Annotated in this window: 52 protein-coding genes and 4 tRNA genes (1 of these 56 running past the window's edge); 29 read left to right on the top strand and 27 right to left on the bottom strand. The window is 70.5% G+C overall.

Features of this window, described 5'->3' with window-relative positions; translation table 11 throughout:
- Together ABZU32_RS24560 and ABZU32_RS24555 are read left to right on the top strand one after the other, a co-directional pair.
- Window positions 1–1,156, top strand: the 3' end of a protein-coding gene (locus tag ABZU32_RS24560) for a 2Fe-2S iron-sulfur cluster-binding protein (RefSeq protein ID WP_354925403.1). 1,760 nt of this gene lie to the left of the window's left edge; the window shows 1,156 of its 2,916 coding nt (coding positions 1,761–2,916); its start codon lies off the left edge, out of view; its stop codon occupies window positions 1,154–1,156.
- Window positions 1,149–1,652, top strand: a complete 504-nt coding sequence (locus tag ABZU32_RS24555) for a sarcosine oxidase subunit gamma family protein (RefSeq protein WP_354925507.1) — start codon at window positions 1,149–1,151, stop codon at window positions 1,650–1,652. Before ABZU32_RS24560 ends, ABZU32_RS24555 begins: the two co-directional genes overlap by 8 nt.
- Before the next feature lie 130 nt (window positions 1,653–1,782).
- Here ABZU32_RS24555 and ABZU32_RS24550 read toward each other — a convergent pair whose 3' ends face one another.
- Window positions 1,783–2,412, bottom strand: a complete 630-nt coding sequence (locus tag ABZU32_RS24550) for a hypothetical protein (RefSeq protein ID WP_354925400.1) — start codon at window positions 2,410–2,412, stop codon at window positions 1,783–1,785.
- 179 nt (window positions 2,413–2,591) lie between these two features.
- Here ABZU32_RS24550 and ABZU32_RS24545 point away from each other — a divergent pair, with 179 nt between their 5' ends.
- Window positions 2,592–2,834 (top strand): hypothetical protein, encoded by a 243-nt coding sequence (locus tag ABZU32_RS24545; RefSeq protein WP_354925397.1) that lies wholly within the window; start codon window positions 2,592–2,594, stop codon window positions 2,832–2,834.
- A gap of 217 nt (window positions 2,835–3,051) precedes the next feature.
- Here ABZU32_RS24545 and ABZU32_RS24540 read toward each other — a convergent pair whose 3' ends face one another.
- The 4 genes from ABZU32_RS24540 to ABZU32_RS24525 all read right to left on the bottom strand — a co-directional run bounded on the left by ABZU32_RS24540 (window position 3,052) and on the right by ABZU32_RS24525 (window position 9,849).
- Window positions 3,052–3,918, bottom strand: a complete 867-nt coding sequence (locus ABZU32_RS24540; RefSeq protein WP_354925394.1) for an inositol monophosphatase family protein — start codon at window positions 3,916–3,918, stop codon at window positions 3,052–3,054.
- A 107-nt stretch (window positions 3,919–4,025) separates the two neighbouring features.
- Entirely contained in the window at window positions 4,026–6,035 is a 2,010-nt protein-coding gene (locus ABZU32_RS24535) for an ABC transporter ATP-binding protein (protein WP_354925391.1), read from the bottom strand.
- Window positions 6,032–7,771, bottom strand: a complete 1,740-nt coding sequence (locus ABZU32_RS24530; RefSeq protein WP_354925388.1) for an ABC transporter ATP-binding protein — start codon at window positions 7,769–7,771, stop codon at window positions 6,032–6,034. The genes ABZU32_RS24535 and ABZU32_RS24530 overlap by 4 nt, the downstream gene beginning before the upstream one ends.
- Window positions 7,768–9,849, bottom strand: a complete 2,082-nt coding sequence (locus tag ABZU32_RS24525; protein WP_354925504.1) for a translation factor GTPase family protein — start codon at window positions 9,847–9,849, stop codon at window positions 7,768–7,770. The genes ABZU32_RS24530 and ABZU32_RS24525 overlap by 4 nt, the downstream gene beginning before the upstream one ends.
- A 295-nt stretch (window positions 9,850–10,144) precedes the next feature.
- Here ABZU32_RS24525 and ABZU32_RS24520 point away from each other — a divergent pair, with 295 nt between their 5' ends.
- The 3 genes from ABZU32_RS24520 to ABZU32_RS24510 all read left to right on the top strand — a co-directional run bounded on the left by ABZU32_RS24520 (window position 10,145) and on the right by ABZU32_RS24510 (window position 12,118).
- Window positions 10,145–10,897, top strand: coding sequence for an SDR family oxidoreductase (locus tag ABZU32_RS24520; RefSeq protein WP_354925385.1), 753 nt, complete (start codon window positions 10,145–10,147; stop codon window positions 10,895–10,897).
- A gap of 105 nt (window positions 10,898–11,002) precedes the next feature.
- Window positions 11,003–11,377: a hypothetical protein gene (locus ABZU32_RS24515; RefSeq protein ID WP_354925382.1), complete on the top strand. Its 375-nt coding sequence runs from the start codon at window positions 11,003–11,005 to the stop codon at window positions 11,375–11,377.
- Between the two features lie 174 nt (window positions 11,378–11,551).
- Window positions 11,552–12,118, top strand: a complete 567-nt coding sequence (locus ABZU32_RS24510; RefSeq protein WP_354925379.1) for a GNAT family N-acetyltransferase — start codon at window positions 11,552–11,554, stop codon at window positions 12,116–12,118.
- Between the two features lie 58 nt (window positions 12,119–12,176).
- Here the strand turns inward: ABZU32_RS24510 and ABZU32_RS24505 are convergent, their stop codons facing one another.
- Complete coding sequence (locus tag ABZU32_RS24505) at window positions 12,177–12,548, bottom strand: DUF4267 domain-containing protein (protein WP_354925376.1); 372 nt, start codon at window positions 12,546–12,548, stop codon at window positions 12,177–12,179.
- A gap of 85 nt (window positions 12,549–12,633) precedes the next feature.
- Here ABZU32_RS24505 and ABZU32_RS24500 point away from each other — a divergent pair, with 85 nt between their 5' ends.
- Window positions 12,634–13,206, top strand: a complete 573-nt coding sequence (locus ABZU32_RS24500) for a TetR/AcrR family transcriptional regulator (protein ID WP_354925373.1) — start codon at window positions 12,634–12,636, stop codon at window positions 13,204–13,206.
- Between the two features lie 155 nt (window positions 13,207–13,361).
- Here ABZU32_RS24500 and ABZU32_RS24495 read toward each other — a convergent pair whose 3' ends face one another.
- Window positions 13,362–14,660 (bottom strand): RICIN domain-containing protein, encoded by a 1,299-nt coding sequence (locus tag ABZU32_RS24495; RefSeq protein WP_354925370.1) that lies wholly within the window; start codon window positions 14,658–14,660, stop codon window positions 13,362–13,364.
- A gap of 502 nt (window positions 14,661–15,162) precedes the next feature.
- Here ABZU32_RS24495 and ABZU32_RS24490 point away from each other — a divergent pair.
- The 3 genes from ABZU32_RS24490 (at window position 15,163) to ABZU32_RS24480 (ending at window position 17,629) form a co-directional block, all read left to right on the top strand.
- Window positions 15,163–16,443 (top strand): MFS transporter, encoded by a 1,281-nt coding sequence (locus ABZU32_RS24490; protein ID WP_354925366.1) that lies wholly within the window; start codon window positions 15,163–15,165, stop codon window positions 16,441–16,443.
- Between the two features lie 99 nt (window positions 16,444–16,542).
- A complete protein-coding gene (locus tag ABZU32_RS24485; protein WP_354925363.1) occupies window positions 16,543–17,127 on the top strand; it encodes a Chromate resistance protein ChrB in 585 nt (194 codons plus the stop codon).
- 67 nt (window positions 17,128–17,194) lie between these two features.
- Window positions 17,195–17,629, top strand: a complete 435-nt coding sequence (locus ABZU32_RS24480; protein WP_354925360.1) for a DUF1232 domain-containing protein — start codon at window positions 17,195–17,197, stop codon at window positions 17,627–17,629.
- A gap of 85 nt (window positions 17,630–17,714) precedes the next feature.
- On the opposite strand, the gene ABZU32_RS24475 is transcribed toward ABZU32_RS24480, so the two are convergent.
- Complete coding sequence (locus ABZU32_RS24475; protein WP_354925357.1) at window positions 17,715–18,449, bottom strand: TetR/AcrR family transcriptional regulator; 735 nt, start codon at window positions 18,447–18,449, stop codon at window positions 17,715–17,717.
- 76 nt (window positions 18,450–18,525) lie between these two features.
- Between ABZU32_RS24475 and ABZU32_RS24470 the strand changes: the two genes are divergently transcribed.
- Window positions 18,526–19,746 (top strand): FAD-dependent monooxygenase, encoded by a 1,221-nt coding sequence (locus tag ABZU32_RS24470; protein WP_354925354.1) that lies wholly within the window; start codon window positions 18,526–18,528, stop codon window positions 19,744–19,746.
- Between the two features lie 15 nt (window positions 19,747–19,761).
- On the opposite strand, the gene ABZU32_RS24465 is transcribed toward ABZU32_RS24470, so the two are convergent.
- Window positions 19,762–20,712, bottom strand: coding sequence for a S41 family peptidase (locus ABZU32_RS24465; RefSeq protein WP_354925351.1), 951 nt, complete (start codon window positions 20,710–20,712; stop codon window positions 19,762–19,764).
- A gap of 1,038 nt (window positions 20,713–21,750) precedes the next feature.
- Here ABZU32_RS24465 and ABZU32_RS24460 point away from each other — a divergent pair.
- Together ABZU32_RS24460 and ABZU32_RS24455 are read left to right on the top strand one after the other, a co-directional pair.
- A complete protein-coding gene (locus ABZU32_RS24460; RefSeq protein ID WP_354925348.1) occupies window positions 21,751–22,932 on the top strand; it encodes a cellulose binding domain-containing protein in 1,182 nt (393 codons plus the stop codon).
- A 434-nt stretch (window positions 22,933–23,366) separates the two neighbouring features.
- The gene (locus ABZU32_RS24455) at window positions 23,367–24,089 is read left to right on the top strand and encodes a site-specific integrase (RefSeq protein ID WP_354925345.1); all 723 of its coding nucleotides are present in this window, start codon (window positions 23,367–23,369) and stop codon (window positions 24,087–24,089) included.
- Between the two features lie 68 nt (window positions 24,090–24,157).
- Here the strand turns inward: ABZU32_RS24455 and ABZU32_RS24450 are convergent.
- A tRNA-Lys gene (locus ABZU32_RS24450) sits at window positions 24,158–24,229 on the bottom strand.
- Window positions 24,230–24,460: 231 nt separating this feature from the next.
- Here ABZU32_RS24450 and ABZU32_RS24445 point away from each other — a divergent pair.
- Window positions 24,461–24,910, top strand: coding sequence for a PspC domain-containing protein (locus ABZU32_RS24445; RefSeq protein ID WP_354925342.1), 450 nt, complete (start codon window positions 24,461–24,463; stop codon window positions 24,908–24,910).
- Here ABZU32_RS24445 and ABZU32_RS24440 read toward each other — a convergent pair.
- Together ABZU32_RS24440 and ABZU32_RS24435 are read right to left on the bottom strand one after the other, a co-directional pair.
- Window positions 24,907–26,199, bottom strand: a complete 1,293-nt coding sequence (locus tag ABZU32_RS24440; protein WP_354925339.1) for an MFS transporter — start codon at window positions 26,197–26,199, stop codon at window positions 24,907–24,909. The two genes, ABZU32_RS24445 and ABZU32_RS24440, sit on opposite strands and share 4 nt — an antisense overlap.
- Window positions 26,200–26,477: 278 nt before the next feature.
- Entirely contained in the window at window positions 26,478–26,819 is a 342-nt protein-coding gene (locus tag ABZU32_RS24435; protein WP_354925337.1) for a metallopeptidase family protein, read from the bottom strand.
- 126 nt (window positions 26,820–26,945) lie between these two features.
- Between ABZU32_RS24435 and ABZU32_RS24430 the strand changes: the two genes are divergently transcribed.
- From ABZU32_RS24430 to ABZU32_RS24390, 9 genes are all read left to right on the top strand, one after another.
- Complete coding sequence (locus ABZU32_RS24430; RefSeq protein ID WP_354925335.1) at window positions 26,946–28,625, top strand: metallophosphoesterase; 1,680 nt, start codon at window positions 26,946–26,948, stop codon at window positions 28,623–28,625.
- Window positions 28,626–28,708: 83 nt separating this feature from the next.
- Window positions 28,709–28,781 (top strand) — tRNA-Glu (locus ABZU32_RS24425).
- A gap of 115 nt (window positions 28,782–28,896) precedes the next feature.
- Window positions 28,897–28,971, top strand: a tRNA-Asp gene (locus ABZU32_RS24420).
- A gap of 26 nt (window positions 28,972–28,997) precedes the next feature.
- Window positions 28,998–29,071, top strand: a tRNA-Phe gene (locus tag ABZU32_RS24415).
- A 316-nt stretch (window positions 29,072–29,387) separates the two neighbouring features.
- A complete protein-coding gene (locus ABZU32_RS24410; protein ID WP_354925333.1) occupies window positions 29,388–30,281 on the top strand; it encodes an ABC transporter ATP-binding protein in 894 nt (297 codons plus the stop codon).
- 11 nt (window positions 30,282–30,292) lie between these two features.
- On the top strand, window positions 30,293–30,988 hold the full coding sequence (locus ABZU32_RS24405) for an ABC transporter permease (protein ID WP_354925331.1): 696 nt from the start codon (window positions 30,293–30,295) through the stop codon (window positions 30,986–30,988).
- Window positions 30,989–30,991: 3 nt separating this feature from the next.
- Window positions 30,992–32,164 carry a sensor histidine kinase gene (locus ABZU32_RS24400; RefSeq protein WP_354925329.1) on the top strand — a complete coding sequence of 391 codons (1,173 nt, stop codon included), beginning with the start codon at window positions 30,992–30,994 and terminating at the stop codon, window positions 32,162–32,164.
- Window positions 32,157–32,801, top strand: a complete 645-nt coding sequence (locus tag ABZU32_RS24395) for a response regulator transcription factor (protein ID WP_354925326.1) — start codon at window positions 32,157–32,159, stop codon at window positions 32,799–32,801. The genes ABZU32_RS24400 and ABZU32_RS24395 overlap by 8 nt, the downstream gene beginning before the upstream one ends.
- Before the next feature lie 196 nt (window positions 32,802–32,997).
- Entirely contained in the window at window positions 32,998–33,753 is a 756-nt protein-coding gene (locus ABZU32_RS24390) for a class I SAM-dependent methyltransferase (RefSeq protein ID WP_354925324.1), read from the top strand.
- A 114-nt stretch (window positions 33,754–33,867) separates the two neighbouring features.
- Here the strand turns inward: ABZU32_RS24390 and ABZU32_RS24385 are convergent, their stop codons facing one another.
- Entirely contained in the window at window positions 33,868–34,722 is an 855-nt protein-coding gene (locus ABZU32_RS24385; protein ID WP_354925322.1) for an isocitrate lyase/phosphoenolpyruvate mutase family protein, read from the bottom strand.
- 134 nt (window positions 34,723–34,856) lie between these two features.
- On the opposite strand from ABZU32_RS24385, the gene ABZU32_RS24380 reads away from it, so the two are divergent.
- A complete protein-coding gene (locus tag ABZU32_RS24380) occupies window positions 34,857–35,846 on the top strand; it encodes a DUF5937 family protein (protein ID WP_354925320.1) in 990 nt (329 codons plus the stop codon).
- A gap of 45 nt (window positions 35,847–35,891) precedes the next feature.
- Here the strand turns inward: ABZU32_RS24380 and ABZU32_RS24375 are convergent, their stop codons facing one another.
- The gene (locus ABZU32_RS24375) at window positions 35,892–36,869 is read right to left on the bottom strand and encodes a GlxA family transcriptional regulator (RefSeq protein ID WP_354925318.1); all 978 of its coding nucleotides are present in this window, start codon (window positions 36,867–36,869) and stop codon (window positions 35,892–35,894) included.
- 299 nt (window positions 36,870–37,168) lie between these two features.
- On the opposite strand from ABZU32_RS24375, the gene ABZU32_RS24370 reads away from it, so the two are divergent.
- Both ABZU32_RS24370 and ABZU32_RS24365 read left to right on the top strand, forming a co-directional pair.
- The gene (locus tag ABZU32_RS24370; RefSeq protein WP_354925316.1) at window positions 37,169–37,807 is read left to right on the top strand and encodes an HD domain-containing protein; all 639 of its coding nucleotides are present in this window, start codon (window positions 37,169–37,171) and stop codon (window positions 37,805–37,807) included.
- Between the two features lie 127 nt (window positions 37,808–37,934).
- A complete protein-coding gene (locus ABZU32_RS24365) occupies window positions 37,935–38,855 on the top strand; it encodes an NADP-dependent oxidoreductase (protein ID WP_354925314.1) in 921 nt (306 codons plus the stop codon).
- A gap of 642 nt (window positions 38,856–39,497) precedes the next feature.
- Here the strand turns inward: ABZU32_RS24365 and ABZU32_RS24360 are convergent.
- The 5 genes from ABZU32_RS24360 to ABZU32_RS24340 all read right to left on the bottom strand — a co-directional run bounded on the left by ABZU32_RS24360 (window position 39,498) and on the right by ABZU32_RS24340 (window position 45,865).
- Entirely contained in the window at window positions 39,498–40,949 is a 1,452-nt protein-coding gene (locus tag ABZU32_RS24360) for a hypothetical protein (protein WP_354925312.1), read from the bottom strand.
- An 850-nt stretch (window positions 40,950–41,799) separates the two neighbouring features.
- The gene (locus ABZU32_RS24355; protein WP_354925310.1) at window positions 41,800–42,459 is read right to left on the bottom strand and encodes a response regulator transcription factor; all 660 of its coding nucleotides are present in this window, start codon (window positions 42,457–42,459) and stop codon (window positions 41,800–41,802) included.
- Window positions 42,456–43,658, bottom strand: a complete 1,203-nt coding sequence (locus ABZU32_RS24350) for a histidine kinase (protein WP_354925308.1) — start codon at window positions 43,656–43,658, stop codon at window positions 42,456–42,458. Before ABZU32_RS24350 ends, ABZU32_RS24355 begins: the two co-directional genes overlap by 4 nt.
- Window positions 43,659–43,757: 99 nt before the next feature.
- Window positions 43,758–44,813: a LacI family DNA-binding transcriptional regulator gene (locus tag ABZU32_RS24345; protein WP_354925306.1), complete on the bottom strand. Its 1,056-nt coding sequence runs from the start codon at window positions 44,811–44,813 to the stop codon at window positions 43,758–43,760.
- 230 nt (window positions 44,814–45,043) lie between these two features.
- Entirely contained in the window at window positions 45,044–45,865 is an 822-nt protein-coding gene (locus ABZU32_RS24340; RefSeq protein ID WP_354925304.1) for a helix-turn-helix transcriptional regulator, read from the bottom strand.
- Between the two features lie 165 nt (window positions 45,866–46,030).
- Here ABZU32_RS24340 and ABZU32_RS24335 point away from each other — a divergent pair, with 165 nt between their 5' ends.
- Window positions 46,031–47,443: a glycoside hydrolase family 18 protein gene (locus tag ABZU32_RS24335; protein WP_354925302.1), complete on the top strand. Its 1,413-nt coding sequence runs from the start codon at window positions 46,031–46,033 to the stop codon at window positions 47,441–47,443.
- Window positions 47,444–47,792: 349 nt separating this feature from the next.
- Here the strand turns inward: ABZU32_RS24335 and ABZU32_RS24330 are convergent, their stop codons facing one another.
- Window positions 47,793–48,629, bottom strand: coding sequence for a class I SAM-dependent methyltransferase (locus ABZU32_RS24330; protein ID WP_354925300.1), 837 nt, complete (start codon window positions 48,627–48,629; stop codon window positions 47,793–47,795).
- 90 nt (window positions 48,630–48,719) lie between these two features.
- Here ABZU32_RS24330 and ABZU32_RS24325 point away from each other — a divergent pair, with 90 nt between their 5' ends.
- The gene (locus ABZU32_RS24325) at window positions 48,720–49,352 is read left to right on the top strand and encodes a helix-turn-helix domain-containing protein (RefSeq protein WP_354925298.1); all 633 of its coding nucleotides are present in this window, start codon (window positions 48,720–48,722) and stop codon (window positions 49,350–49,352) included.
- Window positions 49,353–49,391: 39 nt separating this feature from the next.
- Here the strand turns inward: ABZU32_RS24325 and ABZU32_RS24320 are convergent, their stop codons facing one another.
- From ABZU32_RS24320 to ABZU32_RS24290, 7 genes are all read right to left on the bottom strand, one after another.
- On the bottom strand, window positions 49,392–50,186 hold the full coding sequence (locus ABZU32_RS24320; RefSeq protein ID WP_354925296.1) for a helix-turn-helix transcriptional regulator: 795 nt from the start codon (window positions 50,184–50,186) through the stop codon (window positions 49,392–49,394).
- A 97-nt stretch (window positions 50,187–50,283) separates the two neighbouring features.
- Entirely contained in the window at window positions 50,284–51,114 is an 831-nt protein-coding gene (locus tag ABZU32_RS24315) for a hypothetical protein (protein ID WP_354925294.1), read from the bottom strand.
- A 154-nt stretch (window positions 51,115–51,268) separates the two neighbouring features.
- Window positions 51,269–52,201: a MerR family transcriptional regulator gene (locus tag ABZU32_RS24310; RefSeq protein ID WP_354925292.1), complete on the bottom strand. Its 933-nt coding sequence runs from the start codon at window positions 52,199–52,201 to the stop codon at window positions 51,269–51,271.
- Between the two features lie 105 nt (window positions 52,202–52,306).
- A complete protein-coding gene (locus ABZU32_RS24305) occupies window positions 52,307–52,945 on the bottom strand; it encodes a response regulator transcription factor (protein ID WP_354925290.1) in 639 nt (212 codons plus the stop codon).
- A 2-nt stretch (window positions 52,946–52,947) separates the two neighbouring features.
- Window positions 52,948–54,255, bottom strand: coding sequence for a sensor histidine kinase (locus ABZU32_RS24300; RefSeq protein ID WP_354925288.1), 1,308 nt, complete (start codon window positions 54,253–54,255; stop codon window positions 52,948–52,950).
- The gene (locus ABZU32_RS24295) at window positions 54,252–54,983 is read right to left on the bottom strand and encodes an ABC transporter permease (protein WP_354925286.1); all 732 of its coding nucleotides are present in this window, start codon (window positions 54,981–54,983) and stop codon (window positions 54,252–54,254) included. Before ABZU32_RS24295 ends, ABZU32_RS24300 begins: the two co-directional genes overlap by 4 nt.
- Before the next feature lie 5 nt (window positions 54,984–54,988).
- A complete protein-coding gene (locus tag ABZU32_RS24290; protein ID WP_354925284.1) occupies window positions 54,989–55,705 on the bottom strand; it encodes an ABC transporter ATP-binding protein in 717 nt (238 codons plus the stop codon).
- 295 nt (window positions 55,706–56,000) lie between these two features.
- Between ABZU32_RS24290 and ABZU32_RS24285 the strand changes: the two genes are divergently transcribed.
- A partial coding sequence (locus ABZU32_RS24285) for a hypothetical protein (RefSeq protein ID WP_354925282.1) occupies window positions 56,001–56,207 on the top strand: 207 nt, incomplete at its 3' end.

Here is a 56,207-nt window from a genome sequence, read left to right as displayed (position 1 = left end):
CGCGCTCCACGACTGGCACGTCGAGCACGGCGCGCGGTTCGAGGACGTCGGCCAGTGGAAACGGCCCTGGTACTACCCGCGGCCGGGGGAGGACATGGCGGCCACCGTGCTGCGCGAGTGCCGCGCCGTGCGCGAGGCGGCGGGCGCGCTCGACGCCTCCACCCTCGGCAAGATCGACGTACAGGGACCGGACGCGGCCGAGTTCCTCGACCGCCTCTACACCAACCTCATGAGCGGCCTGAAGGTCGGCGCGATCCGGTACGGCATCATGTGCCGCGCCGACGGCATGGTGTTCGACGACGGCACCGTCATCCGCCTGGCGCCCGACCGCTTCCTGGTCACCACGACCACCGGCAACGCCGCCGCCGTCCTGGACTGGATGGAGGAATGGCTGCAGACCGAGTGGCCGGGGCTGCGGGTGCGCTGCACGTCGGTCACCGAGCAGTGGGCCACGGTCGCCCTGGCCGGTCCCGGCTCGCGCGCCGTCCTGGCCGGGCTCGCCCCCGGGCTGGCGGTGGACGCGCGGAGCTTCCCGTTCATGACCTGGCGCGACGCCGAGGTGGCCGGCATGGAGGCCAAGGTGTGCCGCATCAGCTTCTCCGGCGAGCTCGCCTACGAGATCAACGTCGCCTGGTGGCACGGGCTCGCGCTCTGGAAGGCCGTCATGGGCACCGGCGCCGTCACGCCGTACGGCACCGAGACCATGCACGTGCTGCGCGCCGAGAAGGGATACCCCATCATCGGCCAGGACACCGACGGCACCGTCACCCCCGCCGACCTCGGCATGAGCTGGATCATCTCCAGGAGCAAGGCCGACTTCGTGGGCAGACGGTCCTTCACCCGGCCCGACACCGCCCGTGCCGGCCGCCGCCATCTGGTGGCCCTGCTCCCCGACGACCCGGCCGAACTGCTCCCCGAGGGGGCTCAGGTCATCGCCGCCGAGCGGCTCCCCGAACCGCCGGTCCCCATGCTCGGCCACGTCACCTCGGCTTACCGCAGCGCCGCCCTGGGGCGCGCCTTCGCGCTCGCGCTCGTGGCCGGCGGCAGGGACAGGATCGGCGAGCGCCTGCACGCCTACACCGGCGCCGGCCTGGTCCCGGTGACGGTCGCCCACCCCGTCCTCTACGACCCCGAGGGGACCCGCCGTGATGGTTGACCGGACCAGCCCGCTCGCCGGATTCGACGGCGTCACTGGCCCGCGGCTCCAGATGCGGGAGATCCCCTTCCTGCGGCAGACGAACCTCCGCGTGGACCCCGCGCGGGCGCCGTCCTCGCTGGGGGTGAGGCTGCCGCTGGAGCCGGGCACCTGGCTGCGCTCGGGGGAGGCCGACGTGGTCTGGCTCGGGCCGGACGAGTGGCTGGTGATCGGCGAGGCACCCCTGTCGCGCTCGGAGGAGGTCGCGATGACCGACGTCTCGGCGCAGCGCACCACGATCATGGTGGCCGGCCAGGGCGCCCGCGACCTGCTGGCCCACGGGTGCGCCCTGGACCTGCACCCCTCGGTGTTCGGCCCCGGCCGCTGCGCGCAGACCATGCTCGCCCGCGCCCACGTCGTGCTGATCGCCGGGGAGGAGGAGTTCCGCGTCCTCGTCCGCGCCTCCTACGCCCGCTACCTGGCCGCCTGGCTCGTCGACGCGGCCGTCGACTACTGATCTCCGCCGCCGCTCGTCCGCCGCTCCGCCGTTTCGCCTCCGGTCATGGACGGCCGACGACGGCGGGACGGGGGGACGACGGGACGGGGGACGACGCGGCGGCGGGAGTGGCGGCGCGGCGGCAGGGACGTCAGGAGATGGTGGCGCGGTCGCGGCCCTCGGCGAAGAAGCCGGTGATCGCCGCGACCACCCCGCCCAGCTCGCTCAGCGGGCGCGCCGCGCCGAAGGGCGCGTTCCAGAACTCGCCGCCGCGCGGCTCCCAGGGGCCGACGTACGCGTACGGCACCGGGAGGTAGGCGTCGCCGGGTGAGACGCCGTAGTTCACCTTGTCCACGGTGATCGCCAGATCGAAGTGCTCGGGCCAGAGCACGGGCGTCGCCCCGGGGGACAGGGCGCGCAGCGCCTGGTCACCCAGCGTGAGAGCGTGGGCGAGCTCCGCCGCCGCGACGGGGTCGACGCGCAGCACCTCGTCGGGGGAGACCCCCGAGCCGTCGGAGTAGAGGTTCTCCGGCGCGCCCGCGTCCGTCCCCGCCGCCGCGCCCAGCGCCCGCGCCGACGTGCCGGAGATCGGCAGGCGAAGCTCGCCCGCCACCAGGTCGGCGCCCTCGACGCGCAGGTCGGGCTCGGTGACCGTGGCGAAGCCGCCGGGCGTGGCCCGCAGGCGTATGGTGCCGCTGCGCCGGTGCTGCGGCCCGGCCAGCAGCAGCTCGGCGACGCCGTGCAGGGACCTTCGTGTCGTGGCCGACTCGTTCGCGTTCATACCCTCAAGCTTGAGGGGTGTGGCCGATGTAGGCCAACGCCGACCCGATTACGTTGTGTGATTGAGCGAACACGACTCGTTGACTAGCCTTGACGCATGCCCTCCCCCACCGTCACGGCCCGCGGTTTCGCGCCGGCCCCGTCCGCTCCACGCCCTCCGTCCTCGGCGGGTGCCCGGCGATGGCGGTGACGATCAACGAGCTGAAAGACCGCTACAGCAAGCACTGGCTCGTGTCCGACGCCGTGGGCGGCGGCTGGTACGCCGTCCGCCGGCACGGCGTCTCGCGCGGCCTACTCTCGCGCGGCCTGTCCAACGTCCGCTGCGCCGCCACGCTCGACGAGCTCGCGGCCTATCTCGCCGCGGAGGTCCAGCTCGAAGAGCGCCTGCTCCGCGGCGACGAGACGGCCGTCGTAGGCGGGTGACCCCGCCTGCCGCTCGCCCCGGCACCCGGTGGGGCCCTCACCTGGGAAGACCCGCATCCCACCCTGGCCCACGTCCGGCCGCCGCGAGGGCATGCCGTCGACCACACCGTGACCGCGGCCGAGCCGCTGTCACCGTCCCCGTCCGGACCGGCCGGGGTGGGGACGGCCTGGGGATGGACTGGACGGACTGCGTCCGGCGCGTCGTGGGGCTGAGCGGCTACCGCCCCGCGTCACCGGCCACGTTCGCATCCCCATGGTTGGTCATGTCACCGTTCGCGGTGCCGCTCCTGGCCTCCCGCACGATCTGCAGCACCTCGGTGAGCACGCCGGGGGCGGCGCAGACGGTGGCCGTCGAGCGCATGGTGTGCGGCGTCCCGTCGCGGTCCACGACCAGCGCGCCCGCCTCGCGGGCGATGGCGACGCCGGCGGCGGTGTCCCACGGCCGGTTGTTCATCATCAGGCAGGCGTCGGTCCTGCCTTCGGCGACCCAGGCCAGGTCGATCGCGGCGGACCCGAACATGCGGACGCGCTGCGCCCGCTCCGCCAGCAGGCCGGTGATCGCGAGCCGGAGCCGGTTCGCCTCCGGGGCCCCGTCGCCGACGGCGAAGTCCCCGACGGAGACCAGCGCGGCCGAAAGCGCCACCGCGCCGCTCGCCTTGATCGGCCGGCCGTCCACGGTGGCGCCGCACCCCTCGGCGGCGGCATAGCGGGAGCCGAGGAACGGCAGCTCGATGACGCCGAGGACGGGGACGTCCCCGCGCACCAGGCCCAGCGAGACGGCGCACAGCGGCAGGCCGTGGACGAAGTTCACCGTGCCGTCCACCGGGTCCAGCACCCAGCGCAGCCCAGCCCCCGGCTCCCATCCGGTTCCGGCCGCCTCCTCCTCGCCCAGGAAGCCGACCTGCGGGGTGCGCTCGCGGAGGTGGTCGCGGACCGCCCGCTCGACGGCGTAGTCGACCTCGGTCGCCATGTCCCGGTCGCCCTTGGCCGTGACGGCGCCCGGCAGGCGCGTCCTGACCAGCTCGCCGGCGACGCCGGCCGCCTCCAGCGCGACGGAGAGAAGAGCCCGCGCGTCATCGCTCATGTCCCGCAACCACTCCCCATGCCGAATGCCGCCTCGCCGGCGATGCCCCATGCGGCCGGGGCCGGCGTCGGTTCCGACTCTAGGACCACCTCCGGCCGATCACGGGCTCAGCCGGCGACGGGCGGCGCGGAGGCGCTCCCGGAGTGCGTCCGCGCCTGCTCCCCGGCCTCGGCCAAGAGCTCGCCGTGCCACAGCCGCCGCATCTCCGGGCAGCTCGCCAGCAGGCCGGCGAGCGTGCCGCGTCCGGCGACCCGGCCGCGGTCCAGCACGACCACCTGGTCGGCGCGTTCGAGCGCCGCGCGACGGTGCGACACCACCAGCAGCGTGCCCGGCCCGTCGCCGTCGCGGGCGGCGGCGGCGACGCGGTCCCACAGCGCCCTCTCGGTCTCCGCGTCCAGCGCCGAGGACAGGTCGTCGACGACGAGCAGGTCCGGCGAGCGGACCAGCGCGCGCGCCGCGGTCGCCCGCTGGACCTGGCCGCCGGACAGCCGCACCCCGCGTGGTCCCACGACGGTGCGCAAGCCGTCCGGCATGCCGGACACGTCCTGGTCCAGCGCCGCCAGCCACAGCGCGGCGGCGATCCGGTCGCCGTCCGCGGGCAGGCCGAGCAGGAGGTTCTCCTCCAGGGACTCCGACAACAGCCGGGGGACCTGGGCCGCGTAGGCCGCGCGGCCGGGCACGAGAAAGGTGCCCGGGTCCTCGACGCGCCGACCGTTCCAGGTGATCGTCCCGGCGTCCGCCGGCACCAGGCCGAGCAGGGCGCGCACCAGGGTCGTCTTGCCCGACCCGACCGCCCCGGTGATCACCGTGAACGATCCCCGCTCGACCCGCAGGTCGATCTCGTGCACGCCCCGGCCCAGAAAGCCATCGCCGTCCCCGCCGCCGTCCGCGAGCCCGTCTCCCACGGCCGCCCCCGCGTCGGCCGCGGTGTCCGCGATCGTGGCGGGGCTCGTGTCCCCGCTCGTGTCCGCGCGCGTCGCGGTGCTCGTATCCGCGCTCGTCGCGGCGCCGTCGCGGTGGACGGGCAGGTGGCGCACGGACAGGCCGCGGACCGCGAGGACGCGCAGCGGGTCCTGGTGAGCGGGAAGCGAGGTCGTCTCCGGCGGCTCGCGCCCGAACCACACCTCGCCGGCGCGTGCCAGGTCGCGGGCGTCCTCGTGCGGGGCCAGCAGGCGGCCGAGCCGTTCGATGGCCACCGCGGCCTGGGGCAGGCGCGACAGCATCGAGCCGATCGTGCGCGGGAGCGCGGTCAGCCAGCCGGCGTAGCTGGTGAACAGCGCGAGGTCGCCCACGGTGAACTCGCCCCGTCGCATCGCCGGCGCGGCCAGCAGCAGGACGAGCCCGACGCTGACCTCGACGGTCGCGCCCAGCGCGGTGTCCAGCGTGTCGGTCGCCAGCCGGTCGGCGACGGCGGCGTCCCGCCGCGCCCGGTTCCGCGCGCGCAGGCGCTCCAGCACCGCCTCCTCGGCGCCGGCCGTCTTGATCGCCAGCACGCCGGCGAAGATGTCGCCGATGGAGGCGGTGACGGCCGCGCCGAGCGTCCGGGCGCGCCGGTGCAGCCGCTGGATCAGCCCGCGCAGCGTCCGGGTCAGCACGCCGAGGACGATCATCGGCACCACCAGGACGAGCGTGATGAGGGGATCGATCGCCGCCATGATCACCAGCGCGGCGCAGCTGAACAGCGTGGCCCCGGCCAGGGGGACGATGTCGTCGGTGAGCTGCACCAGGTCGCCCACGTCGTCGCGCAGGCGCGCCATCGCCTCGCCCGACGAGTGCGGCAGCCGGCGGGCCGCCGCGCCGCGCGCGGTCAGGAGCGAGCGCAGCACGTTCGCGCGGAGCAGGGTCGCGGCGGCGTCCCACCAGTAGGTTCCGTAGACCCAGGCGACGACCATGACCAGGCCGCGGACGACCTCCACGCCCACCAGCGCCGCGCACAGCCACAACGGCTCGGTCAGGGCGACGCCGCGATGCGCGCCGATGAGGTCGAACAGCCGCTGCAACGCGAGCCCGCCGGCGAGCGGCAGGACGCTGACCGGCGCCCACAGCAGCCCGCCGACCACATACCGGCGAAGGCCGGCGATCGCGGTCAACCGCAGGACGAACGGAACCGGCCTCATCGGCGCACCCCCGCGGCGGTGAGCAGGGCGGAGAAGCGGCTGCGCGGGTCGGCGGCCAGCTCCTCGCGGCGGCCGTACTCGACGATCTCGCCGCCGTCGACCACAGCGATCTTGTCCACGCGGGACAGCGAGGAGAGCCGGTGCGCGATGAGCACGGCGGTCCGCCCGGCCAGCAGGCGGCCGGTGACGTGCTCGACGCGCCGCTCGGTCGCCGGGTCCAGCCGGCTGGACGCCTCGTCCAGCACCACCAGCCCCGGATCGGTGAGGAACGCGCGGGCGAACGCCAGCAGCTGCGCCTCCCCGGCCGACATCCCGGCGCTCTGGGCGCCCAACTCGGTGTCGAGCCCGTCGGGCAGGCCGGCCAGCCACTCGGCGAGCCCGACTCCGGCCAGGACGGCGCGGAGCCGGCGGTCGTCGGCGAGGGCGCGGAACAGCGTGAGGTTGTCCCGGACGCTCGCCGCGAACAGCTGGACGTCCTGCGTGACGACGCACACGCGCCGGCGCAGCGATGCCGGGTCGGCCTCGCGCAGGTCCAGCCCGCCGACCTCGACGCGGCCCTCGGCCGGGTCGTACAGGCGCAGCAGCATCCGCGCGATGGTGGTCTTGCCGCTGCCGGTGCGCCCCACCAGGCCGAGCGTCTCGCCGGGCGCCAGGGCGAGGGTGACGCCGGACAGCACCCGCTCGCCGTCGTCCGGGTAGGCGAACCCGACCCCGTCCAGGCGCACGCCGAGCGGCCCGGCGGCCGGCAGCGGCCGCGGGTCGGCGGGGTCGGGCAGCGTCCGCCGCTCGGCCAGCAGCCCGGCGACGCGGGTCACGCCGGCCAGCGCCGCCTGGTACTGCTTGAGCTGGTCGATCAGCCGCTCGAGCGGCGCGCGCACCATCTGCGTGTACTGGAACAGCAGCACGGCCGTGCCGACGGTGAGCGCGCCCGACTGCCGGCTCCACACGGCAAGACCCAGCACCAGCGCCGTGCCCGCCGCGAACACCACCGACGTGCCCGCGAGCAGGCCGCTGCGCGTCACGTCCGCCCGCGCCTCGGCCCGGTACAGCGCGGCGCTCACCTGGTGGAACCGGGTGACGGCGTGCTCGCCCGCGCCGTTGGCCCGCAGATCCTCCACGGCGGCCAGCCGCTCCTCCAGGGCGCCGGCCACGACCGCGCCGGCCTCCCGCGCACGGATCGCCGACGGGACGGCCAGCCGCTGGGCGCGCGCAATGACCAGCCCGGCGAGCACGCAGTACAGCAGCAGCACGCCGCCGAGCCGCACGTCGGTGGCGAGGACCACGGCCAGCACCCCCGCGAGCAGCAGGAAGCCCACGACGACGTCCATCACGAACGCGACGACGAAGTCGGCGACGGCGACCACGTCGCCGTCCACCCGCTCGATCATCTCGCCGGGGGTGCGGCTGCCGTGGAAGGCCATGTCCAGGCCGAGCGCGTGCCCGGCGAGGTCCTCCCGCAGGCGGTTGGTGCCGTCCCAGGCGAGCCGGCTCGCGAGCCAGGCGGTGAGCATGCGCGCCGCCTGGCCGGCGACGGCGAGCGCGAGGTAGCCGAGCGCGACGAGCGTGAGGTGCCCGGTGACCGAGCCGCCGATCGCCTCGTCGACGAAGCGCCGGGTGAGCTGCGGCGCCGGCAGCGGCAGCACCGTGGCGGCGCCGGTGGCCGCGACCAGTGCGATGCCGGCCCGCCGTCCCGGCTGGAACGCCCGCAGGATGGCCCGCCGTTCGGAGGAGTTCATCGGCGGCCGCCCTCGACCTGGCGCTGGCGGCCGCCCTCGACCTGGCGCTGGCGGCCGCCCTCGACCTGGCGCATGAAGCGCAGCAGGTACTGCTTGCGGTCCAGCGGGTCGTGGCCGGTGCGCGGCCGGGACGGCGCCTCGCCGGCGACCGGGTGGTAGCGCTCGAAGGCCGACTCCAGCACGCCTTCCCCGCGGGTCACGCCGGGCAGGTGCCGCTGCAACTCGTGCACCCGGGCCGCCGGGATCTCGCCCTCCACCACCCACACCGGGCCCCGGGTCGCCGTCGTCCGCGGCACGGCCCGCAGGCGGGCCAGCACCGGCAGCAGCGGGCGGAGCGTGTCGGCCGGGATCTCCAGGCGGAAGCGGTGCAGCGGCTCGTGCACTCTCGTGCCGGCGCGTCGCAGCGCGTCCATCAGCACCAGCGGCGTCAGGCCGCGAAAGTCCGTGCCGGTGCTCGACATGCTCTTGTCGAAGGTGGCGTGGGCGTGGCTCTGCCGGGGCGCGTAGCCGGAGTGCGTCAGCGTGACCGCGCAGTCGATGACCTGCCATCCGCGCAGCCCCTGGCGCAGGGTCTCGCGGACGGTGTCCTCGACGGTCCTCATGAAGGTGAACGGCATCGACCCCAGCTCCACCTCCAGCCGGAACTCGACGCCCGCGCCGGCCGGGGCCGGGTCGACGCGCAGGCCGACGGTCGCGAGGAACTGGTTGGGGTCCTTGTGCATGAACTCCACGGCGGCGCCGGTGCCGGCCGGCCGCTCGACGCAGATCGTCGTCGTCTCGCGGAAGTCCACATCGAGGCCGAAGTCCTCCGCCAGCGTGGCCTGGACGACCTCCTTCTGCACCTCGCCGTACAGCGAGACCGACACCTCGCGGCGCACGTCGTCCTGCCGCACGCCGATCAGCGGGTCCTGCTCGGCGAGCTGGGTGAGGGCGACGTGCAGCCTGCCCATGTCGGCGGGACGGCACGGCACGACGACGGTCTCCAGGGTCGGCGGCGCGAACACGCGCCGCGTGGGCGCGCCCGTCCCCGGGACGCCGAGCGTGTCGCCGATCTGGACGTCCGGCAGGCCCCGGAGCCTGCCGATGCGCCCGGCGGTGACCGCGTCGCGGCGGACGGCCGAACCATGCTCGAACACCTCGACGGCCGTGACCTTGCCCTCGCCGTGCACGTCGCCCTCGCCGTGCACTTTGCCTGCGGCGTCGCGCGTGAACGGCAGCCGTTCGCGCACGCGCACCGACCCGGAGAACAGACGGGCGTAGGCGATCTTCTCGCCGGCGGGTCCTCGTTCGACCTTGAACACCGTGCCGGACAGGGGGCCGTCCGGGTCGCCCTCGGCCGAGGGCAGCAACTCGGTGACGCCGGCGATCAGCGCGTCGACGCCGGCTCCGGTGATCGCCGACCCGAAGTACACCGGGTGCGCCAGCGCCCGGCGGGTCTGCGCCGCGAGCTCGCGGCGGAGCCGCCGGTAGGAGATCGCCGCGCCGCCGTCCACGTACGAGGCGAGCAGATCCTCGTCATGCTCGGCGAGCACCTCGGCGAGCCGGGCGGTGAAGGCGGCGTCCACGGCGGTGTACGGGACGAAGGCGGGCTCGCGCGTGCCGAGTCCGTGCGCCGTCCCCATCGGGACGATCGCCGGCGTCAGCCGTTCGGCGATGCCGCCCAGCGTGCCCTCGTAGCGCGCGCCGTGCCGGTCGATCTTGTTGACGAAGATCAGCGTGGGGATGCGCAGGCGCCGCAGCGTCCGCATCAGCACGCGGGTCTGCGCCTGCACGCCCTCGACGGCGGAGATCACCAGCACCGCGCCGTCGAGCACGCTCAGCACCCGCTCGACCTCGGCGATGAAGTCGGGGTGCCCGGGAGTGTCGATCAGGTTGACGGTGACGCCGCCGACGACGAACGACACGACGGCGGACTTGATGGTGATGCCGCGCCGCCGCTCCAGGGCAAGGGAGTCGGTCTGGGTGTTGCCGTCGTCGACGCTGCCGAGTTCGTCGATGACACCGGCGGCGTGCAGCAGCCGCTCGGTCAGGCTGGTCTTACCGGCGTCTACATGGGCCAAAATCCCGAGATTGAGCATTCTCACGAAGCGTCATGTCCTCTGGGCGAGCGGAAACTTCCTGGTGGATGGACATGAACGCTCGAGACATGGTCGCCTCCTCGGTGGGCCGGTCGTCTCCCGGAGTACAACAGAACGGCCTCGGGCGGACAACCGAATTACCGCCGCCGCGTGCCCCCTGCGGACGGCGGGCGGGACGGCGAGGGTCTTCCTGGGTGTGGCGCACCCAGGAAGACACGGCCTTCCTCCGCGCGGGCGACGGCCACAGGGTGGACGCGGCGCACCTCCGCGTCTTCCACCTCTGGCAGGAGTCCACATGACCAGCATCAACGGCCCGTCGCCCGTCGACGGCAAGATCGTCCTCATCACCGGCGCGAGCAGCGGCATCGGCGAGGCGACCGCCCGCCGGCTGGCCGCGGACGGGCACCACGTCGTGCTCGGCGCGCGGCGCGTGGACCGGCTCGCCGTCCTCGCCGAGGAGCTCCGCGCGGCGGGCGGCCGCGCCGACCATGGACACCTCGACGTGACCAGGCTCGACAGCGTGCGCGCCTTCGCCGGGCAGGCGCACGACCGGCACGGCCGCGTCGACGTGCTCGTCAACAACGCCGGCGTCATGCCGCTGTCCACCGTCGACGCGCTGCGCGTGGACGACTGGAACCAGATGATCGACGTCAACCTGCGCGGCACCCTGCACGGGATCGCGGCGGTCCTGCCGCTCATGCGCGCCCGGGGCGCCGGCCACATCGTCAACGTCGCCTCGACGTCGGCGCACCGGGTGGACCCGACCGCGGCCGTCTACTGCGCCACCAAGTACGCCGTCCGGGCGCTGTCCGAAGGGCTGCGGCAGGAGAGCCGGGACATCCGGGTGACCCTCGTGTCCCCGGGCTACACCCGGACCGAGCTCACCGACCACGGCGGCGACCCGGAGGTGCGCGCCGCCGTGCACGAGATGTCGGAGCGGCTGGGCATCCCCGCCGCCGCCGTCGCCGACGCCATCGCGTACGCGATCGCCCAGCCGGACGGCATCGACGTCAACGACCTGATCATCCGTCCCACAGGCCAGGGCTGATCCGCGCACGCCGGCGCTCAGGGCCCGACGCTCACGGCCGGCGCTGTACCACGAGTCTCCTCCCATGTACTGAAATCACCAGGGGTGCTGCCGCATCCTGGCATCATGCTGTACCGCGTCCTTGCCGACAGCGTCCGGCGCTGGGTCGACGTCACCGCGACGGACGAACAGAAAGACGACCCCTCCGGCACCCGGCTCGGCGGCGCCTGGGTGATGGCCGGCAGCAATGCCGTCCTGGGCGACCTGCCGATGCCGTACATCGAGAACCGGCGGGCCAGGTTCTGGTTCACCGAGGAGGGCTGGCGGGTCTACGGGAGAGACCTCGCGGCGGGCCTGCGGGCCCGTGGGCACACCATTCGCGTGATCCGCGTCAAGAACCCGGCGAGATCCCAGGTGATCTACCGCGACCGCTACCAGGTGGCCCTCCTGCCCTCGAGAGACCGCCCCGCGCCCCGTCGAAAGCCGGCGGCCGGGCGGTGATCGTCCTCAGCGTGCCGATGGGCGCGCCGCCGTGCGCCGGTGATCCGTTCCCGCCGGCCCCACGGACGTCGTGGATCGCGACGGGGGATGTTCGCCCAGGCCGGTTTGCCGCTCGCCGTTCCCTGAGCTAGCTTCGCGATCGCACGAGACCGTGCCCCCAGGGGAGGAGGACGCATGACCGTCGTCCTGCATGCCGCTCCGCATGGACAGGGTTCGTCTCTGGTGCTTCGGCCCTGGACGGACCAGGACATTCCCGAACTGATCGCGGCCTACCGCGATCCGGTCATGCGCCAGTGGACCAGGCTCCACGTCACCGATGAGCAGGACGCCCGGCGCTGGCTGGAGATCCAGTGGAAGGGCTGGAGCGAGGGCCACCGGCTGAGCTTCGCGGTCGTGGAGGCGGAGCCGGAAGGCGGCTCCCGTCTGGTGGGCAACGTGGCGGTGAAAGGGCTGGTCGCCGGCGGGCACCACGCCGACGTCGGTTACTGGACCGCTCGCGCGGCGCGCGGCCGGGGCGTCGCCGGCCGGGCCGTGGAGGCGCTCACCACCTGGGCCTTCGAGCGTTTCGCCCCCCAGGGGCTGCGTCGCCTGCGGCTGCTGCACCAGGTGGGCAATCTCGCCTCGTGCCGGGTGGCGCAGAAGTGCGGATACGCCCTCGACGAGATCGTCCCCGCCCGGCCTCCGTTCCCCGATGACGGCCATGTCCACATCCGGCACGCACCTCGGCGGCCGCTTCCCTGAGGCCGGGCACCAGAGCCGCGGACCTCTTCTCTGAGGCCCGGCACGAGAGCCGCGGACCTCACACGGCGAACAGCAGGGCGGCGCTGATCAGGACGATCACGGCGGTGGCGAAGTGGATGCCGAAGGCGACCACCCTGGTGCCGCCGTTGCGCAGCACGATGAGGGTGTCGCCGAGGGGCGCCAGGGCTACGACCAGCATGAACCATGCTTCGGCGCGGGCGCCCGCGAAGGCCAGCAGGGCCAGGCCGAGCACGCCATAAGTGAGGTCGCGCAGGCCCTTGATGGAGAGGTAGGCGGGGTCTCCGTCCTTCCGGGCCGGCACGCCGTAGCCGGCGGCCGCGGCGTGCGGCGCGAGCAGGAAGCGGGCGCCGATGAACAGGATGAACACGTCCAGCACGATGGCCAGTCCGTACGCGATGGGGGTGAGCACGACGTCTCCTCGCTAGCAGTGCTAGATACAAGAGCGACACTAACGTATCGATGGCAGGCGCGCTAGCGGCGCTAGAATGTCGGTCGTGTCCATCCAGGAGCGCCGGGAGCGCGAACGAGCGGAGCGGGAACGGCTGATCGTCACGGCCGCGCGCGAACTGGCCGAGTCGGAAGGCTGGGAGGCGGTGACCACGCGGCGGCTCGCCGAGGAGATCGAGTACAGCCAGCCGGTCCTCTACAGCCACTTCAAGGGCAAGGACGCCATCATGGCGGCGGTCGCGGTCGAGGGCTTCGCCGACCTCGCCGCCGAGCTGCGCGCGGCGCGCACGGCGGCGGCCGATCCCCGCCAGGCCCTTGCCGACGTCGGCGCCGCGTACGCGCTGTTCGCCGCACGGCGGCCCGCGTTGTACGACGCGATGTTCACCCACGCCGTCGATCTGCCGTTCGCCACCGCGCAGGCGCCGCCCGCCCTGCGGGAGGGCTTCGGCGAGCTGCGCGAAGCCCTGCGCCCTCTCGCGCGGGACGACGACCTTGAGACGCTCACCGAGACGTTCTGGAGCGCGTTGCACGGGCTTCTCACGCTCATGCGCAACGGCAGGCTCCGCCGCGACGACCACGACCGGCGGCTGACCCTCCTCCTCGCCCGCTTCTCGCGCTGATCCGGCTTCTCGCGCTGACCCGGCGGATCGTCGCGCTGACCCGGCGGCGGTCGGCTCGCGAACGTCCCGCCGTCGCCAGGGCGTGGCGACGGCGGGACGCCGGTGGTGGTTCGGGTACCGACGGGACGCCGGTGTTCGTTTCGGGTACCGCCTGCTCAGCTCTGTGCGGCCAGCCGGAAGGACTGGGCGGCCGTGCCGTTGCAGGCGTACTGGACGAGCTGGACGCTGTCGGCGCTCGAGGCGGCCGGCACGTCGAGGCACTTACCGCTGTTGCGGTTGACGAAGTGGTAGTAGCCGCCGCCCTCGGACACCGGCTGCCACTGCTGGTTGTTGCCGCCGCTGTAGGTCCAGGTCTGGATGGGGGCGTTGTCGGCGGTCGACACATCCTTCACGTCGAGCACCTGGGCGCTGTTGCCGCGGTTGTTCACCCGGACGAAGCCTCCGCTCGTCGGCGCGAACTGGTACTGCTGCGCGTTGGTCGCGTTGCAGGTGTACTGCTGGATCGCGGTCCCGTTGACCGTCCCGGCCGCGCGGGCGTCGACGCACTTGCCGCTGTTCTTGTTGACCACCGAGTACCACGTGGTGGGGGAGATCGTGTCGGTCGGGGGAGGCGTGGTGCCGCCCGCGCCGGCCAGCCAGAGCAGGCCGTTGATCAGCCACTGGTTCTGCTGAGGACTCGCGAAGGTCGAGGACGTGCGCGTGTTCGTGGAGTAGTTCATCCCGTTGTGCCCGAAGTTGGCGTACAGCATCTTGTAGTTCTTGTTGGTCCACAAGATCGGGTAGAACCCGCTGCGCCATTGCTGGTTCGGGTCGTCACCCACCGGGAAGCTCGAGGCGTCGATCGACGCCAGGATGTCGATGTCGGGGTTCTGCCGCAGGTCGCGGCTCCAGGAGTACCACTCGCTCACCGACGACTGGATGGTGGCCGGCAGCCCCGCCGTGGACGGATGGCCGCGATCCTCGACCTTCAGGGTCTCGGCGGTCGGCCCCCAGGTGTTGGTCTGGAACGCGCCCGAACCGAGGAAGGTGTTGTAGTACCAGCTCCACGAGCCGGGGTTGTCGGTCCACGCGCTGACGTGGAAGCCCATCCACGCCCCGCCGTTCTGCATGTAGGTCTGGAACGCGGCGCGCTGGCTCGCGGGCGGGGCGTCGTCCAGGAACATGATCACCTTGTACTGCGACAGCCCCGTGGCGCTGAGACGGCTCCAGTCGGTGGTCGCCTCCCAGGTGAAGCCGTTCTGCGCGCCGGCCGCGGGGAACCAGTCCCTGGCCTCTTTGTCGAAGTCGATGTGGGCGGCGTCCCAGGTGCCGTTGTAGAAGGCGAGCACCTTGAACGGGGCGGCGGCCTGCCGGGTGGCGGCGCTGCTGGCCGGAGCGGCCGGAAGGCCGAGGCAGGCCGCGGCCGTGACGCCGAGCAGTGCGGTGAGAGAGCGTTTCACGAAGCTTCTGGGCACAGTGGATCCTTCGCCGGTGGGGGGTGGCTGGTGCCGAGAGTGGTGATGGCCGCTGGTGCCGTGCCCTGCCATCGCGTACGCGCCGACGGGCGACCGCGCCACCGTGCCATCGTGGGGACGAGCGGGAGCCCTCAGACCGCCGAGAAGCCCTTTCTTTAAGAAAGTTTACTAACAATGGGCTCGCGCCGAGGCTACGATCAGCCGGGTCCCCCTGTCAATGCCCCAGTCAGAACCCCGCCCGCCAACCCCGAAGTACGCCGGTTCACTCATCTCCCACACCACCACCCGACCGCCGATCTCACCTTCCGCCGCCCCCCGCATGCCCCCGCGAGAACGTGCCGAACGAATGTGCGTACGGCTTCGCGATCTACGTGCCAAACCGTGAGTACACAACGGTTAGTTGTGGCTGGCTGTCCTCCTAGTTGTTTGATCTGCATTCCCTGGCTTGCTTTGATCGGAGCGGTCAACCATTGGTTGTCCATAGCGGGAGGCGGGGAGCTTCGTGACCAGACGATCTCTGGGGCGGCGGTTCGGGTGGCTGTGGGCTGCCTACGCGGTCAGCGCCTATGGCTCCGGGCTGGGGTTCGGGGCGATTCCCCTGATAGCCGTGCTGGTGCTGCACGCCGGCCCCGCTCAGGTGTCCGCGCTGTCCGCCGCGGGACCGGCGGTGGGCATGCTGATCGCGTTGCCGCTCGGACCGTGGGTCGAGTTCCGCCGTAAACGGCCGGTCATGATCGCGATGGACCTGACCCGGTTCGGGGTCATGATGACCATCCCGGTCGCCTACGCCTTCGGCCTGCTCGGGTTCGTCCAGTTGCTGATCGTCTCCGCCGTGGTCACCGCCGCCAAGATCACCTCCAATGCGGCCGGCGGCGCCTACCTGCGGGCCCTGGTCCGGCCGGACGATCTGCTGGTGGCCAACGCGCGGTTCGAGTCGACCACGTGGAGCTCGATCGCGGTCGGCCCGCCGCTGGGCGGAGCGGCCATCGGCCTGTTCGGGCCGGTGACGACCGTGGTGGCCGATGCGCTCAGCTACCTGTTGTCCGCCCTGAGCATCACCGCCATCCGCGGCCGGGAAGAGCCTCCACGGCGAAGCGGTAAGAACCGGGTCGCAGCCGGCGAATTGCTCGACGGCTGGCGGCACATCCTGACCCATCCCGGCCTGCGGGCCCTGTACTTCAACAACCTTCTCGTCAACGGGCTGATCATGGCCACCGAGCCGCTGCTGGCCGTGCTCCTGCTGCGCCAGCTCGGCTTCCCGCCCTGGCAGTACGGCCTCGCCTTCGCCGCTCCGTGTGTCGGCGGACTGATCGGCTCACGCCTTGCCCGCCGGGTCGTGGCGCGCTACGGCCAACACCGGGTTCTGCGCACGGTCGGCACGCTGCGCGCCGTCTGGCTGGTCGGCCTCGCCTTCGTCCGTCCTGGTGTCGCCGGCCTCGCGATCGTGATCGCCGTCGAGCTCGCGATCATCATCAGCATGAGCCTGTACACCCCGGTACTGGCGACCTACCGACTTGAGCACACTCCCCAGGACCGCGTCGCCCGCACTCTGTCGGCCTGGTCGATCAGCGGCAACGCCTCCATCGCCGTCTTCAGCGCCCTCGGCGGACTGCTCGCGGACGCCACCAGCCCACGCACGGCCATCACCATCGCGGGCCTGCTCATCCTCGTCAGCCCACTGCTGCTCCCCCGTCACCCGGCCCCCGAAATCGTCCGCGCCCTCGAGCCGGCGACGACCGGTCCTCCACCACAGGCAGCAGGCGTTCCCGACGAAGCCGGGTAACGGGAGGGCGGCACCTAGTCGAAGGACGGGTCCATCGGCCTCGTCCGTCCACCGGCATTTGGCGCCTGCCGGGGAATGTTACGGATGTAACATGAAGACGTGACGGATGATACGGAGGATCGGGGCTGGTTGCTGGTCAGCGTGTCCACCGCCGGGGCCGCTCCGGCCCTGCGCGTGCAGGTGTGGCGAAAGCTTCGCTCGCTGGGTGGGCTGTACCTGCAACAGTCGGTATGCCTGCTGCCGGAGCGCGAGCAGACCCTCCGGCAGGTGCGCCGTCTGCTGGACCGGGTGCGCCGGCAGGGCGGTACGGCCCGGATGCTGCGGATGGCGCTCACCGACCCGGCCGAGAAGCGGCAGATCATCGGCGAGTTCAACGCCGCCCGCGATGCCGAGTACGCCGAGGTGATGGAGCGTCTTCCCGCCTTCCGCGAGGAGCTGGCGCGCGAACGCGAGCGAGGCCGGGCCACCTACGCCGAGGTGGAGGAGTCGGAGGCCGACCTGGAACGCTTCCGCTCCTGGCTGGCCAAGATCGCCGCACGCGACTACTTCGCCGCCCCCGCCGGCGCTCTCGTACGCGCCGCGATCGCCGACGCCGAAACCGACCTCGCCGACTTCGAACAGGCCGCACTGGCCGCCGAGACCGGCATCGCAGTGCCCGACGTGGGCGAAACGAGGCTGGCATGACCAGCTCATGGGGGCGGGACCTGCTCATCGACATCGCAGTGCCTGAGGTGGGCGGAGGGGGGCCGGCATGACCGGGTCATGGGGATGGGACCTGCTCATCGGCATCGCGATCGCCCTGCTGGCCGCCTGGCTGGTCCTCATTGGCACGCTGGCCCTCGTCCGGCCGCGCGGCGGCCTGCTGCGCGAGGCGCTGCGGCTGCTGCCCGACGTGCTGCGCCTGGTGCGCCGCCTGGCCGCCGACCCCGGCCTGCCCCGCGGCGTCCGCGTCCGGCTCGCGCTGCTTCTGGCCTACCTGGCCTTCCCCATCGACATCGTCCCCGACTTCATCCCCATCCTCGGGTGCGCCGACGACGCCATCATCGTCACCGCCGTACTGCGCTCGGTGGTACGCCGCTCCGGGCTGGAGGCCGTGCGCCGGCACTGGCCCGGCACCGACGACGGCTTCACCGTCCTGACCCGACTGACCGGCCTCGACAAGCCGCAGCCTCTCCCCGAACAGTGACAAAGCCGCTCGGACACCCCCACACCGAGCTGACACGAACGCCACGTCGCCATGTGATGCTCACGCTGTTGTCGCCCATTGCGCGTCAGGAGCGGGCGTGGGTGAGGGCGGCTATGCCGTCCAGGACGCGGTCGAGGCCGAAGACGAACTCGGTGTCGCCGTCGTCCCACTCGTCGTTGACGGCACCGGCGGCCATGGCGGCGGAGACCGCGGGGAAACGGACCGGGTCGATGACGCGGGCGAGCGTCTTGGCGTACCGCGCGGCCTGGTCAGGCCCTGCCGCGCCGACGGCGATTGACAGGCCCGCCCACTGCCGGACATAGCCGGACAGCAGCATGACGACCGACAGCTTCTCGGACTCGGCAAGGCCCGTACCGCTCAGGCATGTGAGTCCACGCTCCAGCCAGGTGATCTGGTTGGGCAGCAGCGGAGCCCCGCTGACAGGGATCTGCAGCACCCATGGATGCCTCCTGATCGCATGCAGGATGGCCCAGGACCACTCGGTCAGCCCAGCGCGCCAGTCCTGGTCCGCAGTCGCCTCAGGCGGCGGCCCGTAGGCGGCGTCCTGCATGAGTTCCAACAAAACGTCCTTGGCCGCGACATAGCGGTAGAGAGCCATGGTCGACACGCCGACCTCCTTGGCCACGCGTGCCATGGACACCGCCGCCAGCCCGTCGGCGCGGGCGACGTCCAAGCCTGCCTGGACGATCCTGGGCAGGCTCAGGGCAGGTTTGGGCCCCTTGCCGGGACGGTCCCGCAGCCCCCAGGCCACCGCGATGCCGACGGGGATCTCCGATTCCTCGATCTTGCCCACATCCATACCTCTGTGTATAGCATACGCAGTAAGGTATACGTCATACGCAATAGAGCGTATGGCATACACAGATGGAGGGTTCATGAACGTGCTCATCTCTGGCGCGAGTGTCGCCGGTCCCGCCCTGGCGTACTGGCTGCGCCACCACGGCTTCGAAGTGACTGTGGTGGAGCGGGCCGCCACGCCTCGCCCCGGCGGTTACAAGGTGGACCTGCGCGGGGTGGCGGTGGAGGTGGCGCGGCGGATGGGGATTCTCGACGAGGTGCGGCGCCGGTCGACCGATATCCGGGGCGGGACGTGGTTGAACGGGGCGGGCAAGACCCTCGCGACACTCGGTCCGGACATGATCGGGTTTCGCGACCCGGGAGACCTGGAGATCATGCGCGGGGATCTGGCTGAGATCCTTCATGCCCGCACCCGAGGCGAGGCCGAGTATGTCTTCGGCGACACGATCACCTCGATCACCGATGAGGGCTGCGGGACGCGCGTGACGTTCCGCGATGCGGCACCGCGTACGTTCGACCTCGTAGTGGGGGCCGACGGCCTGCATTCGGGCACTCGCGCGCTCGTCTTCGGCCCGGAGGAGCGGTTCACCGAGGGACTCGGCCTGGGCGTGGCGGTCTTCGGCGTCCCCAACCACCTGGGCCTGGACCGTTGGGAGATGGTCCTGTCGGCCGCCGGGCACGTGGTGAACGTCTACAGCGTGCGGGCGGCGACGGCGGCCAAGGCCCAGTTCTTCTTCCCCGCGCCGCAACGGCCCGTCGACCGGCACGACGTGGCGGCCCAACAGCAGGCCGTCGCTGAGGCGTTCACCGGACACCGATGGGAGGTGCCGCGGTTGCTGGCCGCGATGCCGGAGGCGGGCGACTTCTACTTCGACACCCTGGCGCAGGTACGGATGGATTCCTGGTCGCGTGGGCGCACGGTGCTGCTGGGCGACGCCGCTTACTGCCCCTCACCCGCGTCCGGACAAGGCACCGGCATGGCCCTCGTTGGCGCCTACGTGCTCGCCGGAGAGTTAGCCGCCGCCCAGGGCGACCACCGGGTCGCATTCGCACGGTACGAGGAGGAGATGCGCGGGTTCGTCGAGCTGAACCAGCGGCTGGGCCGCACCGCCGCCAAGGGCATGGTGCCCGCCTCCCGGACCCGCGCGCGCCTGCAGGGCCTCATGCTGCGAATGGCGCCGCACATGCCGGGCAAGGCACGAGTGATGGAAGCCATTATGAAGCCGATCCGGAAAGCGGCCAACGGCATCGAATTGCGCGACTACCCCACCGCGGCACAGCCGACGGCGCGGCCGTAGAAAGGCACATGCCGTTCAACGCGACTTCACAGAGCGATCCGCGCTCGGCGAGGGCCCATCGTCGCCTGCCAGTCGGGCGAGGGCCAGGGCGTGCGCCTGGTCGAGGGATTCCGCGGCGGCGCAAGGGACGTCGGGCCGCACACCGGTGCCTTCCCAGTTCGTGCCGGAGACGGGGTTGATGGCGCGGCCGGTGGGGACCGTGGCTTCCAGGTGGGGGTGTACGGTCCACCCCTTGCACGGGTGTGCGCCGCCGCGGGTGGGCTCGCCGACGACAACTGCGCGGCCGAGCTGTTGCAGGTCGTAGGCCAGTTCTTCAGCGGCGGAGAAGGTGCTGTCGCTGGACAGCACGTACAACGGTTTGCTGCCGCCGAAACGCGCGCCCGGAACGTGCGGCAGGCTCCAGGACTGCTCGCTGCGCTCGCCGTCGCGCCAGTACATGGTGTTGAGGTGAGTGCGCTCGTCCAAGAGATAGCTGCAGATGAAGGCGACGGTGTCCGGGTCGCCGCCCCGGTTGCCGCGAAGGTCCACGATCAGCGCCTGGGCGCGGGAGGCCAGGGTGAGCGCGGCGCTCAGCGGTTCGGCGGCCCAGTCCAGCGGAAACAGCATCGGCGCCAGTTCCACCACGGCGATCCCTCCGTCCAGCAACTCCACCCGGGGCGCACCGCCCAGCGAGGTGTCGAAGTCCCGGCGGATGGAGGCCAGAGTCGCCTCCATCTGCTTGGGGGGCACCGGGTCGGCGTGGTGCTTCAGTCTCAGGTGTTGGTCGTTGTTGACGGACTGCAGGTCCGCGGTGACCAGACGGGCGAGCTCCTCCGCGCCGTCGACGTCATAGGCGCCCTTGGCCAGGCGTCGTTGCAGCACGCCGGTGAGCTGCCCGGCTATCTCAGGGAAAACGTAGTGCTCGGTCAGCAGCCGCGCTATCTCGTCGATGACAGGGGCAGGCTGCACCTTCGTCAGAGTCGTCATGGGCAGGGAGTAGATCACTGTCCGCGCGAAAACGTCAAAGACGTTCGGACGTTGTCGGTAAGCGTGATCAGCCTTCCCACATGCCATCTCCCTGAGGATGTTCCGCTCGGCGATGAGGCGGAGGATGCCGGCGTTCTCGGCGAGGAACACGCCGCTGTAGACGAGGATGTGGCGGGGTGTCTGCGGCCTTGCCCTGCGAGGTGCCCTACACCCACGCGACGTCCAAGCCGGCAAGCAATGTGGCGGCTCGGATCGGCCGGGCGCTGTGGGATGACTGAGGCCGGCGACTGCAACCCCGTGCTGACAACTGCAACCCGGACTGCAACCCCGGACAGGCTTGCTGATCAGGAGATCTGGGAGTCTGCCCAGGTCATTATGGGTGGGCCGCCAGGGACTCGAATCCTGAACCTACGGATTAAAAGTCGTCCGAAAATCGTCTACTGATGTCTGCCTATGTCAGCCACACCTACTGACACTGCATGATTTATTGATCATCTTCTACTAGTGTCCACCCACGTCTACGGACGCTGTTAGCGCCCGTGTTAGCAGGGCTGGGAACAGAGTGCCTGCTTGCAAACAGGAGCCAGTCACTACCTGGGAAGCTCCTCGTCCTGTTCCGGCGCGTGGTAATGGGGGTCGGAGTGAGGAGTTGTGCGGCTCTGTTGCTGTACTTCGCTGACGTGACTCTGGAGCCAGATCGACCGATGGAGCAACCCATGCGTGTCACTGGATGGAACAACGGCAGCCATCGCGCCACTGGTTCTGGCTACGGGCTTCGGATCTTCAAAATGGACCGGGACCGATTCTTTGACCACCGCTGGCACAGCGTGTTTAAAGAACTGGAAAACGATCAAGTCGTCAGTGTTCCCATCACACCATCTTTCTGGCGGCGCTGTGCTGAACTCAGAAGCGGAGAAATTGGCCATTGGCTCATCAAGCAAGACCTGAAGCCGTCCCCCGGAGGCCCCAATGACCCACCAACCTGTCATACCTGTACCCGAGGCTGCCCCCACCCGGCCTCGTCCGCGTGCGCGCTCCGTGAGCGTCGTGCTCGCCATGCTGGCCGCCGTGGTCGCCGGCATCGGGCTGGTCGCCGGCACTGCCGGTGCGGCGACCATCCAGTCCGCAGTTCCCGCAGTGGCCACCCCCACGCCGAGCAGCACTGCGGGCGTCCTGCCGACCCCGAGCACGACGCCGACCATCTGCCCCACGTCGCCGACGGCGCTCATTCCATGGGGGACGGCGAGCCCAGCCGTGGCCAATGGCGACACCGTGCCGCCCACGCCGCACGGCGGGCCGGTCTTCACCGAGTGCGGACCGACCGTCGTGGTCAGCTGGGCGCCCGCCACCGACAACGTCGGCGTGGTCGGCTACTACATCCTGCGCAACATCAACCAGTCCGAACAGTTCTACCGCTACTTCGTGACGGGCACCTCGTTCGCGGTCAGCCACGTTGAGGGGCACGAGGTCTACACGGTCACGGCCGTGGACGCTGCCGGCAACGCCTCCGGACTTGGCCAAGCCACCACGGGATGCTGGTCGGCGTCCTGCCTGCCGCCGTCGCCGTCGCCGTCGCCGTCTGGTGGGTACCCGTACGGCTACCCCGGCAATCAGATGCTGACGGTCAACGGGTCAACCGCCACCGTGAGTTGGGCCGCGGCCGGCAGCGCGCCTGTCGTGAGCTACCTGGTCGGCCACCAGTGGTACGAGGTCGGCGGGACGGTCCACGCCGAGTTCGTCACCGTTCCGGGCACCACGACCAGCCAGACCCTCAGCATCGCCGCCCCCGGCCTCCACACTTTCTGGGTCAGCGCCCTGGACGCGGCGGGCAACATCTCGCCGGCGCCCAACACTCTCGACTACGGTGTCCCCGTGCCGAGCCCGACCGTGCTCCCACCCACCAGCTGCACGGTCACCTACACCATTAACAGCCAATGGCCCGGCGGATTCCACACCGACGTGAAGATCCTCAACACCGGCAAGACCACCGTCCACGGCTGGCGGCTCACCTTCACCTTCGCCAACGGCCAGACGATCTCCCAGATCTGGAACGCCGTCCAAGTATCCAACGGCGTGTCCCCCACGGTCGCCCACGCCGACTGGAATCCGGACATCGCGGGCGGGGCCACCGTCTCCTTCGGATTCATCGGCACCTGGACCGGCACCAACTCGCGGCCCGTGGAGTACGCGCTCAACGGGTCGAAATGCTCAGCCGCCTGACCGGCGCAGCGGAGGCGCCGGCGCGCTGATCCGTCGGCTCGACGTCGTGGAAACGGATCGGCTCCGACCTGATTCTGTCGGGATCGATCCGACACACCCTGGGGTGCGATCCCGGCCGACCCGGCCTGGATCCCTGGCAGCCCTCACCGCAGTCGTCACAGACGCTAACCCGGTGGCCACGCCTCCGGCCGACCCCGGCGGGCCGCCTCGATAACCAGCATGCACTGACCGTAACGGGAACAAGCCCCATCGTCAGAGGAAAGCCGTCGAAACCTCAGGGACCGTCTGCGGCACCGGACCAAGGAATGGCACGGTGTGCGATCACCAAGCTCTACTGGCACCTAAGCACTAAGGGCGGTAAGGGCGGTCAGTCGCTGTCCACGCGGTCAGTGAGCCATGTTCACGCGGTCTTGCGTAAGGCATTCGGTGATGCCGTGAAGGTCGAAGAGCTTCTGACGTCGAACCCCGTAGAGCGGGCCAAGCGGCCGAAGCACGTCTACGCCGAACCGGGGAGTGTGTGGACCCCTGAACAGCTCCGCACGTTCCTGTCGCTAGCCGGATCGCATCGGTTGTTCGCCTTCTTCCATCTCGCCGCCTATACCGGCGCCCGGCGCGGTGAGCTGGTCAATCTGCGTTGGTCGAATGTTGATTTCGTTGGAAAGACGATCACCATTGCCGGGTCGGCGGGTGTCGTGGATGGTGAGCGCATCGAGGGCACTACGAAGAGCGGGCGGATTCGGGTGGTCAGCATCGACGACGAGACTGTTGCCGTGCTCTGGGAGCACCAGGCGCGGCAGGAGGCCGACAAGGCAGCCGCGGGGGAGGAGTGGAGCGGGGACAAGGATCTCCACGTCTTCACGACGGGCTTCGGGCGGCCGATCTACCCCGACACCGTCACCCAGTTGATCCGGGACCTCGTGAAGGCGCACAACGCCGCTCAGTCGTCCGCAGAGCGGCTGCCGTTCGCGCGGCTGCATGACCTTCGGCATGTCCACGCCACCACCCTCTTGCTGGCCGGCGTGCCGGTGCATGTGGTGGCGGCCCGGCTCGGGCATGCGGACCCTGCGATCACGCTCAGGGTGTACGCCCATGTGATCCGGTCGGCGGAAGCGTCCGCGGCTGATGTCTTCGCGCAGGCGCTGAAGGGGACACCGTAGGGCCGCTGTTAGCAAAGGTGTTAGCAAACACCCTCGGACGCATGGCGCTCCGGGGGTGTTTTCGCAGGTGGGCCGCCAGGGACTCGAACCCTGAACCTACGGATTAAAAGTCCGCAGCTCTGCCATTGAGCTAGCGGCCCGGCATGGATTGCAGGGTACTGAGCGTACCGCGCCTTGCGCGACCGCCTACCACCTCTCGCGGGGCGGCAAGGGGGCGTGTGCCGGGCGACGCTGCCTTCACCTACAGGTGGTGCCCTGTCAGGGTAAGGCTCAAGCAGCGGCTTCGGCTCTCGTGGCTTCAGGGCGTCACCAGGGTCGGGCCAGGGGGAATCCCGATGTGCGAAGAAGGGCCCCGGGGGCAGTCTTGAGACATGAACGAGATGAACCTCCACGGTCACTCCACCAAGGAACTCCGCCGCACCCGCGAAGGCAGGATCGTCGCCGGCGTGTGCTCCGGCGCCGCCGAGTTCACCGGCATCGACGCCAACATCCTGCGCCTCGCGCTCGCCGTCGCCACCTTCTTCGGCGGCCTCGGCGTCGGCATCTACGCCGTCGCCTGGCTGCTGATCCCCGAAGAGGGCAAGAACGGCTCGATCGTCCAGGACCTCATCAACAAGCAGAAGAGCGACAACGGGTCCGCCTGGCACCAGGTCTCCTCGTACTGGCAGCCGTCGCAGACCCCGCAGGACGGCCGCGCGCCCTACGGTGACCAGCCCACCGGCCAGTCGCCCTACACGGCCCCCTCCGCCGCCCAGCCGCAGTCGCAGTCGCCGACGAGCCGGCCGCAGTCGCCGGTGGACGAGCCCCCCGCCACCATCTAGCTCACCTGGGTGCGGACCCTGGTGATTATCTCGGTGCGAGTCTCGGTCCAGAGCATGGCCAGCAGTGCGGCGACGCACAGCCCGGCCGCCCCCGCGAGGGCGACCACCGGCTCTGGGCCGAGTGCCTGCGCGGCGGCGCCTCCGATGAGGATGCCCAAGCCCTGGGCGGCCAGCAGGCCGGACTGCACCAGCCCGAAGGCCTGGCCGCGGCGGCCGGGCGGAACGCATTGCACGAAGGCGGCGTTGGCCGCGAGCTGGTACGCCCCTCCGAGCCCCGCGAGCATCCACAGGACCAGGACGACGGCCAGCGGAGGCCGCGTCGCGCAGCCGATGAGCGGCGCGCAGCTCAGCATGGCCATCCACCCCATGGCGCGCAGGCGTCCGGTGGGGGCCACGAACCGGCTGAACACGAAGGCTCCGATGACCGTGCCGGTCGGCATGGCGGCCATGAGCAGACCGGTGATCAACGTGACCTCTCGAGCATCGTCGCCCAGCGTGACGGCGTACGGCACGGCGATGCCCTCGGGGAGTACGTAGAAGCCGCAGAGCCACGCGAACAACACCAGAGTGCGCAGCCGCCGGTCGCCGAAGACCAGCCGGGCGCCCGACTTGGTCATGGCCCACATGGACGCGTGGACGCCGTCCTCGGGAGCCGGCGGGGGACGCCGGCGCAGCCCGAGCGTGAGGATCAGCCCGGAGGCCAGGAAGGTCGCGGCATTCAGCGCGAGCCCTTCGTAGGCGCCGATGGCGGCGATCACTCCGGCGCCCGCGGCGAACCCGAGCATCTGGACCACCTGGTTCGTCATGTTCTGCAGTGCCGAGCCGGCGACGTACCGGTCGCCCTCGAGGATCTCGGGCAGCAGCGCGGCGCGCGCGGCCGTGAAGGGCGAACTGAGCAGGACGACGCAGAACACCAGAACGCACAGCACGGGGAACGGCGTGCTCGGCAGGGCCATCAGACCCACCAGCACCGCTCGCGCCAGATCGCACACGATCATGATGCGGCGGCGCGCGAACCGGTCGGCGAGCCCGGCCAGCACGGGACCCCCGAGGATGGGCGGGAGATAGGTCAGGGCGTACACGGCCGCGGTGGCCAGCGGAGACCCCGTCCGGTCGTAGACGAGGAGCGCCAGCGCCACCTGGGCGAGCTGGTCGCCGAGCAAGGACAGGCACTGGCCGAGCCACAGCGCACGGAATTCGCCGATGGCGATGACCTCGCCGTACGTTGCCTGGCTTTCGGGCGAGCGGCGGTGCCGCCCGGGCAGCCGGCTGGGCCTGATGGCCGCCATATGACTCCGGTGGGCTCGCTGGGCCGTTCCTGACAGTCCGTGTTCAGTATGTCACCTACGGTGCCCGGTCCGCCGCTGGTTTCGCAATCCCGATGGCGGCACGAAGGGCCGTGACCAGCCCGTCCTCGTGCGCTACGTCCGGATGACGTCAGGTATGGGATGGACGGCGGCATCCCGGGGTACGGGTACGCGGCAGACATCGAGAGCGGCCGGGCGCCTTGGCGCCGGCGGATCCGCACTGTGACGGGACGAGAACCGGGCTTCCGGCAGGGGAGGGGCTACCAGCCCAGCTCGTGCAGACGGTCATCGTCGATCCCGAAATGGTGGGCGATCTCGTGGACCACGGTGATCTGCACCTCTTCCACGACCTCGTCCTCTGTCTCGCAGATTTCGCAGATCGGGTTCCGGTAGATTTCGATGCGGTCCGGGAGGACCCCCGCGTACCAGTCGCCCCGCTCGGTCAGGGGGATGCCGGTGTACAGCCCGAGCAGCCCCGGCTCGGGCGGATCGTCGACGACGACCATGACGACGTTCTCCATGACCTGGGCCAGCTCGGGCGGGATCGTGTCCAGCGCCTCGGCCACGAGCTCCTCGAACTTCTCCCGCGAAACCTTCACCACCGGTCAATCGTGTCATTGGTGCGGGACGTCGCGTAACCGCGATCAGACGTCTTGACTGGCGCCGACACGCGGGCTGACTCGTCGTGGCTATGAGTGGGGCCGGGTTTTCGGGTAGGCAAGACGGCGATGAATCTGATGCGCTGGAAGGCGACCGCTCAGCGGCTGAACGAACGGCGCGCCGTGCGCCGCAGTGTGAACGCCCTGCTCATCGCCGTCGTCGCGTTGGCGGGGGCATGGCTCGGCCTCGCGATCGGCGCCCATGTCCGCACCGCCGTGGGCCCCGCGGAGATCGGGATGAGCCTGCGGCCCTCGTGGGGCGGCCAGACGGTCGTGGACATCCGTCCCCTCGGCACGCTGCGCTTCGACTCCCATAACGGGCCCATCCAGCTCGGCCTGAGCCTGGACGGCATCCGCGCGGACGTGGCGCAGCGGCTCCTGGAGAGTCCGCGCTGGGCGGAGACCCTCCCGGACCTGATCGAGGCGGACCTTCAGGAGGGCCTGCGCGAGCTGGTGATCAGGGCCACGCTGTTCGCGGTGGCAGGAGGGGCGCTCGCGGGGCTCATCGTGTTCCGCCATTGGCGCAGCGCTTTGTGGACGGGTCTGGGCAGCCTGGTGGCGATGGGACTCGTCGCGCTGCTGGCGGTGCTGACCTTCAACCCCCGATCCATCGCCGAGCCCCGCTACACCGGCCTGCTCACCGGTGTCCCCTCGCTCATCGGCAGCGCCGAGTCGATCGTGACCCGCTTCTCGGAGTACCGGACGCAGCTCGCCAAGCTGGTGACCAACGTCTCGCAGCTCTACCACGCGGGCGCCACCCTGCCGGTGTACTCGCCGGACCCCAACACGTTGCGCGTTCTGCATGTCTCGGACATTCATCTCAATCCCGTCGCCTGGAGCACGATCCGCTCACTGAAGGATGAGTTCAAGATCAATATGGTGCTGGACACGGGCGACATCGCCGACCACGGGACCAAGGCCGAGAACAAGTTCGTCGAGGAGATCGGCGAGCTCGGCGTCCCGTACGTTTACGTGCGCGGCAACCACGACTCCATCGGCACGCAGCACGCCGTCGCCCAGCAGAAGAACGCCGTCGTCCTGGACGGCGGTGAGAAAACCGTGGAGGGCCTGCGGATCTACGGCGTGGGCGACCCGCGGTTCACGCCCGACAAGTCTGTCGACGTCAAGTCGGACGCCCAGCTGCTCACGGATCTCGGACGCTTCCACGCCGAGCGGCTGACGTCCCCCGCGAACGCCGCGCCCACCGGCAGGAAGCCGCCGCACGCGGCGGCCAGACCGTCCCGTTCCCCCGGCCACGGCTCCCCGCCCCCGTCCAGGCGGCCCTCGCCGTCCCCCTCCCCCTCTCCGGCGGCGACCACGGGGCCCGCTGGGGCCGACGCCGCCAAGAAGATCACCGCCGATCTCGTCGCCGTACACGACCCCACCATCGGACGGGCCTTCAGCGGGGCCGTCCCCCTCGTCCTGGCCGGCCACGTGCACGAACGCTCCACCGAGATGCTCAAGTCCGGCACCCGGCTCATGATCCAGGGCTCGACCGGCGCCGCGGGCCTGCGCGGGCTGGAACACGACGAGCCCACGCCCATCCAGGCGTCCGTGCTCTACTTCGACAGGAAGACCCATCGCCTCCAGGCCTGGGACGACGTCACGCTCGGCGGCTTCGGAGAGCAGTGGGTGCAGATTCAACGTAACGTCGAGCCCGAGCCTGGACGTACAATTCTTCCGGAGCCGCTCGTCGCCTCGTCGCCAGCGAAGCCGGTCGACTCCACCGCGACACCATCCAGAAGATGACCACTTTGGCATCTGGGGCGCAGTCCCCTATGCTTCAGGAGTCCCCGACGGAAGGCGTCACGGATCCAGGGCGAGAGTCCTGAGCCCCCATCGTCTAGCGGCCTAGGACACCGCCCTTTCAAGGCGGCGGCACGGGTTCGAATCCCGTTGGGGGCACGCGCGAGCACGGCTCGCCAGAACGACGGAGGTCGAAGATCTCCGAAGAGCTGGTAGGCTAAGCGAGCGCAAAGGCCGAGAGCCACAAGCTCCCGGTGACAAGCAAGGCAAGCAAGGTCCTGTAGAGCAGTTTGGAGTGCTCGCCACCCTGTCAAGGTGGAGGTCGCGGGTTCAAGTCCCGTCAGGACCGCTCTGGTAGGTGTCATCTCACCACCGGGTCAGGTAGCTCAGTCGGTACGAGCGTCCGCCTGAAAAGCGGAAGGTCGGCGGTTCGACCCCGCCCCTGACCACACCATCTGAACAGCCAAAACGCCCCGAGCATCCGTGCTACGGGGCGTTTCTGATTTCCAGTGACAGCGATACTGACAGCAACGGCTCTGTGAGACCTGAGTCGGCTCTAGGCGGCTCTCACAAGGTCCGCTCTCGCACCGGCCACTCCCTACGGCGCGACGCCCTCTCCAAGATCTGGCAGGTCTCACAGCCCGCCGGCGGTTCGCAAGGAGAGCGGTATCCACCGTTCGGTGGATTTTCTGGTCAGCATCATTCGTGGTTGATCATGGCTGGCAGGTCGATTCGCCGCGAAGGCGAGCACAAGATGCTTGAGCCATGGCAGTCATCGAGGTCACAGACCTCCGCAAGAGGTACGCAGATCTGACAGTTCTGGACGGCGTGTCGTTCTCCGTGGAGGAGGGCGAGATCTTCGGCATCCTCGGGCCGAACGGCACCGGTAAGACCACCACCGTGGAGTCTGTGGAGGGCCTGCGACGCCCGGACAGTGGGTCGATCAGGGTCCTTGGGCTCGACCCGTTCGAGGACGGGCCCAAGGTTCGTGAGCTGATCGGGGTGCAGCTCCAGCAGACCCAACTGCCGGAGAACCTGAAGGTATGGGAGGCGCTCGATCTGTATGCCTCCTTCTACGCCAAGCCCCATGACTGGCGGGAACTACTGGAGGAATGGGGGCTGGCCGACAAGCGCAACGCTCGCTTCGGGAAGCTGTCGGGCGGTCAGAAGCAGCGCCTGTTCATCGCGCTGGCGCTGGTGGGCAACCCGCGGGTGGCCTTCCTGGACGAGCTCACCACGGGCCTGGACCCGCAGGCCCGCCGTGCCACCTGGGAGCTGATCAAGCAGGTCCGGGCGAGCGGCGTGACCGTGGTGCTGGTCAGCCACTTCATGGACGAGGTCGAGGAGCTGTGCGACCGCGTCGCGGTGTTCAACCACGGCAAGGTCGTGGCGATCGACAGCCCGGCCGGGCTGGTCGGCGGAGAGCACCGGATGCGGTTCACGCTGATGGCAGGGGACATGGTCGGCCTGGAAGGGTTGCCAGGGGTGACCGGTGTGTCCAGGGAGGGGGACCGGGTGGTCGTCTCGGGCAGGGGCGACTTCGCCACGGCGGTCACCGCGCATCTGGCCCGCCACCAGGTCCTGGTCAGTGATCTCCGCCTCGACAGGCGCACTCTGGAAGACGCGTTCACCGCCCTGACCGGCCGGTCCTTCGGCTGAGGAAGCAGATCATGATGAAACTCGCCATTGTCGAGACCAAGCTGCTGACGCGCGAGCCCGGGGCGCTGTTCTCGCTGCTCATACCGTTGTTCATCCTGGTGGTGTTCGGCAGCTCGATCGAGCCGGGTGACACCGTGCTGCTGCCTATGGCGCTGGCCATCGCCGTCGGGCTGGTGAGTCTGTACCTGCTGCCCACCACTCTGGCGACCTACCGCGAGCGGGGCATACTGCGCAGGCTGTCCACCACGCCGGTGCGTCCGGGGAACCTGCTGATGGTGCAGCTGCTCCTGCAGCTGGTCCTGGCGGTGACCGCGTGCGGGCTGCTGATGGCGGTCGCGGGCACCGTCCTCGGCGCTCATCTGCCCAGCCGGGTGCTGTCCGGTGTGCTGGTGTTCCTTGTCGGTACGGCGAGCATGTTCGCCATCGGCCTGCTCATCGCGGCGCTGGCGCCGAACGGCCGGGCCGCCAACGGGATCGGGGTGCTGCTGTACTTCCCGATGGCCTACCTCGCCGGGCTCATCCAGCCGACGCATCAGATGCCCGCTATCGTGGCGGCCATTGGGGAGTACACCCCGCTGGGTGCTTTCGGGCGAAGCATGCGGGATGTCTGGGCGGGCAGTGCTCCCAGCCCCTTGCTGCTGGGGGTGATGGCCGCCTACGCCCTGGTCATCAGCATCGCGGCGGCCAAGTTCTTCCGCTGGGAGTGAAGCATGACCGGGCGGCTCGACCGATGGGAGCACCTGCTGGAGCGGCAGCTGGCGGCCGCGCCGTACGTGCTGCTGGCGGTCTCCATGGTGCTCTCCCTGCTCACTGGCAGCAACCCGTGGGTCACGTCCGGCGTGGCCGCGCTCGCCGCCGCCTGGATGTGGTCGGCGCCGCGGGGCCCGGTCTACGTGGCCGGGCTGGTGGTGCTGATCGGCGCGCTGTGTACGCAGGGCATATGGTTCGCGAGCTTCTTTGGCTTCGTTGGATATCTGCACTCTTGGCAGTACCTGAAGGGGAAGTGGCGTTTCGTCGGGTTGACCGCTACGGCGGCGATCTGCGTCGCGACCTACCGTGGGGGCCTGCCCGAGCCCACCGCGTCCGCAACCCTCACCTACCTCTTCTTCACCGCCGCCATCGTCGCGGCGGTGGGCCTGTTCAGCTTCGCCGGCGAGATCACCGCCGAGCGGAGCGCCCAGCGCAAGCTGATGGTGGCGCGGCTGGAGGAGGCCATGCGGGAGAACGCGGGCCTGCATGCCCAGCTCCTGGTCCAGGCCCGAGAGGCGGGCGTACTCGACGAGCGGCAACGCATGGCGGCTGAGATCCACGACACCCTCGCCCAGGGCCTGACCGGCATCATCACTCAGCTTCAGGCGGCCATGGCGGCCAAGCAGGCCGAGGACTGGCACCGCCGTGTGGACAACGCGATCGGGCTGGCGCGGGAGAGCCTGGCCGAGGCCCGGCGCTCCGTGCACGCGGTGGGCCCGGGCCAACTGGAGGCGGCACCGCTCTCCCAGGCACTGCACGACGTCGTGACCCATTGGGGCGAACTCAACGGGGTGCGCGCGGATTTCACCGTCACTGGTACGGTCCGTCCCATGCATCCGGAGGTGGAGGAGACGCTGCTGCGCACGGCGCAGGAGGCCTTGGCCAACGCGGCCAAGCACGCCGGCGCGTCCCGGATCGGTTTGACCCTGTCGTACATGGAGGACGTGGTCACCCTGGACGTCCGCGACGATGGCGCCGGGTTCGACCCCGAGCGTGTCCGCGACGGCGGCGGCTTCGGTCTGACGGCGATGCGCAAGCGGGTGAGCCGGCTGGCGGGCACGCTGGAGATCGAGTCGGAGCCCGGGGCCGGCACCGCGATCTCCGCGAGCGTTCCGGCGGTGGTACGTGGCTGAGATCCCGGTCAGGCTGCTGATCGCCGACGATCACCCCATCGTCCGCGACGGCATCCGCGGCATGTTCGCCGGCGACCCGGACTTCGAGGTGCTCGGCGAGGCGGGGGATGGCGCGCAGGCCGTGGAGCGCGCCCGGGCACTGAACCCCGACGTGATCCTCATGGACCTCCGCATGCCCGGGATGGACGGCGTCACGGCCATCAAGGAACTGGTCAGGCTCGGCATCGCGGCCCGCGTGCTCGTCCTGACCACCTACGACACCGACCGGGACGTCATGCCCGCCATCGAGGCCGGAGCCACCGGCTACCTGCTCAAGGACACCGGCCGCGACGAGCTCGTTCGCGCCGTACGTACCGCGGCGAGGGGTGAAGCCGTGCTGTCCCCGTCGGTCGCCACCCGCCTCCTCGGTCAGGTCCGCGCCCCTGCCGACCCGCTGAGCGCGCGGGAACTGGAAATACTCCAGCTCATCGCCGACGGCGCCACCAACCGCGAAGCCGCCGCACGCTTGTTCATCAGCGAAGCCACGGTCAAGAGCCATGTGCTGCACATCTACGCCAAACTCGGCGTCAACGACCGCGCGGCCGCCGTCGCCACCGCCTTCCGCCGCGGCCTGCTCACCGTGGAGAACGACCGCTGACGGCGCGTGGAGATCTCCTCCTGACCACATTCCCGAACAGCTGAAACGCCTCGAGCATCCGTGCTGCGGGGCGTTTTCGATCTCCAGTGAGAGCAACCCTGACGCGAGTGTCGGGACGGTTGAGGCTGACCGGTTCTCGCGCGTCCCCTCGTGTTCATGCAATATCGACTCATGGCAGTTGAGAGGAGCGACAAGGATGGGGAACGCCAACCCGTACGAGACGATGGGCCTCGGCTACTCGCACCACCGCCGCCCCGACCCTCGCATCGCCGGCCAGATCGACCGGGCCTTGGGCTCCGCCGCGACGGTGATCAATGTGGGCGCCGGAAGCGGCTCCTACGAGCCCCGCAGCAGGCAGGTCATGGCCGTGGAGCCGTCGGCGGTGATGATAAGCCAGCGTCCCCCCGGCTCGGCGCCGGTCATCCAGGGGTACGCCGAGTCCCTCCCGGTCCCTGACAAGTCGTTCGACGCCGCGATGGCCATCCTCACCGTCCACCATTGGAGCGACGCGGCCGCCGGCCTCGCCGAGCTGCGCCGAGTGTCCGACCGGCAGATCGTCCTCACCTGGGACCCCGCCGTCACCGCACGATTCTGGCTGGTCGATGAGTACCTCCCGCAGATCGCCGACGCGGAGGCCGGACTCGCCTGTCTCGACGTCGTCCAGAGTTGGTTCCGGCGCGAGGGCGCACGAGTGAGCGTCATCCCCGTGCCGGTGCCGGCCGACTGCACGGACGGCTTCCTGGGCGCGTACTGGAGCCGGCCGCACCACTACCTCGACCCCCACGTCCGCGCCGCCATCTCCGCCCTGGCCAGACTCGACCAGCACCTTGTCGAGCGCGCGATGCGACGCCTCGACATCGACCTCACCACTCGACGCTGGCATGAACGACACGAAGATCTCCTCGACGCCGACACCCTCGACCTCGGCTATCGCCTCGTCACGAGCACGTGACCGCCCCGTGGTCACACGGGGCCGGATTGAGATCGCCCTCCATCGCACCGGGCGTCGCGAAAACGTCGGCCTCCGGTTCCTCATCGCTTCCTGGGCCTGCTCATCGGTCCTCGGTCAATGACGGAACAGGCCGTTGAGTTCGCTGAAGTCCAGTGAGCCGTCCAGTGCCGTGAGGTTTCCCGTGCCGAGGAGTTCGGCGGCGGCTTCGCGGACCGCGGTGTAGGCGGCCTGGGCCAGTGCGGTCCCGAGGCTGATCCTGCGCACCCCCGCCTGCGTGAGCTCGGTGACGCTCGGTCCACCGGCGACGGCCATGGCGTTGACCGGCAGTGGCGACCGCGCACAGAGACTGTTCAACATGTCGAGGTCGAGCAGGCCGGGGACGAAAATGCCGTCGGCTCCGGCCTTGGCGTATGCCTCCGTGCGCGCCAGTACTTCGCCCAGCCGGGCATCGGCCGGACCTATCGCGAACAGGAAGACGTCGGTGCGTGCGTTGACGAAGAGTTTCGGCAGGCCCGCCGCTTCCGCCGCGTCCCTGGCGGCGCGCAGTCTGGCACTCTGCTCGGCGACGTCGAACAGCGGACCGCCGACGGCCGTCGAGTCCTCGAGATTGACGCCCACCGCACCGGCCTCGATCACCGCCCGCACGGTCGCGGCCACGTCCGCCGGGGCCGGTCCGTATCCTCTCTCCACGTCGACCGTCACCGGCAGGTCGACGGAGTCCACGATGCGCCGGGCGGCCTCCACCATCTCGCGCCGGCCGAGCCCCTGCCCGTCGCCGCGGCCCAGGGACCAGGACACGCCACCGCTGGTCGTGGCGATCGCCGTTGCGCCGGCCGCGGCGATCACACTCGCGCTGGCGGCGTCCCAGGCGTTGGGCAGCACCAGCACGGACTCGGTGTGCAAGGTGCGGAACAGCAGGGCCTTCCCCTCGATCGCGGCATCGGGGGAGGAGGAGATGTCAACGGACATGGGGACGACCGCCTTCGCGTTGTTCTGCTTTCCGGCACCCTGACTCGTGGGCCTGCCCACGGGATGGTGCCGGGCCGGGAACTGAAGGTCTATTGATTAAGCTATGGCCGAATCGTGGAACCGATGGAGGCGGCATGAAGGCGCGGCTGACCTTCTCGGTGAACGATCTGGCCGAGACCCGGTTCGCCGTCTCGCCCATGTGGGAGGTCGTCACCAGTCGCAGAGCGCTGGCCGCCGCCGCGGTGCCGGATCCCCATCGCGGCTGGGCCGACCAGGTACGCCCTCGGCTCGCGGCGGCGGGTCTCGATCGTGGGTGGCTGGCCGAGATGATTCCGCCCACCGGCCATCTCCCCGATTTCCTCAACCCGGTACCGGCGACCACGTCCAGCGGCCTTTCCGACGAACTCGCCGCCATCGAGGCCACGGACCCCGAGCAGGTACGGCGGGACCTCGACATTCTGGCCGCCGAGCGCGACGGCTCGTTGTCCTCCCGGCTGCGACGCCTTCACCGGACCCCTCGGCTCTACCTGCCTCGGATCGTCGCGGAGATCGAGGCCTACTGGCAGCTCGCGATAGCGCCCTACTGGGCCAGAATCCGCTCGGTGCTGGAGGCGGACCTGTTCTATCGGGGTCGCCAGGTGGCCGAGCACGGTACGGCCCGGGCGCTCGACCAGTTGCACCACACGGTGCGCTGGTCCGGTGGCGGCCTCCACCTGGTGCAGCGCCACTGCGCCGTCACCCGAATCGAGACCGGGGCCGGGCTGCTCCTGGTGCCGTCGGTCTTCGCATGGCCGCGAGTGCTGACCCGGTCCGTCGCGTCGGAACCGCCTCAGCTCGCCTACCCGGCGCGGGGGATCGGCACCTTGTGGGAGCGTGGGACACATGAGGGCATGGAAGCCCTCGCCGCGGTGATCGGCCGATCCCGCGCGCTGATCCTGGCCGAACTGGACTCTCCCGCCTCGACCACCGAACTCGCCCGGCGGTCGGGCCTTTCCGCGGCGGGCGTGTCCCAGCACCTCACCGCGCTGCGGGCCGCCGGCCTGACCAGTACCCACCGAGCGGGCCGCACGGTGCTCTACGCCCGCACCGGTCTCGCCGATGCCCTGCTCACCGCACAGACGTGAAGGCCCGATCGGCGTGACGCTGACCGTGTGCGCGGCGGCGCGGGCCTACCCCAGGTCGGTGCGGCGGGTGGTGCTGAAGCGGCGTTGGTAGGCGGCGGGGCTGATCGACAGCTTCCGGGCGAAGACCCGTCGCATGCTCTCGTAGCTGGGGAACCCGGCGAGGGCCGCGGCCTGCGTCGCGGTGTGTCCTTGGTCGAGCAGCGCCCTGGCCATGTCGAATCGAATGTTCTCCACATAGCGGGCCGGCGTTGTGGACAGCTCGTCATGGAAGAGCCGGGTGAGGTGCCGGGTGCTCACGTTGAGGTGATCGGCGAGTCCACCGAGCGAGTGGTCACCCCCGGGGTTCGCCGTCACCAGGTCGGTGATCTTACGGAGGGCGGGCGAGCGGGGCGGCGGGCCTTGCAGCGGCGCGGAGAACTGGGACTGGCCGCCCGCGCGCTGCATGTACACCACCAGGGCGCGGGCGACGTCGCGTGCCAGGTGGGGCCCGTGGTCCTCTTCGACGAGAGCGAGCGCCAGATCGATGCCGGCCGTCACCCCCGCCGACGTGTACGTGGTGCCGTCGCGCGTGTAGATCGCGTCGGGCTCGACGCGGCACGTCGGATACCGGGCGGCGAGCTCGTGCGCGACCTTCCAGTGCGTGGTCGCGCGCTTGCCGTCGAGGAGGCCGGCGGCGGCGAGGACGAACGCCCCGGTGCAGATCGACGCGACCCGGCCGGCCACGGCCGCCGGTATCCGGGCGGCGTCCGCCAGGTCGCGGGGGACACGGGCGCGCGGATAGAGGTCGGACCCGGCCACCAGCAGCGTGTCGAACACCGGTTCCGCGGCGACGGGGCCGTCGACCGTGATCCGGATGCCGAGGTTCGACGTGACGTCCGCGCCGGTCGGCGACCGCAGCTCGATCCGGTAGTCGGCGCCGAACCGGTTCGCCTCCTTGAACACCTCCGCGGGACCGGCGACGTCCAGCAACGTCACTCCGTCGTAGACGAGGACCGCGACGCGATGGGGGGCCGCGTGTACCACGCCGGTCTCTCCGGAGCCGGATCCGCGCGGCGACCATCCGGACCCCGGCGACGCTGACCGCCGTCCGGCCGGCGACGCGGGAGGCATGGACACCGTTCATTGGTAGCACACCGTCACCTGAGGGTGACGGGGGCCCTCGATCGCCCCGACCGCCGGGCGGGCGCCGAAGTTGGGCGGGCCTCGTCCGGATATAGGTGATTCTTGGCCGGACGAAGGCGGCGCCGCACGCCGACCCGTGGGCAGCATGGAAGTGGGACGGACAGTTCCACAATCCGACACGCTTCCCGAAAGTCAGAGTCATGCCAGAGGTCATCGCGGGGTTGGAGATTCCTGAGACGGCGGCGGTCGCCGAAGCGACCGGGCTCGTCCAGGAGACGACGAGCCCCCTCATCTACCACCACTCCCGGCGGGTCTACTTCTTCGGCCTGATCCACGCACACAAGCTCGGCGTGAAACCGGACCCGGAGTTGCTCTACGTGGCGGCCCTGTTCCACGACACCGGCCTGCTGACCCCCTTCTCCGACGTCGAGCAGCGCTTCGAGGTCGACGGCGCCGACCACGCGCGCAAGTTCCTCGTGGAGCGGGGCTTCTCGACGACCGCCGCCGAGACCGTCTGGGCGGCGATCGCGCTGCACACCACGCCGGGCATCCCCGGCCGGATGGCCCCGGAGATCGCGACCACGCACCTCGGCGTACTGACCGACGTGCTCGGCTTCGGACTGGACGAACTGGAGCACGGTCAGCTGGAGGAGATCCTCGCCGTCCACCCGCGAGGGGACTTCAAGAACGAGTTTCTGCGGGCTTACTTCGACGGGCTCAAGGACCGTCCCGAGACCACGAACGGCACCGTGAACTCCGACGTGCTCGAGCACTTCATCCCCGGTTTCCGGCGCACGACGACGGTCGAGCGCATCCTCGGATCGCCCTGGCCGAGCTGACCGGACATCACACCAGCCCACCCGTCGGACGGTATGAGCCGCTCGGACACGCGCGCCGGAAAGACGATTCCGAGCTGAGCTCTCACGACCACCACATATCCACGAACGCCATTGAAAGGATCCGAGTATGCGGGCGATCACCGTGCGGGATCGTGACGCCGGTGTCGGCGGCCTCTCCCTGACCGACATGCCCTACCCCCACGCCGCGGAGAACGACGTCATCGTGCGCGTGCACGCCGCGGGCTTCACCCCCGGAGAGCTCGACTGGCCGACGACGTGGTCCGATCGCGCCGGCCGCGACCGGACGCCGAGCATCCCCGGGCACGAGCTGTCCGGAGTCGTGGTCGAGCTCGGCTACGGGACCACCGGCCTCACCGTGGGCCAGCGCGTGTTCGGACCGACCGACTGGGCCCGCAACGGATCCCTGGCCGAATACACCGCGGTGGAGGCCCGCAACCTCGCCCCCCTCGCGGCCGACATCGACCACACCGTGGCCGCCGCGCTGCCCATTTCCGGACTGACCGCCTGGCAGGGACTGTTCGACCACGCCCACCTCACGACCGGCCAGACCATCCTCGTTCACGGCGCCGCGGGCGGCGTCGGCTCGATCGCCGTCCAACTTGCGCGGGAGGCGGGCGCCCGCGTGATCGGCACCGGCCGGGCCGGCGACCGTGAGGTCGCGCTGAGCCTCGGCGCGCAGACCTTCCTCGACCTGGACGCCGACGATCTGCGGCACGCCGGCGAGGTGGACGTGGTCTTCGACGTCATCGGCGGCGACATCCTCGCGCGTTCCACCGAACTGGTACGCCCGGGCGGCACTGTCGTCACCATCACCATGCCGCCCACCGCGCAGCCCAAGGACGGGCGAGCCGTCTTCTTCGTCGTCGAACCCGACCGCGCCCAGCTGGCCGACCTCGCCGAGCGCGTCCGGGACGGACGGCTCAAGCCCGTCGTCGGCGCCGTGCGCCCGCTCTCCGAAACGGCCTCCGCCTTCGCCCGCGACCGCCGCCCCCCCGGAAAGACGATCATCCGGGTCGCGGACGAATAGGGAACGCAGTACCTCTGAGCAGGGGGAAATCGCCAGTGGTGTGCTGATCGCCGGCACGAAGGCCGCTGTCGTCCGATGTGCCGTGCGACGGAGCCTCCGACATCCCCGGCCACCGTGGCCGTGGCTTCAGACTCCTCGCCGTCTACGTCTGGATGGTGGCCACGAGCCGATGGTAGGAAGCAGTCAGTCGAACTCTGCCTCCCGCACGCGTCTCTCAGACATCACCACTGATCTCCTGTATAAACGCGGTCTTGTGGGGAACTGGCGAGGGCTGACCTCCCGATATCAGTGCCAGAGCCCGTTTCGCGGGTCGTTGACCAAAGAGGCGAGGCGCAGGACGAGGAATCCTTCCAATCGGCTGATCCTGCCATTGATCCGACCTGTGGAGGTGAGGACCCATGCCCAGGTTGGGGTAAGGCGGGGTCGGTTACCTCCCCGACGTCGATGGCCGTCACCAGTCGCTTGCCGAACTCGGAGGACCTTCTCCGGTGACTAGGATTCCTCCCACTTTCTCGAAGTGGTGACCTTTGGGATGGTCACGCCCAGTTCAACCAGTCAACGCCCTCGTGGTCTCACGGCATCGACTCATGTCCACCGCTTCAGCAGAAGGCTGTCAGTGAGGGACCTGCCGTTCCTTCCGGATCAGATAGTGCCTTCACGGGGAGGCGACATGTTGGTTGTGAGCGCCTCAAGTCCCCGTTGGCACACTGCCCACTGGATGTCGTCGCTCCCAGCATCGGCAAGAACCACGCTTGCCACAATGTCTGCGTGACAAGGCGGAGTACCGTGCTGGCTGCAACCGCCTCGAGCGCCAGTACTTTTCGGGTTCTTGTACCAAGTCGAAGGCTGAGGGGCGAGGATCTGCACTACACGCGACTTCACCGCTAGGAGATCGTTAAGCGCGGCGGTCACAATTCCTGAAGCATTAGGCTGCGCGAGCGCGGCCGGAGTGAGAGATGGGCGCTTCGCGTAGTTCGCAGCGATAAGCTGTTCACGGACCTGCGCCCATTCCGGGAAAACACTCAAAGCGTCGACGAGTCGCGCTAGCCGGTCCTGGGAAGCTCCCCGGTTATGCATCCATTCGAAATTGATGGACAGAACCGACTTACGCACACCTGTGTAAATGCTCCAGACCGCCGCCTCGTCGGTGCCAAGGCTGAACCACGCCGTGACGGAGGGATATCCGGCCTCGCCGAAGTAGTATCCGCGGAACGACGGATGGCGTTCTGCGTGCCGGTAGACCGCAAGCAGGGTGTTGGCCACGTCCTCGGGGCAGTGCTGCTCAAGCGCATGGAGAAGGCTGTCCTCATCCCACTTGCTCTGTCCTCGTATTAGCGCTGTCCGCTGCTCGTTCATGATCGCGGGGATGGCTCCGAGGGTGCCCACTTCGGGTGGCGCGGCGTCGTAGTCCGTGGATGGAAGCGGATCCCCGAGCGCCAGTTGGATGGCGATCGCGACCGATTCAAGCCAGGAGATGGTTTCCTCCGCATCGCGCGCGCTGATGGCCGCCTTCTGTCCGGGCTGGTCCGGGTCGTGGTCGGCTGTGTGCGCGATGTTGTTCCGGCGCCAGGCGATCTCGCGTAGCTTACTTCGCACGCCGTCGGAGGTGACGGGCTCCGCGACGTCCTGATCGGTGAGGATTTCCGCGACCTTCAACCAGAGGTTGACCGTGCTGACATGGGCGAACCCTTCTTTTATCTTATCTGGGTTCTGGAAAGTCATGAATGCGAAGAACTGCTCCAAGTGTGCGCGAAACGCTTTGTCGAGAGGCTCCTCGTGATGGTGGACCTTCTCGAACAGCTCAATGGGTATGGGCAGCTTGCTGAACTTCGGAGGACGTGCCACGCCGGGCTGCAATGCGAGAGCCACCGCTCGGTCGATGATCTCTCGTGTAATCCAGTGGTCCAAGGCCGCTACAGCCTGGGTCCAGGCGGCTCGATAAAGATCGCCGACGTCAAAGGCGCCCACCCTGAGCCGTTCCAGATTCTGGCCCCCGTGTACAAGCTGCCGGGCATATCCGAGATTCAGCTGAAACTGCTCGAACGCCGGCGGGATGTCGTCGAGGGCGGACGCAGACGATTCCTCGCTGGTCACCTCTGGGATCACCGTCTCGACCGCTATTCCAACGTCCCCGCGGCGACCAGAATCCTTGCTTCCGTAAGCAGGTAGCCGTCGTGCTCGGTATTGACGTCCTAACTCCCTGTAGAGCTCGACCCCTGGGAAGTCCTCCAATGCCTGGATTCCGGCGGGTGTGATCGACCACCCGTTCCTTTTGATCATCCAGCCAAGCGACGCCGCTTCCCCTGTCCGGAATCCCAACTGTGCCCACCAGCGTGTCTGACCGTGCGCGTTGGGGCCCTGGTGTTCCGGGGCGATGGAGAGCCTTTCTGTGATCGCTCTACGCACTTCATCGGGCTGTAGCGGACGACCGGCCTCCCGAAGGACCTCTAGGGTTGTGTGAAGAATTGGTGCGATGTGCTCGGCGAAGGACATTGAGGGCTCCTTGGTCTCCGGTTGCTGGCTATGCCCTAATGCAAGGGGTGAGGTAACCACCAACCGGGCGCGTCAACGTGGCAGTGTGGACAAATCGGCAACAACGGGATTAGGGGTAGTTTTACGATCTTAGGTGGAGCCCTGGCAGAAGTGGTCTCACCGCAAAGGGTGCCCACTGCTGAATCCAGGGTGGCCACCTATCGTGCCACGCTCGCCGTCTCGGGAAAACTGGTTCGCCACATTGCCGGACGAATGACGACCGAAGGCGGCCAGTTCAACACTCAGGACAGGGGCGCCGCCATGCCTCTGGCAAGCCGTAGCTCCACGATCGTTTGGTGAACGCCGATGAGGATGGCATTTTGACAGCGACGGCGGTTGCCCACAGTTGCCGCGGATGCGGGTTCGCGTGAGGGGAACGCGGCGATGTGGCGTCGAGTCCTTTGGGCGGGTGTCAGGTCACCAGGCCTGTGCGGTAGGCGTAGACGACCGCCTGTACGCGGTCGCGCAGGTCGAGCTTGGTGAGGATGCGTGACACATAGGTCTTGACGGTCTCCTGGCTGATCACCAGTGTCGCGGCGATCTCGCTGTTGGACAGGCCGTCGGCGATGTGGCGCAGGACCTCAAGTTCGCGCGGGGTCAGTGCGATGTCGCCCGGCGTGCCTTCGGTGGGACGGATGCGCGCCGCGTACCTGCCGACGAGCTGCCGGGTCACCTCGGGCGCCAGCAGCGCGGCGCCTGCCGCGACGGTGCGGATGCCGTGCAGCAACTGCGCTGGTGGGGCGTCTTTGAGCAGGAATCCGCCGGCCCCCGCACGCAGCGCCTGGTACACGTACTCGTCCAGGTTGAACGTCGTCACCACGAGCACCTTGACGGGATGGGCGACTCCGGCGCCGGCCAGCAGGCGGGTCGCCTCGATGCCGTCGAGCACCGGCATGCGCACGTCCATCACCACGATGTCCGGGTTCAGCCGGTGGGCGAGGTCGACCGCGGCGCGACCGTCCCCGCACTCGCCCACCACCTCCAGGTCGGCCTGCGCGTCGATGATCGTCGCGAACCCGGTGCGGATCAGCGCCTGGTCGTCGCAGACCAGGACCCGGATCGGCACGGTCACGACGGGCTCTCCATGGGGATGCGCGCCCGGACGAGGAAGCCGCCGCCGGACTGCCCGCCGGCGCTGAAGTCACCGCCCAGGGCGTCGACCCGCTCGCGCAGCCCGGCGAGGCCCCGCCCGCTCCCGCCCAGCGAGCCGGTGTGCGGGCCGGTGTGCGAGCCGTTCCACGGGCCGTTCCGCGGGTCGGTGTGCGAGCCGGAACCGTCGGTGCCGACCTCCACGGTGATCTCCTTCTCGCCGAAGCGCACGCGGACCACTGTACGGCTGCCGTGGGCGTATTTGAGGGCGTTCGTCAGGGACTCCTGCACGACCCTATAGGTCACGAACTCGGCGCTGCCGGTCGATCGCGCAGGTGTCCCCTCCTCGATGAACTCCACCGGCTGCCCGGCCCGGCGCGTCTGTTCCACCAGCATGTGGAGTTCGCCCACCGACGGCAGCCTGACGTCCGCGTCGTGGTCGGGGGTGAGCAGGTCGAGCAGGTGCCGCAGATCGGCGATGGCCCGTCGGCCGGTGTCGGTGACGGCGCTCAGGGACGCGTCGAGGCGGTCGGGCGCGGCGGTCAGGTAGCGCGCCGCCTCGGCCTGCACGACCATCGCGGTCACGTGGTGGGTCACGACGTCGTGGAGCTCGCGGGCGATGCGCGTGCGTTCGGCGGCACGGGTGGTCTCGGCGACGTGGCGCCGGCGTTCGGCCTCGGCCGCCCGGGTGGAGCGCAGCCAGGACCCGATGCCCCACCCGAGAACCAGCAGCAGGTAGAACGTCACGTACCCTTCCGGCCCCTCGGGCGAGCCGAGCCGGTCGAGCGCGAGCGCCAGCGGCAGGTACGCCGCGGACAGCAGGATCGCGGTGAGGCGCCGGTGGCGTTCCAGGTAGGCGCCCGCGCTGACGAGCGCGATGGCCAGGGCGGTGCCCGTGACCGTGTGGTAGGCGCGGAGCTGGTCCAGGGCGAAGCCGAGCGACACCAGGACCAGGCAGACGGTCGGCCATCGCCGGCGCACGGCGAGCGGAAGGCATTCGAGGGCGATCACCACGATGGTCAGCGCGTCGAAGGGGCGGGCCGGCAGGTCGCCGAGCTGGGTCCCGTGGTCGTGAAGCGCCGGCAGGAAGGACGCCACGGCCAGCAGCAGCGCGAACGAGAGATCCCGGATCGTGACGTCGAGTCGCCGCCACAGATCCGTGATCCGCCGAAGTTCGATCACCGAGGGAGCGTAGCGGTCGCGCCGGTCCGCGCGCCGCCCCGGCCGGGGACCAGGTTGCCGCGCGGGCGAGCCGGCACTATGAAGACGTCGCCACCGTTGTCATCGCCGGTCCGTGGGAGGTGCGGTGCTTTCCCGGACGGTGAGGGTGGTCGCGAGTTCGAAGCCGGCCTCGGAGGTCTTCTCCCCGCGGCCCAGGGCCAGGGCGAGTTCGGCCGCGGCCACCGCCATCTCGGTGAGCGGCTGGCGGACGGTGGTCAGCGGGGGATCGACGAGGGCGGCGATGGGCAGGTCGTCGAAGCCGACCACGCTCAGGTCGTGAGGGATGCGCAGGTCCATCTCCCGCGCGGCCTGGTAGACGCCGAGCGCCTGCAGGTCGTTGCTCGCGAAGATCGCGGTGGGACGCTCCGGGCGGCCGAGCAGGCCGTGCGCGGCGGTGTGCCCACCCTCCCTGGTGAGCTCGGCCCGCACCACGTGGCCGGCGTCGACCGTCAGGCCGGCGCCCTCCATGGCCGAGCGGTACCCGTCCTGCCTGGCTCGGCAGCACAGGACGTGGTCGGGGCCGCTGACCATCGCGATGCGGCGGTGGCCGAGCTTGAGCAGGTGGCGAGCGGCCGAGCGGCCGCCGTTCCAGCTCGTGGCCCCCACGAACGGCACGTCGTCCGGCAGCTCGGCGGTGGGGTCGAAGACGACGAACGGGATGCCCTTGGCGCGCAGTTGATCACGCTCCTCGTTCGACAGCTGCGCCACCGTCACGACGCAGTCGGGGCGGCGGGCGACGGCGTCGTCGATCCAGTAGTTGGTCTGGTCGCGTTGGGGGCCGAACTCCGTCAGCACGACGCCCACCCGGTGTTCGCGGGCCACCTGTTCGACCCCGCGGATGATCTCCGCGCCCCACAGGTGCTCGAGCCGGTCGAAGACCAGTTCCATCATGTTGGTGCGCTGAGCCGACTTGCGGTACCCGTATTGGCTGATGAGCGCCTCGACACGGGCGCGGGTATCGGCGGACACGCCGGAGCGGCCGTTGATGACCTTCGACACCGTGGGCACCGAGACCCCGGCGGACTTCGCGATGTAGGCGATGGTCACCGGCCTGGCCGGGTCGCCTCGCGGGAGTTCGTGGTCGGCGACCGGCTCGCCCGTCTCGAGCTGTGACAACTGGCTTCCTCCTCGGGCCGCACCGTTGGCACCGCATCGTCCCGGAGCCGGCCCGTGGGCCGTTCTCGGCGCCAGACTATCCCGCCCGGCGTGGCCCGAGTCGTGCTCGACCGGCTCATGGTCGAACCAGCCGGACCGTGCCCGCGACGGCGTCCGTTCCGCCCTCTGCCCGACGATCACCGGATGTGCATATTTCGGCGGTGATCGGAGAAAGTTCTCGGACCGCCAGGTCAGCGCTCGGCGGTGGTGCGCAGGTAGAGCTCGGCCAGGGCGTGTTCCGATGGGCTGCCCGCTTCCGGGATCCCGACGAACAGGCGCTGCCCGGGGGCGCTGTCGATGGAGAAGGTCTCGTGCCAGAAGGTCACCTCGCCGATCCACCGATGCCGGATCTCGATGGAGTGGTGCGTCTTCGCCCGCACGTCGTGACGGGCCCACATCTCACCGAACTCCCCGCTCGCGGCCGACAGCTCCTCGACGAACGCGACCAGCGATGAGACGTCCGGTTCTGTGCCCCACATCGCGCGCAGGTCGGCGACCAGGGACAAGGCGTCCTCCTCCCAGTCCAGGAAGAAATCGCGGGAAGCAGGGTTGAGGAACATCAGCCTCAGCAGGTTGTCCGCGTGTTCCATCCCCTGGAACAGGGCCGAGGCCAGGGCGTTTCGCGCAAGGACGTCCAGCCGGTTGTTCACGATCGTCGAGGGATATTCCTCCCATTTCGCCATCAGTTGCAGCACTTTGGGGTTCACCTGGTCGGCGTGGCCGGGAAAGGCGCGCCGGTGCTTTTTGGGGCGAGCGAGGTCGTGAAGGTGCTGGGTGGCTTCCCCATCGAGATCGAGGGCCTCGGCCAGCGCGTTGACCACCTGCTCCGAGGGGCGGGTCTCCCTGCCCTGCTCCAATCGCGTGTAGTAGTCGACGCTGACGCCCGCCAGCACCGCCACTTCGTCTCTGCGCAGGCCCGGTGTCCTCCGGCGGCCCACGGGCGGAAGCCCGACCTTGCTGAGAGGCGTGGCTTGGCGTCGGGCCCGGAGAAAGTAACCAAGACAGCTTGCCATAGCGCGAGCATAGGAACCCGCAGGTCAAGGACCTGCAAAACTACCGCGGCCAATATAGGGGCGCGGCCGGGCATTGACGCGTCGCATGGCGGACCCTACGATCCGGAGCAACTTATAAGAAACTTTCCTATAAGTAGGCTCCTCGAGCAGTAAATGGAGATGGCCGTGCGACGTCCTTTCCAGCACCTACTCGCGGCGGCGATCGCCGCCGGCCTCACCACGGTGGCCGTCCCCGCCGAGGCCCTGGCAGCGGCGCCCGTGCCTGCCGGAGACGCGGCGGCGCCCCTACCCGCCGGAGATCCGGCGGCGCCCGTACCTGCCGGAGATCCCACGGCGTCCGTACCTGCCGGGGGCCAGGCGGCGACGGCCGCGGCCGGGCGGGCTCAGGCGCGAGCGGGCGGTGGTGACCGGTTCAAGCGGGTCGCCTACTTCATCCAGTGGGGCATCTACGCCCGGAATTACCACGTCAAGGACGTGGACACCAGCGGTGCCGCCGCCAAGCTGACCCACATCAACTACGCCTTCGGCAACGTCGGCGCCGACGGCACCTGCGTCTCGGCCGACGCGTGGGCCGACTGGCAGCGGCCGGTGTCCGCCGAAGAGAGCGTGGACGGCGTGGCCGACCAGCCGGGTCAGGCGCTCAACGGCAACCTGAACCAGCTCAAGAAGCTCAAAGCCCGCCACCCGGGCCTCAAGGCGCTGATCTCCCTCGGTGGCTGGACCGGCTCGAAGTACTTCTCCGACGCCGTCAGCACCCCCGAGGCCCGCAGCGCGCTGGCCGCCTCCTGCGTCGGCCTCTGGATCAGGGGCGACCTGCCCGGCCTACCCGCGGGCGCCGGCGCGGGGGTCTTCGACGGCATCGACCTGGACTGGGAGTGGCCGGGCTCGGAGGGCAACGCCGGGAACGTCATCCGGCCGGAGGACAGGCACAACTTCACCCTCTTCGCCGCCGAGCTGCGCCGGCAGCTGAAGGCGTACGACGCCGGCAGCGAGCTGACCGCCTTCCTCCCCGCCGCCGCGGCCAAGATCGACGCCGGCTTCGAGGTCCGCGACGTGTTCCGCAGTCTCGACTTCGCCACGATCCAGGGGTACGACCTGCACGGCTCGTGGGAGACCAGGACCGGCCACAACGGCAACCTGTTCACCGACCGCAGGGACCCGAACCCGGTCAAGTACAGCGTCGACACCACCGTCCGCGACTACCTGTCGCGCGGCGCCCCGGCCAGGAAGATCGTGGTCGGCGTCCCCGCGTACGGGCAGGGCTGGACCGGCGTGCGATCCACCGGCGACGGGCTGTACGCCGGCGCCACCGGCCCGGCGCCCGCGACCTGGGCGCCCGGCACCGAGGACTACAAGATCCTCGCCGGCAAGCCGGGCAGGCGCTACCGCGACCTGCTCACCGGCACGCTGTGGCTGTACGACGGCAACGAGTTCTGGTCCTACGACGACCCGGCGTCGCTGCTGGAGAAGGCCGCCTACATCCGGCTGAAGGGGCTCGGCGGCTCGATGATGTGGTCGATCGACCAGGACGACGCCAAGGCCTCCCTCACCTCGGCCCTCTACAAGATCCTGCGCTGACCACGCCCCTGAACGGCCAGAACGCCCCGGGCTCCCACGCCCGGGGCGTTCGCGTGCCCGGCCGGGTTCGCCTGGGTTCGTCTGGGTTCCTGATTCGCCTGGGATCGCGCGGGTTAGCATCCGTTCCATGGCGGTCCCCCGGAGTACCGGTCAGGTTCTGGCGTACAGCGCGGCGTTCAGCGTCGCGAGCTCCGTCGGTCTGGCCGCCCGGCACTACATGGACCATGGCAGCCTCGCCGGCGCTCTCACCGAGGGCGGGTGGCAGCTGCTCCTGCTGTTCCCCTGTCTGTTCTTGGTGCTCTTCCTGATCTCGTGGGGGCGCCGGGCGATGGAGCGCCGCGGTGAGGGGTCAGAGGCGGGTGGCGCTCACCAGCCAGACGGCGCCGGGGATGCGAACGCCGTCTGAGGTCGCGTACGCGGCGAGCCCTGCGCGCAGTTCCTCCCGTGCCCGATCGACGACGGCCGGATCGACCCCTTCGAGGTTGTGGCGGACGGGCCCCTGGCCGAGGATGAAGTCCGCCGCGTCGGCGGCGTCGCGCCCGTAGTCCATCGGCGCCGCGACGGGCGTGACGGTCACCTCGGCGTACCCCGCCTCGTCGAGCACCTGGTGGATGCGGGCGGGGTCGAGGAGTGACGCCATGCCCCGCGACGCGGGCGACGGCCCTCGCATGAGCCGCCTGAGCGCCGCGGTGGCGCGGGCGTAGTCGGTGTCGGGGCCGCCGCCCTGCGGGCCCATGAACACCAGCCGCCCGCCCGGCCGCAGCGCCCGCCGGACGTTGGCGAACCCGGCCACCACGTCGCCGAAGAACATCACCCCGCCCCGGCTGATCGCGACGTCGAAGGCTCCCTCCGGGAAGGGGTGCACCTGGGCGTCCCCCTGTTCGAAGGCGACGTTCGCGACGCCCTGCCCGGCCGCGTCGGCGCGGGCGCGTTCCAGCATCGGCGCCGAGATGTCGACGCCGAGGACGTGCCCCCGCGACGCCTTGCGCGCGGCGGCCAGCGTGGGCTCCGCGGTACCGCAGCCGACGTCGAGGACGCGGTCGTCCTCGCCGATCGCGGCGACCTGGAAGAACGGGTCGTTGAACGCGGCCATCATCGCGTTGTAGCGCTCCGCGTTGTTCGCCCAGTTGACCCCCTCCCAGCCGTTCCACGCTTCCGCCTGCTGGGTGTTGACGATGAGCCGCATGGTTCCTCCCGCGTCCGCCCGCCCGTGTCACCGGGTCGATTTTCACTAGATGCAAACTCTAGTGTTGAACTCTAGAGATAAGCTACAGGCATGACCGACGTCAAGAGCACGGGCAAGCGGACCACGAAGGCCAGGCAGACCCGCGAGCGCATGCTGGACGCCGCCCGCGAGCTGTTCGTCCAGCGCGGTTACGGCGCGACGGCGCTGCAGGAGATCGCCGACCGGGCCGGGGTCGCCGTGCAGACGATCTACTTCACGTTCGGCAACAAGCGCGCACTGCTCAAAGAGCTGATCGACGTGTCGATCGCGGGCGACGACGAGCCGGTCGCGACGATGGAGCGGCCGTGGTTCACCGACGCTCTCGCCGCCGAGACCGCCGGCGTCCACCTGCGGCTGCACGTCCAGGGCACACGGGCGATCCTCGAACGGGTGGCGCCGATCATCGAGATGCTGCGCGCCGCCGCGGCGGCCGACCCGGCGATCGCCGGGCTCTGGGAGCAGGACGCCGACCCGAGGTTCACCGTCCACGCGACGGCCGCGCGGTCTCTGGTCGCCAAGCCCGGGGCCCGTCAGGGCGTGACGGCCGAGCACGCCGCCGATCTGCTGTTCGGCCTGCTCAGCCCGGAGCTCTACCTGGTGTTCGTCCGCGACCGTGGCTGGTCGCCCGTCAAGTGGGAACGCTGGTCCTACGAGGCGCTGAGCTCCGAGCTCTGCCCGGAGTGAGAGGCGGCCCGGCCGCCCGCTGATCGGCGGCGGTCGCGGTCAGCCGAGCGAGGCGAACGCGCGTGCGGACGGGCTGCCGGGCTCGGCCTGGCCGATGACGATGAACTGGCCCGGGGCGCTGCCGACGCGGAGCGTCTCGTACTGCAGGGTCATCTCGCCGACGTCGCGGTGGCGGTAGCGGATCGGCATCTTCGTTCTGACCCGCACGTCATGCCGGGCCCAGATGCGGCGGAAGTCGTCGCTTCCCGCCGAAAGCTCCTCCACCAGCTCGCGAACCAGCGGGTCGCGGCCCGCGTCGGAGGCGGCGCGCACGTGGGCCGTGAAGGCGTGGGCCTCCTGCTCCCAGTCCACGTAGAACTCGCGTGCCGCCGGACACAGGAAGATCAGCCGCAGCACGTTGTCCGCGATGTCCATCCCGCGGTACAGGGCGGCGGCCCGCCGGTTCCTGGCCAGGTAGTCCATCCGGCGGTTGACGACGAAGGCGACCACGTGGTCGCAGCCCTCCAGGAACCGGAGCATGTGCGGTGAGATCTCGTCGTCCCCGCCGAGCGGCCGGCGCCCGCACTCCTGGGGGTGCGCGAGACGGTACAGGTATTCGGTCGCCTCAGGGCAGAGCTCGAGGGCGCGCGCCAGGGCCTGGAGCACCTGCGCCGACGGACGGAGCTCTCTTCCCTGCTCCAGCCGGGTGTAGTAGTCGCTGCTGACGCCGGCCAGCATGGCCACCTCCTCGCGGCGCAGGCCCGGCGTCCGGCGCTCACCGTGCCACGGCCCGGCGCGGTCGACGGTGGCGAGCCGGCGCCGGGCGCGAAGGAAGTCTCCCAAGGCGCTTGCCATATCACCAGGTTACGAAATCGCAGGTAAAGCCCCACAGGCACGAGCCGTGCCCTCGCCGGGCGGGGGAAGGACACGGCCGCGCCGCCGGGCCGTGCGGCTAGTGGTACTTGTAGAGCCTGGTGGCGACCCGGTGGCCGAGGTCGAACACCGAGGCGCGGTACTTGCTGACGCGCACGTCGCCGTGCTCGGCCTTGCCGCAGGTGTTCACCCCCGCCAGCTGGTGGATCTCGAAACGCGCCGTCGGATCGCCGCCCAGGAAGTACTCCGCGCGGGCCTGACGCCGGTCGGCGCTGGTGTCACACGCGTAGACGACCGTCTGCTTCCGGTCGGCGAAGCACGTGGAGGCGGCGCTCTTCGTCGAAGCGCAGATCTGGGAGCGCGCCCGCGCCGTGGACGGGGTGACATCGGTGTCCCGCTTGACGGGGTACTCGGTGTCGGTGCGCACGGTCTTCCACCGGCTGACCTTGATGCGGTGGTTGCCCTTGTAGACCGCGGCCCTGAACGTCACGGTGGCGCCGATCTCGCGGTTGCTCCGGATCTCGCCCTCGTGGCCCAGGTTGTGGATGACGTACTTGGTGCCCAGGTAGCCGTTCAGGTAGTACTCGACCACGGCGTGGTACCTGTCGGGCGCGGTGTCCTCCACCGAGATCCCCGGACGGTCGCTCTCGTCCGCTCCCACGCACGCCGCCGCGCCCCGGATGCGCAGGCAGGTGGTGGGCTTCGCGGCGTTCGCGGCGTCCGCCCTGGTCGCCGTACCGGTGGCCGCGGGCGCCGCGGCGGCGACGACCAGGCCGGCGGTGGCCGGAGCACGGGCGAGGGCCGGCTCCGGCGTGGTCGCGGCGAGGGCGCCCGCCGAGGTGAGGACCGCCGCCGCGGCGGTGGTGACGGTCACCGACAACAGGGCCCGTAAAGGGATTGTCCGCTCCATGCTGGCTTAGATGCCGATCACGCCGATTATGTTGTCGACGAATTCGGCTTTCGTGCGGCGATCGTGCTCGGAGAGGACGCCCACCACCGGGTCACCCGCCGCTTCCGCTCCGCCGATCGCGCCGATCGGGCTTCCGCCGGGGGAACGGGGGTGGTCAGCCCGCCATCCGGGCGCGCAGGGCCTGGACGGACCAGCCGAGCGCCGGGGCGAGGGCGGGAGGCGCCGCCCAGCCGTTGATCACGGCGAGCAGGTGGAGGTACCGCTCTCTGCCAGGGGCCTCCGCGGCCTCCAGCCGGGTCAGCAGCCGGCGTCGCAGCTCGTCGTCGTCGCGACGGCACACCAGGCGCGCGTACTCGGCCACGACCGCGTCGACGATCGGGCCGGCGGCGGGTGAGGAGGGGGCGATACTGGCCTCCAGGGCCGGGGCCGCCTTGTCGCGGGCGATCGCGACGGCGTCGCGGCGCGGGACGGTGACGCCGCCGTCGGCGCGGTCGGCCGCGTGCTGCTCGGCCAGGAGCCGCATGCCGGAGCGGAAGCCGGGGTCCTGCGAGAGCTCGGCCAGCTCCACCCACGCCTCGATCTGCTCGGGACCGGGGTCGTCGGGCAGTTCGGGGGTCATCGAGCGGGCGGCGCCCGCGAAGCCGGCGTCCAGGCCGCCGAACGCCGCGTCGAGGAACTCGGCGATCAGCCGGCGGCGTTCGTCCTGCGTGAGCCGGGCCAGTTTGTGCATGAGATCCATCTCCTCGGGGGTGGCTCCACGCCCGGCGACCGCCATGAGCACCGCGCGCCGCAGGCGCAGGGTCCGTATCCGCGCGTCCAGGGCCGCGGCGTGCACTGCGGCGACCTCGGGCAGGGTGGTCTCCCGGTTCACGATCTTGCGGACGGTGGCCAGGTCCAGTCCCAGGTCGCGCAGCGTACGGACCAGGTCCAGGCGTGCGAGGGCGGCGTCGTCGTAGAGGCGGTAGCCGGACGGGCTGCGTCCGGTGGGCGGCACGATCCCGCGGTCGGAGTAGAACCTGATGGCCTTGACCCTCAGCCCGGTCAGCCGGGCGAGGTCGCCGATCGTGTGGAGCGCGTCGCCGTCCATGCCGCCACTCTCGCGCCTCCCCTTGGCGGAGAGTCAAGCCACCCCCGGGGCCGGACATGGTCAGGGTGCGATGGCGGGCGGCCGGCGCCGGGCGGGCGCTGGAGGTCAGGCGCCGCCGGTGGGCTTGAGCAGGCCGGTCTCGTAGGCCGCCGCGACCGCCGCGGCGCGGTCGTTGACCTTGAGTTTGGCGAAGACGTGCAGCAGGTGCGTCTTCACCGTCGCCTCGGTGATGAACAGCTTCGCGGCGATCTCGCGGTTGGTCGCGCCGCGGGCGACGAGCCCGAGCACCTCGAGCTCCCGGGGGCTCAGCGCCCGCGCTTGCGGCGCGCGCACCTGGTGCGCCAGCACGCTCGCCACGGAGGGCGAAAGCACCGTCTCGCCACGGGCGGCGGCCCGCACGGCCCGGCGCAGGTCGGCGCGCGGGGTGTCCTTGAGCAGGTAGCCGGTGGCGCCCTGCTCGATCGCGGGCAGGACGTCGGCGTCGTCGTCGAAGGTGGTCAGGACCAGCACGTTGACGCCCGGCGACCACTCCCGGAGCCGGCGGATCAGCTCCGCCCCGCTCATCAGGGGCATGCGCAGGTCCATGAGCACCACGTCGGGGCCGGTGCGCATGGCCACGGCGAGCGCCTCCGGCCCGTCGGCGGCCTCGCCGACCACCTCGAAGGCGTCGTCGGCGGCGAAGATGCCGCGCAGCCCGTCCCGGACCACCGGATGGTCGTCCACGATGATCAACCGGATCGGCATGGTCACGTCTCCTCTCCGGACGACGCGGGCGACGCCGGGGGATGGGCGGGCGAACGGGAGGGACCTTCGAGCACGGAGGGGACCGCGGAAGCGGCGGGGGAGGCGGCGGGGATGGCGGGGACGGTGGCGGAGATGCCCGTTCCCTGGCCTGGGGTGGTCTCCACCTCCAGGGCCCCGGCCAGCCGGGTGACGCGCTGGCGCATCGCGACGAGGCCGAAACCGGTTCGGGCCCGCGAGCCCGCGGCCTCGGAGGTGAAGCCCTTCCCGTCGTCGCGCACGTCCAGCACCACGACGTCCTCCATGTACGAAAGGGTAAGACCCGCGCGGCCGGCCGAGGCGTGCTTGGCGACGTTGGCCAGCGCCTCCTGCGCCACCCGCAGCAAGGTGACCTCCACCTCGGCGTGCAACGGCCGTGCGTCGCCGGTGACCGACACCGAGGCGGGGACGCCGGTGGTCCGCGACCAGGTGGCGGCCACGTCGTGCAGGGCGGCCGGGAGCTGGGACTCCTCCAGCGGCGCCGGGCGCAACCCCTGGACCGAGCGGCGGGCCTCGCCGAGGCTCTCCCTGGCCAGGGCGCGCATCGTGTCCAGGCGTGCGCGGGTGGCGGGCACGTCGTCGAGGGCGTCCTCGGCGGCTTCGAGCTGGGTGATGATCGCGGTCAGGCCCTGCGCGATCGTGTCGTGGATCTCCCTCGCCATCCGCTGCCGCTCGCCCAGAACGCCCGCCTCGCGGGCCTGGGTCAGAAGGCGGGCCTGCAACCCGGCGTTCTCCTCCGCCAGCGCGGCCAGCTTGGCGCCGGTCTCCGTCAACTGGGCGATCATCGCCCTGCGCTGCTCGTTCTGGTCGGTGATCGTCTGCACCGACAGGCCGAACGTCGAGGCGACGAGCGTCCCGACCAGGATCGAGAACACCAGCTCCCCGGCGCTCCGCCCGGAGGGGGGCCGGGCCAGGACCAGCACGGCGGCCGTCGCGGCCACTCCCGCGTACGCCCACCTGCGGGGCAGCAGGGTGAAGGACTGGACGAACGCGCCCAGTCCCGTCACGGTGAACAGCGTGTCGATCCTGATCAGCGCCCCGACGAGGGCGAGGGTCACGGCGAAGTAGACGACCAGCCCGGCGGGCCGGTCCACCCGCCCGGGGCGCGCGGTGACCATGAACCAGTGCCAGGCCCCGGCGAGCACGGCCAGTCCCAGCACCTGCGGCCTCCAGTCGCGCAGCAGTGAGAAGGCCGCGGGCAGCAGGACGAACAGGTACGGCAGGACGGGCCAGGACCGGTCCCAGCGCGACAGGCCGGGGCCGCCGGAGCTCACCACCGGAACGCCCGCAGGGCCAGACCGCCCGCGACGACGGAGATCGCCGCCATGACGCCCAGGGCGGCCGGGGACATCGCGACGCCGGCCCAGCCTTCGCGCAACGCCTGGACCGCGGGGGCCATGGGGGTCAGGTCGCCGATGGCGCGCATGGAGCCCGAGAGGTTCTCGCGGGGGATGACGGCGCCGGACAGGAACGCCATCGGGAAGAACAGGCCCAGCCCGATCACGGTCGCGGCGCGGCCGCTCGGGACCAGGGCGCCGATGAGCAGACCGACCGAGCCGAGGCTCAACGCGCCGAGCGCCCACGCGAGCAGGACGCCGGCCGGGTTCCCCGGCGCCGCCAGCCGGTAGCCCGCCAGCCCGATGACGATCAGCAGTGCCGTCCCGGACGCCGCGAGCAGCATGTGCGCGGCCCACTGTGCGCCGAACAGCATGACCGGCGACGCGGGGGTGGCACGCAGTCGCTTGAGCACCCGGCGCTCGCGGTACTGGGCCAGGGTGGCGGGCAGGACGGTGAGGGCGGTCAGGCCGATGATGAAGACGCCGAGCATCGGCACCGTGGCGTCGATGGCCCGCACCCCGCCGGGAAGGGGGCGGTCGCTGCGCATCTTCACCCACAGCATCACGGCCGGGAAGGCCAGGGCGAAGAACGCCGACATCGGCTCCCGCAGGACCAGCTTCAGTTCGACCGCGACGACCTGGGTGAGGCCTTTCATGTGTGTCATTCCGTTCACCCCTCGTTCTCGGTGATCAGCGCGAAGTACGCCTCGTCCAGCGAGCGGCATCGCCCTTCGGCGATGAGCCCGGCCGGGGTGCCGGTCGCGACGACCCGCCCCCGGTCCATGATCGCGAGGCGGTCGCACAGCGCCTCGGCCTCGTCCATGAAGTGGGTGACCAGTACCACGGTGACCCCGCGCTCGCGGATGTCGCGGATCAGGCCCCAGGTGGTGCGGCGGGCGGAGGGGTCCAGGCTGGTGGTGAGCTCGTCGAGGAAGACCACCTCCGGCCTGCCCACCAGGGCCAGCGCGATGAACAGCCGCTGCTTCCAGCCGCCGGACAGCTTCCCGAAGCCGGTGCGCCGCCTTTCCGTCAGCCCCCACTGGTCCATGAGCGCCCGCCAGTCGGCCGGGTCGTCGTAGAACGAGGCGTACATCCGCAGCGCCTCCCCGACCGTGATCGCGTCGGGCAGGGCGGCCTCCTGCAACTGGGCGCCGACGCGCTGCAGCAACCACCGCCGGTCGGTCTGCGGGTCCAGACCCAGCACGCGTACGGTGCCGCCGTCCGGGCGCCGCAGGCCCGACGCGCACTCCACGACCGTGGTCTTCCCCGCGCCGTTGGGGCCGGCGATGCCGAAGATCTCGCCTCGTCCGACGCGCAGGGACACGCCGTCCACGGCCGTGCCGCCGCGATAACCCTTGCGCAGGCCGTCGATCTCGATGACTGTCATGTACTTGAGGATCATCGCCGGACGGGGGCGCCGGAATCCACCGATCGGTTGATGAGCACGGGGCCGGGGCTGCGGATTCTGTGAGATGGGGATGGGGGTTCGGCGCCGCGCGGGCCGCTTTTGCCCGTTGTGTGTCGTTGTGCACGCTCGCGGTCGAGTGTGCATTCGTACGCAGAAGACCCCCTTGCCCGGCTCCTAACGTGAGCGTCGTCGCCGGCGAGCAGCACACTCACCGGCGGCGCAACCTGGAACACCCGGCCCCGAGCCGGAACCCTCACACAGGAGAACACCCACCATGAGCACGATCCGCAAGCTGCTCGTCGGCACCGCCCTGGCCGGAGCCATGGCCGCCGGCATCGCCGCCACCCCCGCCCAGGCCGCCACCACCCAGGCCACCGGCACCCCCACCGCCACCACCACGGCCGGCGCCACCACCACCGCGAGCACCAGCACCGCCAACGGCTTCGACCGGCACGGATTCGGCCGCATCTGGTCCGGCTAC

This window comes from Sphaerisporangium sp. NPDC005288, assembly GCF_040607475.1.
Taxonomy (GTDB): domain Bacteria; phylum Actinomycetota; class Actinomycetes; order Streptosporangiales; family Streptosporangiaceae; genus Sphaerisporangium; species Sphaerisporangium rhizosphaerae.
This window is presented reverse-complemented; position numbering and strand designations above follow the sequence as displayed.

What these genes read in the sequence shown, in the direction of transcription:
- ABZU32_RS24465 (WP_354925351.1), bottom strand. Translation starts at nt 20,712, where the DNA reads ATGACGACTCTGACGAAGGTGCAGCCTGCCCCTGTCATCGACGAGATA.
- ABZU32_RS24545 (WP_354925397.1), top strand. Translation starts at nt 2,592, where the DNA reads ATGGCGGTGACGATCAACGAGCTGAAAGACCGCTACAGCAAGCACTGG.
- ABZU32_RS24320 (WP_354925296.1), bottom strand. Translation starts at nt 50,186, where the DNA reads ATGGCAAGCGCCTTGGGAGACTTCCTTCGCGCCCGGCGCCGGCTCGCC.
- ABZU32_RS24530 (WP_354925388.1), bottom strand. Translation starts at nt 7,771, where the DNA reads ATGAACTCCTCCGAACGGCGGGCCATCCTGCGGGCGTTCCAGCCGGGA.
- ABZU32_RS24365 (WP_354925314.1), top strand. Translation starts at nt 37,935, where the DNA reads ATGCGGGCGATCACCGTGCGGGATCGTGACGCCGGTGTCGGCGGCCTC.
- ABZU32_RS24470 (WP_354925354.1), top strand. Translation starts at nt 18,526, where the DNA reads ATGAACGTGCTCATCTCTGGCGCGAGTGTCGCCGGTCCCGCCCTGGCG.
- ABZU32_RS24310 (WP_354925292.1), bottom strand. Translation starts at nt 52,201, where the DNA reads ATGGACGGCGACGCGCTCCACACGATCGGCGACCTCGCCCGGCTGACC.
- ABZU32_RS24430 (WP_354925335.1), top strand. Translation starts at nt 26,946, where the DNA reads ATGAATCTGATGCGCTGGAAGGCGACCGCTCAGCGGCTGAACGAACGG.
- ABZU32_RS24340 (WP_354925304.1), bottom strand. Translation starts at nt 45,865, where the DNA reads ATGGCAAGCTGTCTTGGTTACTTTCTCCGGGCCCGACGCCAAGCCACG.
- ABZU32_RS24405 (WP_354925331.1), top strand. Translation starts at nt 30,293, where the DNA reads ATGATGAAACTCGCCATTGTCGAGACCAAGCTGCTGACGCGCGAGCCC.
- ABZU32_RS24540 (WP_354925394.1), bottom strand. Translation starts at nt 3,918, where the DNA reads ATGAGCGATGACGCGCGGGCTCTTCTCTCCGTCGCGCTGGAGGCGGCC.
- ABZU32_RS24325 (WP_354925298.1), top strand. Translation starts at nt 48,720, where the DNA reads ATGACCGACGTCAAGAGCACGGGCAAGCGGACCACGAAGGCCAGGCAG.
- ABZU32_RS24550 (WP_354925400.1), bottom strand. Translation starts at nt 2,412, where the DNA reads ATGAACGCGAACGAGTCGGCCACGACACGAAGGTCCCTGCACGGCGTC.
- ABZU32_RS24510 (WP_354925379.1), top strand. Translation starts at nt 11,552, where the DNA reads ATGACCGTCGTCCTGCATGCCGCTCCGCATGGACAGGGTTCGTCTCTG.
- ABZU32_RS24525 (WP_354925504.1), bottom strand. Translation starts at nt 9,849, where the DNA reads ATGCTCAATCTCGGGATTTTGGCCCATGTAGACGCCGGTAAGACCAGC.
- ABZU32_RS24440 (WP_354925339.1), bottom strand. Translation starts at nt 26,199, where the DNA reads ATGGCGGCCATCAGGCCCAGCCGGCTGCCCGGGCGGCACCGCCGCTCG.
- ABZU32_RS24475 (WP_354925357.1), bottom strand. Translation starts at nt 18,449, where the DNA reads ATGGATGTGGGCAAGATCGAGGAATCGGAGATCCCCGTCGGCATCGCG.
- ABZU32_RS24555 (WP_354925507.1), top strand. Translation starts at nt 1,149, where the DNA reads ATGGTTGACCGGACCAGCCCGCTCGCCGGATTCGACGGCGTCACTGGC.
- ABZU32_RS24445 (WP_354925342.1), top strand. Translation starts at nt 24,461, where the DNA reads ATGAACGAGATGAACCTCCACGGTCACTCCACCAAGGAACTCCGCCGC.
- ABZU32_RS24390 (WP_354925324.1), top strand. Translation starts at nt 32,998, where the DNA reads ATGGGGAACGCCAACCCGTACGAGACGATGGGCCTCGGCTACTCGCAC.
- ABZU32_RS24315 (WP_354925294.1), bottom strand. Translation starts at nt 51,114, where the DNA reads ATGGAGCGGACAATCCCTTTACGGGCCCTGTTGTCGGTGACCGTCACC.
- ABZU32_RS24515 (WP_354925382.1), top strand. Translation starts at nt 11,003, where the DNA reads ATGCTGTACCGCGTCCTTGCCGACAGCGTCCGGCGCTGGGTCGACGTC.
- ABZU32_RS24535 (WP_354925391.1), bottom strand. Translation starts at nt 6,035, where the DNA reads ATGAGGCCGGTTCCGTTCGTCCTGCGGTTGACCGCGATCGCCGGCCTT.
- ABZU32_RS24410 (WP_354925333.1), top strand. Translation starts at nt 29,388, where the DNA reads ATGGCAGTCATCGAGGTCACAGACCTCCGCAAGAGGTACGCAGATCTG.
- ABZU32_RS24330 (WP_354925300.1), bottom strand. Translation starts at nt 48,629, where the DNA reads ATGCGGCTCATCGTCAACACCCAGCAGGCGGAAGCGTGGAACGGCTGG.
- ABZU32_RS24295 (WP_354925286.1), bottom strand. Translation starts at nt 54,983, where the DNA reads ATGACACACATGAAAGGCCTCACCCAGGTCGTCGCGGTCGAACTGAAG.
- ABZU32_RS24385 (WP_354925322.1), bottom strand. Translation starts at nt 34,722, where the DNA reads ATGTCCGTTGACATCTCCTCCTCCCCCGATGCCGCGATCGAGGGGAAG.
- ABZU32_RS24400 (WP_354925329.1), top strand. Translation starts at nt 30,992, where the DNA reads ATGACCGGGCGGCTCGACCGATGGGAGCACCTGCTGGAGCGGCAGCTG.
- ABZU32_RS24290 (WP_354925284.1), bottom strand. Translation starts at nt 55,705, where the DNA reads ATGACAGTCATCGAGATCGACGGCCTGCGCAAGGGTTATCGCGGCGGC.
- ABZU32_RS24380 (WP_354925320.1), top strand. Translation starts at nt 34,857, where the DNA reads ATGAAGGCGCGGCTGACCTTCTCGGTGAACGATCTGGCCGAGACCCGG.
- ABZU32_RS24520 (WP_354925385.1), top strand. Translation starts at nt 10,145, where the DNA reads ATGACCAGCATCAACGGCCCGTCGCCCGTCGACGGCAAGATCGTCCTC.
- ABZU32_RS24480 (WP_354925360.1), top strand. Translation starts at nt 17,195, where the DNA reads ATGACCGGGTCATGGGGATGGGACCTGCTCATCGGCATCGCGATCGCC.
- ABZU32_RS24305 (WP_354925290.1), bottom strand. Translation starts at nt 52,945, where the DNA reads ATGCCGATCCGGTTGATCATCGTGGACGACCATCCGGTGGTCCGGGAC.
- ABZU32_RS24370 (WP_354925316.1), top strand. Translation starts at nt 37,169, where the DNA reads ATGCCAGAGGTCATCGCGGGGTTGGAGATTCCTGAGACGGCGGCGGTC.